The 57,671-nt window shown below is 34.0% G+C and carries 45 protein-coding genes and 2 pseudogenes (1 of these 47 running past the window's edge); 18 read left to right on the plus strand and 29 right to left on the minus strand.

Features of this window, described 5'->3' with window-relative positions:
- Window positions 1-235: 235 nt before the first annotated feature.
- The 6 genes and pseudogenes from dcm to porU all read right to left on the minus strand — a co-directional run bounded on the left by dcm (window position 236) and on the right by porU (window position 8,832).
- Window positions 236-1,272: pseudogene (gene dcm, locus IPN31_04610) on the minus strand (DNA (cytosine-5-)-methyltransferase).
- Window positions 1,272-2,451 (minus strand): annotated as a pseudogene (locus tag IPN31_04615) (DNA cytosine methyltransferase). The pseudogenes dcm and IPN31_04615 overlap by 1 nt, the downstream one beginning before the upstream one ends.
- 34 nt (window positions 2,452-2,485) lie before the next feature.
- Window positions 2,486-2,791 (minus strand): helix-turn-helix transcriptional regulator, encoded by a 306-nt coding sequence (locus IPN31_04620; protein ID MBK8681185.1) that lies wholly within the window; start codon window positions 2,789-2,791, stop codon window positions 2,486-2,488.
- A gap of 513 nt (window positions 2,792-3,304) precedes the next feature.
- A complete protein-coding gene (locus IPN31_04625) occupies window positions 3,305-3,625 on the minus strand; it encodes a helix-turn-helix transcriptional regulator (GenBank protein ID MBK8681186.1) in 321 nt (106 codons plus the stop codon).
- A gap of 96 nt (window positions 3,626-3,721) precedes the next feature.
- Entirely contained in the window at window positions 3,722-4,918 is a 1,197-nt protein-coding gene (gene porV / locus IPN31_04630; GenBank protein MBK8681187.1) for a type IX secretion system outer membrane channel protein PorV, read from the minus strand.
- A 38-nt stretch (window positions 4,919-4,956) separates the two neighbouring features.
- Window positions 4,957-8,832 carry a type IX secretion system sortase PorU gene (gene porU, locus IPN31_04635; protein ID MBK8681188.1) on the minus strand — a complete coding sequence of 1,292 codons (3,876 nt, stop codon included), beginning with the start codon at window positions 8,830-8,832 and terminating at the stop codon, window positions 4,957-4,959.
- Window positions 8,833-8,844: 12 nt separating this feature from the next.
- Between porU and IPN31_04640 the strand changes: the two genes are divergently transcribed.
- From IPN31_04640 to IPN31_04650, 3 genes are all read left to right on the plus strand, one after another.
- Window positions 8,845-9,930 carry a PorP/SprF family type IX secretion system membrane protein gene (locus tag IPN31_04640; GenBank protein MBK8681189.1) on the plus strand — a complete coding sequence of 362 codons (1,086 nt, stop codon included), beginning with the start codon at window positions 8,845-8,847 and terminating at the stop codon, window positions 9,928-9,930.
- A gap of 49 nt (window positions 9,931-9,979) precedes the next feature.
- On the plus strand, window positions 9,980-11,500 hold the full coding sequence (locus tag IPN31_04645; GenBank protein MBK8681190.1) for an SUMF1/EgtB/PvdO family nonheme iron enzyme: 1,521 nt from the start codon (window positions 9,980-9,982) through the stop codon (window positions 11,498-11,500).
- Between the two features lie 66 nt (window positions 11,501-11,566).
- Window positions 11,567-12,841: a UDP-N-acetylmuramoyl-tripeptide--D-alanyl-D-alanine ligase gene (locus IPN31_04650; protein ID MBK8681191.1), complete on the plus strand. Its 1,275-nt coding sequence runs from the start codon at window positions 11,567-11,569 to the stop codon at window positions 12,839-12,841.
- Between the two features lies 1 nt (window position 12,842).
- On the opposite strand, the gene IPN31_04655 is transcribed toward IPN31_04650, so the two are convergent.
- Entirely contained in the window at window positions 12,843-14,003 is a 1,161-nt protein-coding gene (locus tag IPN31_04655; GenBank protein MBK8681192.1) for a formimidoylglutamase, read from the minus strand.
- Between the two features lie 175 nt (window positions 14,004-14,178).
- Here IPN31_04655 and IPN31_04660 point away from each other — a divergent pair, with 175 nt between their 5' ends.
- Window positions 14,179-15,312: a mechanosensitive ion channel gene (locus IPN31_04660; protein ID MBK8681193.1), complete on the plus strand. Its 1,134-nt coding sequence runs from the start codon at window positions 14,179-14,181 to the stop codon at window positions 15,310-15,312.
- 132 nt (window positions 15,313-15,444) lie between these two features.
- Here IPN31_04660 and carB read toward each other — a convergent pair whose 3' ends face one another.
- Window positions 15,445-18,276, minus strand: coding sequence for a carbamoyl-phosphate synthase large subunit (gene carB / locus IPN31_04665; protein ID MBK8681194.1), 2,832 nt, complete (start codon window positions 18,274-18,276; stop codon window positions 15,445-15,447).
- A gap of 557 nt (window positions 18,277-18,833) precedes the next feature.
- Here carB and IPN31_04670 point away from each other — a divergent pair.
- Entirely contained in the window at window positions 18,834-20,096 is a 1,263-nt protein-coding gene (locus IPN31_04670; protein MBK8681195.1) for a PKD domain-containing protein, read from the plus strand.
- Between the two features lie 16 nt (window positions 20,097-20,112).
- Here IPN31_04670 and IPN31_04675 read toward each other — a convergent pair whose 3' ends face one another.
- The 7 genes from IPN31_04675 to IPN31_04705 all read right to left on the minus strand — a co-directional run bounded on the left by IPN31_04675 (window position 20,113) and on the right by IPN31_04705 (window position 24,896).
- Window positions 20,113-20,988: a methionyl-tRNA formyltransferase gene (locus IPN31_04675; protein ID MBK8681196.1), complete on the minus strand. Its 876-nt coding sequence runs from the start codon at window positions 20,986-20,988 to the stop codon at window positions 20,113-20,115.
- A gap of 121 nt (window positions 20,989-21,109) precedes the next feature.
- The gene (locus IPN31_04680) at window positions 21,110-21,886 is read right to left on the minus strand and encodes a class I SAM-dependent methyltransferase (protein ID MBK8681197.1); all 777 of its coding nucleotides are present in this window, start codon (window positions 21,884-21,886) and stop codon (window positions 21,110-21,112) included.
- A gap of 138 nt (window positions 21,887-22,024) precedes the next feature.
- Window positions 22,025-22,693, minus strand: coding sequence for a flavodoxin reductase (locus IPN31_04685; GenBank protein ID MBK8681198.1), 669 nt, complete (start codon window positions 22,691-22,693; stop codon window positions 22,025-22,027).
- Window positions 22,677-23,363: a GTP cyclohydrolase I FolE gene (folE, locus tag IPN31_04690; GenBank protein ID MBK8681199.1), complete on the minus strand. Its 687-nt coding sequence runs from the start codon at window positions 23,361-23,363 to the stop codon at window positions 22,677-22,679. Before folE ends, IPN31_04685 begins: the two co-directional genes overlap by 17 nt.
- Entirely contained in the window at window positions 23,353-24,000 is a 648-nt protein-coding gene (locus IPN31_04695; protein ID MBK8681200.1) for a sigma-70 family RNA polymerase sigma factor, read from the minus strand. Before IPN31_04695 ends, folE begins: the two co-directional genes overlap by 11 nt.
- A 393-nt stretch (window positions 24,001-24,393) precedes the next feature.
- Entirely contained in the window at window positions 24,394-24,696 is a 303-nt protein-coding gene (locus tag IPN31_04700; GenBank protein ID MBK8681201.1) for a YtxH domain-containing protein, read from the minus strand.
- Between the two features lie 44 nt (window positions 24,697-24,740).
- On the minus strand, window positions 24,741-24,896 hold the full coding sequence (locus IPN31_04705; protein ID MBK8681202.1) for a lmo0937 family membrane protein: 156 nt from the start codon (window positions 24,894-24,896) through the stop codon (window positions 24,741-24,743).
- Window positions 24,897-25,695: 799 nt separating this feature from the next.
- Here IPN31_04705 and IPN31_04710 point away from each other — a divergent pair.
- Both IPN31_04710 and IPN31_04715 read left to right on the plus strand, forming a co-directional pair.
- Window positions 25,696-27,291, plus strand: coding sequence for a VCBS repeat-containing protein (locus tag IPN31_04710; protein MBK8681203.1), 1,596 nt, complete (start codon window positions 25,696-25,698; stop codon window positions 27,289-27,291).
- A gap of 169 nt (window positions 27,292-27,460) precedes the next feature.
- Window positions 27,461-27,661 carry a hypothetical protein gene (locus IPN31_04715; protein MBK8681204.1) on the plus strand — a complete coding sequence of 67 codons (201 nt, stop codon included), beginning with the start codon at window positions 27,461-27,463 and terminating at the stop codon, window positions 27,659-27,661.
- Window positions 27,662-27,928: 267 nt separating this feature from the next.
- Here IPN31_04715 and IPN31_04720 read toward each other — a convergent pair whose 3' ends face one another.
- Complete coding sequence (locus tag IPN31_04720; GenBank protein ID MBK8681205.1) at window positions 27,929-28,342, minus strand: UvrB/UvrC motif-containing protein; 414 nt, start codon at window positions 28,340-28,342, stop codon at window positions 27,929-27,931.
- Between the two features lie 115 nt (window positions 28,343-28,457).
- On the opposite strand from IPN31_04720, the gene IPN31_04725 reads away from it, so the two are divergent.
- The 4 genes from IPN31_04725 to IPN31_04740 all read left to right on the plus strand — a co-directional run bounded on the left by IPN31_04725 (window position 28,458) and on the right by IPN31_04740 (window position 33,123).
- Complete coding sequence (locus tag IPN31_04725) at window positions 28,458-29,261, plus strand: alpha/beta hydrolase (GenBank protein ID MBK8681206.1); 804 nt, start codon at window positions 28,458-28,460, stop codon at window positions 29,259-29,261.
- A complete protein-coding gene (locus tag IPN31_04730) occupies window positions 29,258-30,412 on the plus strand; it encodes a glycosyltransferase (protein ID MBK8681207.1) in 1,155 nt (384 codons plus the stop codon). Before IPN31_04725 ends, IPN31_04730 begins: the two co-directional genes overlap by 4 nt.
- 144 nt (window positions 30,413-30,556) lie before the next feature.
- The gene (locus IPN31_04735) at window positions 30,557-31,828 is read left to right on the plus strand and encodes an ABC transporter permease (GenBank protein MBK8681208.1); all 1,272 of its coding nucleotides are present in this window, start codon (window positions 30,557-30,559) and stop codon (window positions 31,826-31,828) included.
- 44 nt (window positions 31,829-31,872) lie between these two features.
- Window positions 31,873-33,123 (plus strand): SpoIIE family protein phosphatase, encoded by a 1,251-nt coding sequence (locus IPN31_04740; GenBank protein MBK8681209.1) that lies wholly within the window; start codon window positions 31,873-31,875, stop codon window positions 33,121-33,123.
- 1 nt (window position 33,124) lies between these two features.
- Here IPN31_04740 and IPN31_04745 read toward each other — a convergent pair whose 3' ends face one another.
- The 3 genes from IPN31_04745 to IPN31_04755 are packed head-to-tail and all read right to left on the minus strand — an operon-like array spanning window position 33,125 to window position 36,957.
- Window positions 33,125-34,564, minus strand: a complete 1,440-nt coding sequence (locus tag IPN31_04745; protein MBK8681210.1) for an O-antigen ligase family protein — start codon at window positions 34,562-34,564, stop codon at window positions 33,125-33,127.
- On the minus strand, window positions 34,557-35,459 hold the full coding sequence (locus IPN31_04750) for a hypothetical protein (protein MBK8681211.1): 903 nt from the start codon (window positions 35,457-35,459) through the stop codon (window positions 34,557-34,559). The genes IPN31_04745 and IPN31_04750 overlap by 8 nt, the downstream gene beginning before the upstream one ends.
- A 49-nt stretch (window positions 35,460-35,508) precedes the next feature.
- Window positions 35,509-36,957 (minus strand): oligosaccharide flippase family protein, encoded by a 1,449-nt coding sequence (locus IPN31_04755; GenBank protein MBK8681212.1) that lies wholly within the window; start codon window positions 36,955-36,957, stop codon window positions 35,509-35,511.
- A gap of 148 nt (window positions 36,958-37,105) precedes the next feature.
- Here IPN31_04755 and IPN31_04760 point away from each other — a divergent pair, with 148 nt between their 5' ends.
- The 3 genes from IPN31_04760 to rlmD are packed head-to-tail and all read left to right on the plus strand — an operon-like array spanning window position 37,106 to window position 41,657.
- Window positions 37,106-38,257, plus strand: coding sequence for a glycosyltransferase family 4 protein (locus tag IPN31_04760; protein MBK8681213.1), 1,152 nt, complete (start codon window positions 37,106-37,108; stop codon window positions 38,255-38,257).
- Window positions 38,258-38,316: 59 nt separating this feature from the next.
- The gene (locus tag IPN31_04765) at window positions 38,317-40,200 is read left to right on the plus strand and encodes a T9SS type A sorting domain-containing protein (protein MBK8681214.1); all 1,884 of its coding nucleotides are present in this window, start codon (window positions 38,317-38,319) and stop codon (window positions 40,198-40,200) included.
- A 44-nt stretch (window positions 40,201-40,244) separates the two neighbouring features.
- Window positions 40,245-41,657, plus strand: coding sequence for a 23S rRNA (uracil(1939)-C(5))-methyltransferase RlmD (gene rlmD, locus IPN31_04770; GenBank protein ID MBK8681215.1), 1,413 nt, complete (start codon window positions 40,245-40,247; stop codon window positions 41,655-41,657).
- Here rlmD and IPN31_04775 read toward each other — a convergent pair.
- Together IPN31_04775 and IPN31_04780 are read right to left on the minus strand one after the other, a co-directional pair.
- The gene (locus IPN31_04775; protein ID MBK8681216.1) at window positions 41,654-43,879 is read right to left on the minus strand and encodes a patatin-like phospholipase family protein; all 2,226 of its coding nucleotides are present in this window, start codon (window positions 43,877-43,879) and stop codon (window positions 41,654-41,656) included. The two genes, rlmD and IPN31_04775, sit on opposite strands and share 4 nt — an antisense overlap.
- Window positions 43,880-43,967: 88 nt before the next feature.
- Complete coding sequence (locus IPN31_04780; GenBank protein MBK8681217.1) at window positions 43,968-44,288, minus strand: hypothetical protein; 321 nt, start codon at window positions 44,286-44,288, stop codon at window positions 43,968-43,970.
- A gap of 129 nt (window positions 44,289-44,417) precedes the next feature.
- Here IPN31_04780 and IPN31_04785 point away from each other — a divergent pair, with 129 nt between their 5' ends.
- Complete coding sequence (locus IPN31_04785) at window positions 44,418-44,894, plus strand: Lrp/AsnC ligand binding domain-containing protein (GenBank protein MBK8681218.1); 477 nt, start codon at window positions 44,418-44,420, stop codon at window positions 44,892-44,894.
- 2 nt (window positions 44,895-44,896) lie between these two features.
- On the opposite strand, the gene polA is transcribed toward IPN31_04785, so the two are convergent.
- From polA to IPN31_04800, 3 genes are all read right to left on the minus strand, one after another.
- Complete coding sequence (polA, locus tag IPN31_04790) at window positions 44,897-47,695, minus strand: DNA polymerase I (GenBank protein MBK8681219.1); 2,799 nt, start codon at window positions 47,693-47,695, stop codon at window positions 44,897-44,899.
- Window positions 47,696-47,899: 204 nt separating this feature from the next.
- Complete coding sequence (gene pyk / locus IPN31_04795; protein ID MBK8681220.1) at window positions 47,900-49,333, minus strand: pyruvate kinase; 1,434 nt, start codon at window positions 49,331-49,333, stop codon at window positions 47,900-47,902.
- Between the two features lies 1 nt (window position 49,334).
- Window positions 49,335-49,853: an IPExxxVDY family protein gene (locus IPN31_04800; protein ID MBK8681221.1), complete on the minus strand. Its 519-nt coding sequence runs from the start codon at window positions 49,851-49,853 to the stop codon at window positions 49,335-49,337.
- A 33-nt stretch (window positions 49,854-49,886) separates the two neighbouring features.
- Here IPN31_04800 and IPN31_04805 point away from each other — a divergent pair, with 33 nt between their 5' ends.
- Window positions 49,887-51,650 carry an ABC transporter ATP-binding protein gene (locus tag IPN31_04805; GenBank protein ID MBK8681222.1) on the plus strand — a complete coding sequence of 588 codons (1,764 nt, stop codon included), beginning with the start codon at window positions 49,887-49,889 and terminating at the stop codon, window positions 51,648-51,650.
- A gap of 60 nt (window positions 51,651-51,710) precedes the next feature.
- Here IPN31_04805 and IPN31_04810 read toward each other — a convergent pair whose 3' ends face one another.
- The 5 genes from IPN31_04810 to mutY all read right to left on the minus strand — a co-directional run bounded on the left by IPN31_04810 (window position 51,711) and on the right by mutY (window position 56,679).
- Window positions 51,711-51,980, minus strand: coding sequence for an HU family DNA-binding protein (locus tag IPN31_04810; GenBank protein ID MBK8681223.1), 270 nt, complete (start codon window positions 51,978-51,980; stop codon window positions 51,711-51,713).
- Window positions 51,981-52,250: 270 nt separating this feature from the next.
- A complete protein-coding gene (recG, locus tag IPN31_04815; GenBank protein ID MBK8681224.1) occupies window positions 52,251-54,356 on the minus strand; it encodes an ATP-dependent DNA helicase RecG in 2,106 nt (701 codons plus the stop codon).
- 131 nt (window positions 54,357-54,487) lie between these two features.
- Window positions 54,488-55,102, minus strand: a complete 615-nt coding sequence (locus IPN31_04820; GenBank protein MBK8681225.1) for a hypothetical protein — start codon at window positions 55,100-55,102, stop codon at window positions 54,488-54,490.
- Between the two features lie 50 nt (window positions 55,103-55,152).
- Window positions 55,153-55,584 (minus strand): single-stranded DNA-binding protein, encoded by a 432-nt coding sequence (locus IPN31_04825; GenBank protein MBK8681226.1) that lies wholly within the window; start codon window positions 55,582-55,584, stop codon window positions 55,153-55,155.
- A gap of 39 nt (window positions 55,585-55,623) precedes the next feature.
- Window positions 55,624-56,679 (minus strand): A/G-specific adenine glycosylase, encoded by a 1,056-nt coding sequence (gene mutY, locus IPN31_04830; protein MBK8681227.1) that lies wholly within the window; start codon window positions 56,677-56,679, stop codon window positions 55,624-55,626.
- Window positions 56,680-56,774: 95 nt separating this feature from the next.
- Here mutY and IPN31_04835 point away from each other — a divergent pair, with 95 nt between their 5' ends.
- Both IPN31_04835 and IPN31_04840 read left to right on the plus strand, forming a co-directional pair.
- Window positions 56,775-57,062, plus strand: a complete 288-nt coding sequence (locus tag IPN31_04835; protein MBK8681228.1) for an integration host factor subunit beta — start codon at window positions 56,775-56,777, stop codon at window positions 57,060-57,062.
- 8 nt (window positions 57,063-57,070) lie between these two features.
- Window positions 57,071-57,671: the 5' portion of a tetratricopeptide repeat protein gene (locus IPN31_04840; GenBank protein MBK8681229.1), read on the plus strand. The gene runs 197 nt beyond the window's last position; only the first 601 of its 798 coding nucleotides appear in the window; its start codon is at window positions 57,071-57,073; its stop codon lies beyond the right edge, outside the window.

Consider the following 57,671-nt stretch of genomic DNA (forward strand, 5'->3'; position numbering starts at 1 on the left):
GCGTCATTGAAGTTGCCAGTTTTTGCAATTTGAATTCTACACTCATCTTGGTTTCCTCTACCATCTCCTGATTCGTGAACATTTTTAATGAGTACATAAAATGTCTTTTTGTTTATTGAAAATCTATAAGGATTATTTCCATCAATAAAAACAACGTTGTCAGAATACAAACGTAAACTATCAATTAATAGATACTTGAGGTCTGAATGATTTAAGATTATTGTATTTCTTACACTCATAGTTTGAAGTATTGTTTTTTAATTTCTTTGGCAAATTGAAAAGCAAGTAATGGTGGTACTGCATTTCCTATTTGTCTCCATTGTTCTTTAAAGCTACCAATGAAAATATGTTTATCCTCAAAAGACTGAATTCTTTTAATTTCATTTATTCGTAAAAATCTATTTTTCCAATGAAACGGACCCATATTATTTGAATGACTTGCTTGTATTGTCCAAGAAGGTCTATCGGGTGAAAGTTTCAATAAAAAAGACCAATATCTTGAACGCCATACAAAAATTGGTTTTGGATGATTTCTTTCTTTTGTAAAATAAAGATAATTGTCTCCTGCTGGAATTTTCTTTAATATTTCCTTGTGTTTAGAACCTGCCTCCATTTTAGAATCTTCGGGCAAATCAAAATCTATGTCATTTAAAATGTCGCCGCAAGTAACCCACCTTTTTAATTTTGTTTCAGCATTTGGCTTTTCAGTATGGGTTTGCTTTGGAAAAGTAAAATCTGCCATACTTTTTTTGATGCCAATACAAATAAACCTTTGTCTTGTTTGTGCAACTCCAAAGTCTGCCGCATTAACAACGTTATGAAATATTTTATATCCAAGTCTTTCGCTTTCTGCTTCAACTAGTTCTAATGCAGTTTTATGAGGTTTGAATACAAAGCCGTGAACATTTTCAAAAAAGAAAAATTTGGGTTTTAAATCTTGAACTGCTCTAAAATAATTAGATACTGTCATAAAACCATCTTCGTCATTTATTCCTCTTTCTTTTCCTTTCTATAAAATCTTGATTTTGAAAATGGGGGACAAGGCGGACCTCCAACTAATCCATCAATTTCTTTGTGTGTTTTTTTGATTTTCTTAAAGTCTATATTTTCAATTGTATCACAAACTATTTCTGCGTTTGGGAAATTAGCTTTCAACGATTCACAAGGCTCTATCCCAAATATCACTTGCAAAAACAGTCTCAAAACCAGCTTTTCAAAACCAAAATCAATACCGCCAACTCCTGAAAAAATACTTACAATTTTGGGTTTCATTAAATATTAGAAATTAAGTGGTTTACCATTGCTTTACCAAGCAATGCTGGAACAGCATTGCCAATTTGTTTTTGTACTGAACGTCTAGTTCCTACAAAATGGTAATCCTCTGGGAATGTTTGAATGGCTGCACTTTCGGGAACTCTTAATCTTCTGTTGTTCCAATGAAAAGGACCAACCCAAGGACCAGGTTGGGCAGCAATTGTCCAAGATGGTTTGTTTGGATGAAGTTTTAAAAGGAAATTCCAAAATCTTTTGTTCGCCAAAAATTTGGGGTTTGGATGTCCGCTTCTTTCTGATAAGGCAAAATAATTTTGCCCTGGGGGAATTTGCTTTAATTCTTCATCGTAAGTTTTTCCCTGTTGTTAATTCTTCGGGTTCAAAATATTTATCATTGTCAAATTTTCCAATCCAGTCAATCACATTTTCATAAGGTAAAAGGTTACTGTTCATCCTTATTTCAATTTCTTCTCCGTGAGTTTTAATAGGATTGCCGATTATACTCTTTTTTGATGCAATAAAAAATACTCTTTTTCTTTTTTGGGGCACTCCAAAATCTTGAGCATTCGCTCTATAAACAATAAATTTATAACCTAATTTATCAATAGCTTCTGTCAAGTCTGAAACAGCATTCGCATTTTTTGGGTGCATCAAACTCTCTACATTTTCCAATAAAAAACCATCAGGTTTTAATTCTTCAACAATACGCAAGTATTGTCCAATCATATTTCGAGGGTCTTCGCTTCCAAGTCTATTTTTATGCGTAACCCAGTAACCTGCTTTAGAAAAGGGTTGACAAGGCGGACCGCCAACTAGAATAAGTTTTTCTGGTTTATTCTCTTTAATTATTTTGGTATAATCCGAAGCAGTCATTTCTTTTATGTCTCTGTGAAAATGTTTTGAATGAGAAAAATATTTATTTGCTTTCATCGTAGCAACACTATCTCTGTCAAAATCTAAACTTGAAATAACTTTAGAACCCGCCAATTGAGAACCAATGTCTAATCCACCAGCTCCAGAGAAAAATCCAATTGTTTGTATTTTGCTATCAATAATTGCATCAATGTTATCGTTTACGGTGTAGCTTTTTTGATTATACTTTATGCCAATAAATTCTTTCTTTTGATGAATGATAAAATCATCCTCAAAAAGTCTAATCTGCGGTTCTTCAACCAACATCAAAGATTCTTTTGGGAATTTATATTGTAACATATTAGTGCTTGTCGTTTTTAATTAAATATTTTACTTTCTGTTCTGCTAAATGAAAAACTTCTTCATCTACATTTTCTGCATAGACCTTGTTTGCAAATTTTTCACTCAACAATTCCGTTTTCATTTTTTCTAAATCGAGAGAAAATATTTTACAAAAAATTGGTAATTTCTTTTCGTCAAAACTTCTTTTGCCCGTCTCAATTTTACTAAGATTAGCAGAATCCATATCCAGCATTGCAGCAAGTTTTGTCAAAGTCCAATCTTTGTCCTTCCTTAACTGTCTTACTTGGTCTCCAAAATTTTCCATTTCTGATTTGATTTAAAAATCTTGTCAATTGATGACAAATATAAGTTCTAGTTTTTGTTTACTGCCAAATATTTGCGAATATTTTTAGCAATTTCTGTCTTATAGGTGGCGGGTGGGCTTTGGTGTTGAGTATTGTTATTCGCTGATGTATTTAGTTGAAGCCGATAAGAATTCCGTCCGCTCAGGTGGGTGGGCTGTGTGTTGGCACAAGGCAGGCTCTTTTGCAAGGTTGGCTTTTGTATGTCGGCTTTGTGTGCCTTGCAAATGTGCCTGACTTGGTGCGTTGGGTCGTGTCGGCAAAGTCTTGGATGTTCAATTGTTTGCAGGATGTTCAATAGGGTGACGTACAACTCCCAAATATACGAAACTCCCTATCTAGCAAATAAAAATTGAGCATTCTTGTAAAGTACTAATTATCAAAGGGATGAAAACAAAATTGTCAAGAATGCGAAGTTTCGTTTTTTTAGTATTTACTGTAATTTCATTTTTCGGATATACTAAATGCGAACCCCCTTACTCCAACCCTTCCATTTCATCTATTTTTTTATTTAATTCGAGTGCTTGCGCTTTACTCAGTTTCTGCAAACGCTCCCTTAGGTTTGGTACTGGACTGGTTCGCAGGTTTTGTAAGGGGTGGCTCATTTGCTCCTCCACCTTATTATCCGGAATCCATTGAATCAGATCGTTTGGGGTACAATGCAGTTTCAAACATATTTTCTCCACTACATCTAATGGTAGGCTGCGCACATTCTTTTTAAGCAACCGATGACTAATTGAAGGCGAAAGCCCTGCTTTTTTGCGCAGAAATGTATTGGGTTTTTCTATCCCCTTCATTATAAAAGCCTTAAAACAAAACAGGCATCCCGATTTGGAATGCCTGTTTTGTTTGTTGCCACATAGTTACCCGAAGGGAACGTTGTGGTAAAGTATTTATTCCGTAGGTGCTGCTGCCGGAGTTTTTAATGCGTTGAAATCAAATATTAAAGTAAATCGCAAGGTATTATCCAATGGATTTTGTCCTTGTGAGGATGGTACTAAGTAGGAGAAGTCAAGTCCAAATACATTATATCTTAATCCCAAACCAAGTGTAAAATACTGACGGCCACCTTTTGTCGGGTGCTCATAAAAATATCCTGCTCGCACTGAGAACAAATTGTTGTACCAATATTCAATACCTGTAGAAATCATTACCTCATGTAGCTCTTCTTTAAATCCACCGGGAGCATCGCTGAAAGAACTAAACATGCCGGAGATAGTGCTTTTCTGCTTGTAATCGTAAATGCCGTCATTGTCCGCATCTGTTGTGTCTGGTGTTGGCACTAATAATTTATTGAAGTCCAGAGTAATGCTCAACTGATTGTAATCGTCGAAATTAATTCCCCAAGTAGCTCCCAGCCCGAGGTTGGTAGGCATATAATCTTTTTCTACACTGCTGGTATATGTAAGTTTATTACCGATATTGGAAATGCTGAAACCGGTATTGAAATAAGAATCTTTTTTATTCACTTTAAAGTCAGTGGTATAGAACATGGATAAATCGGCAGCAATACCATTGGCAGCTTTTACAGGTACCCCATTTACAAACTGACCTGTTGCTAAATTGGAATACACATATTTTAAATCCAAACCAACACCAAGGCTTTCGGCCAACTTACGGGAATAAGCCACATCAAAAGCAAATTCATTTGGTCTGAAATCCTGAAGTATTTGTCCGTTCTGATCGGTAAAGGTGATATTCCCAAGAGAGAAATAGCGCAATCCGGCGGCCACCGTTTGCTGATCATCAATTTTAAAGAAACTGGAAACACTTGCCAGATAAATATCATTCACCAGATTACTCAGCCAGGGAGTATAAGACAGCGCCAAACCGGATTTATCTTCAATAAAAGAAAGCTTAGAGGCATTCCAGAAAATGGAATTGGCATCTGGAGTAATGGAAACACCGGCATCACCCATAGCCGCACTGCGCCCATCGGGAGTAATGCGTAAAAATGGAACTGCGGTGGTAACGGTGTTTAAATAATCTTCACCTGTTCCGGAAGTGGGGATGGTTATTTGCCCAAAGGCTGTATTGCCCATTATTGATACAAGGGCAACTAAAATTAAGGTTCTGTTTTTTTGAAACATTGGTATAAATTGGGTTGCAAATTTACAAATCATATTGTTTAACGAAGAATTACTAATTTTTGAAACTCAACAGCCTTGGCATTATCCGAAGCAGCTTTTACACTCAGCTTATAAACATAAACTCCACGACCAATAAGATCTCCGTAATTATCCAGACCATCCCAACCAATGCCATCCACACGGTAACTCTCAGTATTTACTTGCTGCAATATGGTTTTCACCAGCTTGCCGCTTACGGTAAATATTTCAACCTTTACATCCAGTATATCACCCGGCCTGTTGTGTTCAAACCAAAATTCAGTGTAGGTAGTAAACGGGTTGGGATAATTCAGCACATGATCCAGTGCCAGTTTAGCATTCTCGGCAACTACAAATTCCGTATAACCTTCGCCGGAATTATTATACACATCCCAGGCAGAAACTGTAATTGAATGTCGTCCGGCCTCTAATGCACGGAGGGGATAATTCACAACGCCCTCCTGATAACTATCCAATTCAGATTCATAATAATCGTTGAGAGAATACCCTTGCGTTTCATCGTTAAGCAAGGCAATGATGTCGTGACCAATACCATTTCCGGCGGTATTTATTCCGTTTTCGTCAATGAGCTTTATGTAAAGAACAGGGTTCTCGTCGGTTAATCCTCCAAAAACAAATTTTTCGTCGTTCATGTAAACGCTCACCTTAGGGCCTGTATTGTCTGTAGTAACAGAATCAGCCGTACCGCCAATAATTACATTTTGTTCGTAACCAGCAGCATCTTCAAAACCATTATCGGCATAATAACTCAGTTTACCATTGCCAAACAAATAGGAAATATCCTTTGGTACAATGAAGGTATATTCAAATGTACCATTCGTTACACTTGCCTTTCCTTTATAGATAGCATTTTTCTGAAGTGAAAAAGTATATAGACTGCTTTTGCCGGGGTCGTTTACAAGCGTGGTTACATTTAATGGTTTATCATACACCGTTGGATACACAATTCCATTGAAATCATTTAAAATTTCTCCCGCAGTATTTCTAACTTCTCCTTTAATAGTTACTTTTTCCAAAGCTTTTAATGTATCAGCCGCAACAATAATTGGAATATTATTTACTTCCGTAGTTACCACATTATACTTAGGATAATTTAAAGTAAGCGCCGGATCGCCCAGCAATAAAAACTTGCGATTATTAACTGCCTGTGAAGAAGTTCCTGACGAATTATTTTTACCTGCTACCAATGCATCACTTAACACAGGCATTACACCATCCACTTCTTCAAAAATGCTATAGAAAAAATTACTGGACAAAATATAATTTGCATTTGCATACACAATGCGTACAGTGGTAACTAACCCCACACCTCCACCTTGATTTTTTAATAAAATAATTTCACCTGCAGAGTTTTTTTCCGGATTATCAAATCTGGAAAACGAACAAGTTGCAGTAACGAAAAGTGGAAGCTTATCAATATTTGTCCAGCTATTAATATCATCCACACCCAACACTCTTTCTTGCGCCCAATTTTGCTCGTTGCCATGTCCGGTCCAGTTCATTATAAATGTTCCCTGAAAAATCTGATTATTTAAATCGCTGTTTGCCTCCGGATATCTTTGACCACCGGCACCGGGGATTTGTTTATATGCATCAAGATAAATTTTATTGATATTGTATAAAGGATGATTATCAGAAATCCAAATTGCAATATCATCTCCATCATCAATATGCGTATTGCCATCTTCATCATCTGCAACAAAGCATAATGTATTGCGCCAGTTGCCAAATGTATTCGGCGATTTGTAATTAATAATTTTAGAAACTACATCTTGGGCTTCAGAAACTGAATTCACAGGAAATCTGCCGATACCAATGTCTAATTTATTTATTTCAGAACTCATATCACCACCTTCATCTTCATCTAAAAATCCAACAAAATCATCTGTTGGGAAAGTATTAATCTGATTAATAGATTCATAACTTTCAAAAGTGGGAACACGATTGGTGTTTTCGGATTCGGATATTTTTATATTTTTATAATCATAAGAAGCATCACCACATAACAATAAATATCTCGGCAATAAAGAAGCATCACTTCCGGCACGATCATAAAACATGCGCATCATATTTCGAATTGCTGTTAAGTCGGGAGTACCTGATGAAAATTCATTATACACTTGACCAATAGTAACTACCAAAGTATCATATCCATTTTCATCATAATGGAAAGCAGCAAGTTCTCGTGCTTGATTAATATAATCCGGATAGGTTACGATTACATAGTCGGGTGCATTTGTGCTGTTATGAATATTTTGATTTGCAACCGTACCTGCAAATGTAATTTGAGAAGAAGGAAATGCATTGGATGTTTGCAATAAAGCAAATTTTTTCAATGTATCTGAAGGCAGAGTAAAATCAATTTTCCCATCAGTATATAAATATGCTTGTGATTTAATATTTAATGGATCGGTTACGTCCCACAATAAAAGATTATCGGGTGATGAAATAAGATATTGGGTGATGTTTCCTGCACCAATTACATCTCTGTCTTTAAATAATAATTGCGCACTATTATATTGCAGTGCACAACGCACTGTTGCTTCAATATAATCGACCCAGCCTTTGCTTCCACCCGGTCCTGAAAAAGTGATATTAAAACTTAATGAAGACGTTGAAGTAGGAATAAATGGGGTGTAAGTAGTATATGAATTTGCATAATTATTTTCTGTGCTTTCCGGTGTCAATGCAATAGAAACAGAATTGGAATATCCACTTCCATTAATTGAAAACGTAGAAGATCCGGCGCTGCTTTTTGCTGCAAAAAAATAACGGATATAAGCAGTTTCACTTGTTTTAATATTTGCAATTGTTGCAGAATATGTTTTTGCATTACTGAAATTATCAAGTGGTGTATCAAACCATTGACGACCGGAATTAATTAAGTTCACCACATCATTATCCCACACCTGATTATAATCATAAGAATTACTTGTTTGATTTGGAGCTGATGCAGAATTGGGCTGATTAGTTATTGTTTTAAAAGTGCCTCTATTGGTAGTAATAAAATAATAATTCAGATTTGAGTAAATATGTTTTGTGAATTTATATTCTCCGGTAGTTGAATTATAATTCCATTTATTTGGCGGCATACCATAAAATAAAATATAATCGCCATCATCAAAAGATCCATCATCCAAACCAAAACGATATAAAGCAAGCTCTGTAATATCATCATAATTATTCGTTGCATTTGCTTCGGGCAACATACCACCTGCCTGACCAAAAACTCCGAGTGTTGCAGTATTTAAAGTAGAGATATTAATACCAATTGATTCCAAAAATGCTTTATCAATTTTATAAACACCTTCATTGGCTATTCCAATTTTAAACCATGTGCCATCTCTTAAAAAAGAAGCATTGGAATATTCATGTTCCGCACCACCTTGTTCACGAGAAGTAGATGCCGTGTTTTTTACAACTACTCTCAATTTAAAGCTCACTAATTTTTCATATCCCCCATTGAAACCATTTTTCCGGATAGGAATAAAATAAATATCTAATGATGGATTCTTTTTAATTGTAGATATTGTGTATTGTGGAGTAATCTGAGCTTTAACCGGCAAATTCAATAATTGCCGGGATTGAGATAAAGGCGCATACACCGCATCAAAGATTTCAATTTCAACATCACCATAACTACTGATATTAAAATGCTCGGCAAATAATGGAAGAAAAACATCTCCTTCTGTTTCCATCACCGCACCTTTAAAAGACCACATTTCTTTATAGATCAATGGGTCATCTACATAAATCTTCTGTGGCACGTCATACCATTCTAATTGCCTTTCAATTGTAAATTGATTTTGCGCAAATACAGATAATGCGGTAAAACACGTTAAAATTGCAGTTTGAAAAATCCGGATAAACTTCATCTGATAAAAACTATGAATTGTGCTAAAGATAGAATTGTAAAAGCGTTTTCTAAACGAAGGCATGTAATTCATATTGCTTTTTTATATAACAAGGTTAGTGCAAGGTGGATTTACCTGTTCTTTTTTTACGCACTTATTACTATTCATGGAGTTAATGCTCAAGATCTGAGGTTCACTCAATATCATGCAAGCGATACTTATTTAAATCCGGCCTTTGCAGGAAGTGCCGGCGATCCGGGTATAACAATCAACTTCAGAGATCAGTGGCCGGATATGCCGCAAACCTATATTAGCTATAGAGTAGCACTGAGCCAGCCAATTAATGTTTTGAGCAGCGGCGTTGGTGTGTATGTAATTCAGGATAATCAGGGCAATGGCGTTTTGAAAAATTTTAGAATGGGCGGACAATACATGTATCAGCTCAGGTTTTCAAAAAAATTGGCAATGAACTTTGGTGTTGATGCCAGTTTGGTGCAAAGGCAATTATCGTGGAATGATCTTCAATTTTATGATCAAATCAATTTTCTCACGGGATTCAGCGATGCCTCAGGACTTCCCAATCCGACCAATGAACCAGTGCCGGCTTCATTAAACAAGAATTTTTTCGACATGGGTTTAGGTACAGCATTAGTTTCCACAAATTGGTATCTCGGCTTATCCGCAGCGCATATTTTGCAACCTAATTTGAGCTTCTATAATGATAGTGAAAGCAAATTACCTATGGCGGTGACAGGACAAGCAGGCGTAATCTTGTTTAATAAAAAAAGAGCAAACCCATTGTATGTCAATCCCTTAATGGTTATTACCAGTCAGGGCAGATCCAATCAATTACTTATAGGCAGCTATTTTAATAAAGGGGCTTTTTACCCCGGTATTTTCCTGAAACATAATTTTAATAGCTTCAGCGACGTTTGTTTCAATGTGGGTTTAAAGAAAGGATTACTTTCATTTGCTTATAGTTATGATTTGTCACTTGGATCACTTTCAGGGAACTCAGGAGGAAGCCATGAACTTTCTTTTATTGTGAACTGGAAAACACGTAGCACCAAGCAAAGCAATAAGAATCGTGATATTTTAAAGTGTCCCCGCTTTTTTTAATGTAATAATTAATTGATTAGATTTGCGTTTACTGCCAAAATATACCAGTATGAACAGAATCACTTATCCAGCTATTATTCTGCTATTAGCCGGGATTATTTTTTCTTCTTGCAATAAAAACCGTTCATCAGTTTCTAATTTCAAATATAACGACTCCAAATGGGGCGGATTTGAAGTAGCAAACTATGATGGTCAACCTACGGGACCAAATCTCGTGTTAGTGCAAGGTGGAACTTTCACAATGGGTACAACCGAACAGGATGTAACATTTGAATTCAATAATATCCCCCGTCGTGTCACTGTTTCTTCATTTTATATGGATGAAACAGAAATAGCAAATGTGCACTACAGAGAATATTTGTATTGGACAAAACGCACCTTCGGAATAGATTTTCCTGAGATTGTAAAAAATGCTCTTCCCGATACTTTGGTTTGGAGAGAAGAACTGGCATACAATGAACCGTATGTGGAATATTATTTCCGTTATCCTTCTTATGATTATTATCCAGTGGTTGGTATTTCCTGGTTGCAGGCAAATGATTTTGCAAGATGGAGAAGCGATAGAGTGAATGAAGGTATTTTGGCGGATCAAGGATTTATGGATGTAAACATAAATTCCTATAACGAAGACAACTTTACTACAGAATCTTATTATGCAGGTATTTATTCCACCGGAGTTCAAAAAGGCGTTAAGGATTATAGTCCTGAGGCTGGGGATTCTAAAATGGGTAGAACAATCCGCATGGAAGATGGAGTTTTATTACCGGATTATAGACTGCCAACAGAGGCAGAATGGGAATATGCTGCATTAGGTTTAATTGGAAATCAGGTGGTAGGCAATGAAATGGTAACTGACCGTAGATTATATCCTTGGGATGGAAACACCATGCGTGAACCATCTAACAAAGAACGTTGGTCACAAGGTAAAATGCTTGCTAACTATAAGCGTGGTCGTGGTGATTATGCGGGTCTTGCCGGTAAGCTCAATGACAATGCAGTAGTAACTGCTCCTATTTATACTTATGCTCCAAATGATTATGGTATTTATAATATGGCGGGTAACGTGAATGAGTGGGTGTATGATGTATATCGTCCGCTTACTTATTATGATATGGAAGATTTGAATCCTTTCCGTGGTAATGAATATGAAACTAAAGTATTGGATGAAGAAGGTAACATCGCTGAATTAGATAGTATGGGCCGTGTGCGTTATCGTCCTGTAAAAGATGAGGAAGTTGTGAATAGAAGAAATTATAAAAAAGGTGATGAAAGGAATTATGCAGATGGCGACTCAATGTCTTTGGCCTATTATGATTATGCAAAAACTACTTTGGTAAGTGATAAATCAAGAGTGTATAAAGGTGGTTCATGGGCTGATGAAGCGTTTTGGTTATCACCCGGATCTCGTCGTTATTTAGAAGAAAATCAGTCAACAGCAACTCTCGGTTTCCGATGTGCAATGATTCGATTAGGTGGCGATATTGATAACTATACTAAGGGTGGAAATAATTTTAAGTCCACCGAAAAACAGGCAAAAGTAAATGCCAAGAAAAGAAAAGCAACACAATAACAATTTAAGATAATTTAAACACAAAGCCTTGTACAGAAATGTAGAAGGCTTTTTTATTTTTATAGCATGACAAGTCGGGAGCAACTTTTTGCACTTTATAAAAAATCATCGGGTGTAGTTATTGATTCTAGAAAAGTGGAATTCAATTCCATCTTCTTTGCATTAAAAGGAGAGCATACAAATGGAAATGAATATGCAGTTTCAGCAATTAATAAAGGCGCATTATGTGTGGTTACAGATAATGCAGAATATGCAGTCAATGATTCTTATTTATTAGTGTCAAATGTATTAATTGCACTTCAGGATTTAGCTAGGGATTATAGAGATACGCTTTCAATTCCCGTAATTGGTCTTACTGGTTCCAATGGTAAAACAACCAGCAAAGAATTATTGCATGCAGTACTTTCTAAAAAATATAAATGCTTTGCTACTTATGGAAATCTGAATAATCATTTAGGTGTGCCCATCAGTATTTTATCAATACCGAAAGATGCAGAAATTGCAGTGATTGAAATGGGTGCAAATCATCAAAAAGAAATTGAATTTTTATGCACTATTGCAAAACCCACGCATGGATTAATAACCAATATTGGTAAAGCGCATCTCGAAGGATTTGGTGGAATTGAAGGTGTAAAAATAGGGAAGAGTGAATTGCATACTTATTTAAGAATGCATCAGGGAATAATTTTTATGAATAGCGTTAACACCATGTTATCAGATACAATTGCCGATTATCCCAATGTAATTTATTTTGGAAATAAACCGACTGATACTATCAAAGGAATAGAAATTAATGATAGTCCATTTGCAACAGTAATAATTGATGATATAAAAATTACTTCCCAATTAATTGGTGGATTTAATGCGCATAATATTTTAGCAGCAGTATGTATCGGAAAATATTTTAATGTGCATATTCAAGAGATAAAATCTGCTATTGAATCTTATCAACCAGATAACAACAGAAGCCAATGGAAACAATTGGGTACTAATTTTTTATATTTAGATGCGTACAATGCAAACCCATCAAGTATGCAATCTGCAATTTTGCATTTTTTAAAAATGCAGGTTCAACCCAAAATATTGATTATGGGTGATATGCTTGAGTTAGGAGAATACAGCGCTGAAGAACACAATCAGATTTTAGAATTGGCAATACAATCCGGTTTTCAAACAATAGTTGCAGTGGGTGCAGAATTTAAAAAAATAAAGAAAGAAGGTGTATTATATTTTGATAATGCAGATGTTGCTAAATCATGGTTTGAAAAGCAGAATTTTCAATCTACTTATTTTCTGATTAAAGGCTCAAGAGGTATTCGTCTAGAGAAAATAATTGCTTGATTTATTTCTGCAACTTGTGAAATACTTTCATCCATTTATCCGGCAAAGTATTTCCGGCAGCTTCCAAATAATCATCGTAGGAACAAGGCACTAACTGATGGCGTTCGAATTTTGAATCCACTTTAAAAGGTACTTCCATCCACCATCTTCCCGACTTATTACTTTTCCAAAAGGTAAGATCATAACTGTTGCCTTCCAGGTTTACAATATACCTTGTAAAATGTCTTTCATCCACAATCGGATAATCATGTTTACGATTGTAATATCCCTCTGTAAAATACCAAATCAATTGCGCTATTAATTGAGCTGTTAATTCATGATTATCAAACATCGGATTATATTCATACAAACCCAATGAAGAAACTTTATCACTCATACCGGCATATTTCATTAATTGACAAGCTTGCTCCGATGTAATTCCATTCGGACTTACCTGCGGATGACCCGGTGCATCTGCTCCTTTTATACTAGAAATATCAAAACTTATAAGATCTGCATCCCGCACTTCAGGTTCTGCAAATTGGAAATTTTCATTCAGCTTACCAAGTCTACAAACATCAAAAAATAATTCATCAATTGTTTCAAATAATTGTTGAGGAACATAATGTCCCTGACATGCAATACCTATATAATTAAATAAATATTTTGGCTCATAACTAATCACATCCATTAACCAGGATTGTGCAGGCACTGCATCATGTAGATCATGCATATCAATACGCTCATCTATCACAGCAAGATTTACCGCCTGGCCAAGAAATTCATATCCTTTATACTGACCAATGGTATTATCCTGACTTCCCCCAATGATGATTGGAATTATTCTTTGTGAAAGAAAAAATTCCATTGCGAATCGCAGGTTCTGATATGTTTCTTCCACAGTTTCTCCAATTATTAAATCGCCCGCATCCAGCAAACGATAATGTGATTCCGCAGTTAATACATATAAATGTTTTCTAATAATTTCAGCACCATTGGCACTACCAGAATTCATAAAACTTCCTCTACTTTCCTGAATAGAAAAAATTGCAATATCTGTTTCAGATGTATCAATTTCTTCACCTTGGTTTATTATAATTTTTTTACCTATTTGCGCCTGATGCAATTCATGTTCTTCAAAAAAACTTCCAAGTCTAACGGGTGTAAATAGCTTTTGAATCATAATGCTTAAAATTCCTATTTACTTCTCATTAATTATTTGCAAGCTTATCACATGATACTAATAGGTTGTCTTAATTAAAGGTCAACATAAAAGAATAATTTATCTCAGTAGTAATCTCAATGCCAGCAATTTTAAAATATTCCCAATATGTATTTTATAACTTTGTAATTATTCTATGCAAAATTTTTTAGACACTGTAATTTGGAATAATACTGTAGAGCAATACCTCTGGGTAATTGGTATATTATTATTCATTTCAATTTTCAATAAATATATTTCAAAGTTTATCAGCCGCTTACTGTTCAAAATAGTTCGGCGCACGCACTTTAAAGCACAAGGAGAGGATTTTTTAAGAAAGATTCTAAAACCAATACAATATATTATAGTAGTTCAGGCATTATTTATTGGATTAAGTACTTTAAATGAACCGGAATATTTTGATAACTCATTCTTAGGAACCACCTATAAACAATTCTTTTTTTCAATTTACCGCCTCTTTGCGATACTTACAATCACCTGGTTAATTTCAAGAGTAGGTGATTTTTTTACAGACATTTTAAAGCAAAAAGCTGCAACCACTGCAGACACCACCGATGATCAAATGGCTTCTTTTTTAAGAGATGTTTTTCACGTTGTTATATGGTCACTTGGCATTCTCACTATACTTGCAATTGTATTTAACATTAATGTAACATCACTTGTAGCCGGCGCTGGAATTGCGGGAATAGCAATTGCATTTGCGGCTCAGGAAACATTGCAAAATTTATTTGGAAGCATTGCTATTTTCACAGAAAAACCTTTTGTTGTTGGAGATTTTGTAGAGGTTGATGGTATGCAAGGAACCGTCGAAAAAGTGGGTTTCCGTAGTACTCGTGTTCGGACAATGGACAAAATATTTGTTACTGTACCCAATAAAAATATTGTCAATAATAAAATGAGTAATCTCGCTCTACGAGGTTCAAGAAGAATTCAAATTACAATTGGATTAACGCATAGCACTTCAAACAAAACAATTCATGAAATTATAAATGCATTGAGCCGGCATGCGGAATCTCATCCCAAAAGAAACGATAGATATATTGTTACGCTTTATAATTTTTCACCTTCTTCTTTAGATATTTGGTATGATATAATGCTTGATTTTGAGCTTTGGGAACCTCATATGCAAACTCGCAATGATTTAATGTTTGATATTCGTAAAATTGTAATTGACAATGGTGGCAGCTTTGCTTTCCCAACACAAACACTGCATCTATTAAATGACCATCCTGCTAAACAAGAAAATACAAATCAGGAAATTTCTTCATAATCCGTGTATTCCACTTTCTTCTTTGTTGCTTTTTTGTGCGCATCTGCTGAGCGATAACCAACTATAAGTGGCTGAATTATTATTCGCCAAAAAACCAGTAATAAGATAATCCAAGTTAAATCACTCATAGAATTAACGACTTAAATACATTGATTTTTCTTTATACAATTGTCGGAACAATGGATCTTGTAAATCATCAATAAATCGAATTGCTTCTCCGGTAGATTTCATTTCTGGTCCTAATTCTTTATTCACATTAGGGAATTTATCAAAGCTGAAAACCGGTTCTTTAATTGCATAACCCACAAGCTTTTTATCGAAAGTAAAATCCTTTATTTTATTAGCACCTATCATCACTTTCGTGGCAATGTTTAAATAAGGGATTTGATAAGCCTTTGCAATAAATGGTGTAGTTCGTGATGCTCTCGGATTTGCTTCTATCACATAGACTTTTTCATTCTTAATCGCAAACTGAATATTGATTAGGCCATGAATATTTAATGCAAGCGCAATACGTTTTGTAAATTCTTTCATTTGATCCAACACATTATCACTTAAATCAAATGGAGGCAACATTGCACTTGAATCTCCTGAGTGAATTCCCGCCGGTTCTATATGTTCCATTATACCCATAATATGTACATCTTTTCCATCGCATATTGCATCAATTTCTGCTTCTTCGGCACGATCAAGAAAATGATCAATCAAGATTTTATTGTCGGGAAAATGTTTTAAAATTCCCATCACACTCGACTCTAAATCTTCATCATTAATTACAATGCGCATGCGTTGTCCACCCAATACATAACTGGGACGCACCAACACCGGATAACCAATGCCATGTGCCACTTCCAATGCTTCTTCAGCACTTGTTGCACTGCCATATTCCGGATAAGGAATTCCCATATCCTTCAACATATCACTGAACCTTCCACGGTCTTCTGCAATATCCATGTTATCGAAACTGGTACCGATTATTTTTATGCCTTTGCGATGTAATTTCTCTGCAAGTTTTAATGCGGTTTGTCCGCCGAGTTGTACAATTACGCCTTCCGGTTTTTCAAATTCTACCAACTCCCAAAGATGCTCCCAAAACACAGGTTCAAAATATAATTTATCAGCTACATCAAAATCTGTTGACACAGTTTCGGGATTACAATTCACCATGATTGCCTCATAGCCACATTCTTTTATTGCAAGAATTCCGTGTACACAACAATAATCAAATTCAATTCCCTGTCCGATTCTATTTGGTCCGGAACCAAGCACTATAATTTTTTTCTTTGTGCTGCTCACACTTTCATTTTCCTGTTCAAAAGTGGAATAGTAATAAGGAGTGATTGCTTCAAATTCTGCTGCGCATGTATCTACTAATTTGTATGTGCGTTTTATTCCAATCTCTCTGCGATATTGATATACTTCTTCTTCGGTACAATTGCCGATAATATTTGCAATTTGTAAATCACTGTATCCATTTTGTTTTAATTCCAGCATAAAATCTTTTGGAATATTATGCAGTTGGTAGCGACGCAGTTCTTTTTCAAATTTTGTGAGATTTTGCATTTGCATCAGGAACCAACGATCTATTTTTGTTTGGTTATGAATTGTCTTTATCGGCACACCTAAATCAAATGCTTTTTTAATATTAAATATTCTATCCCAATGTGGTTTTCCTAAACTTTCAATTATTTCCTGTGATGATTTATAAAATCCTTTTTCACCGCTTAATCCAATTTTATTATTCTCTAAACTTTGACATGCTTTCTGTAATGCTTCATTAAAACTGCGACCAATTGCCATTACTTCACCTACACTTTTCATTTGTAAACCAAGTGTAGCATCTGCACCTTGAAATTTGTCGAAATTCCATCTCGGCATTTTTACAATTACATAATCTAATGCAGGTTCAAAAAATGCAGATGTAGTTTTTGTAATCTGATTTTTTAATTCATCCAATGTATATCCTATCGCAAGTTTTGCAGCAATTTTTGCAATCGGATATCCGGTTGCTTTTGACGCAAGTGCAGATGAACGACTTACTCGGGGATTAATTTCTATTGCAATTAATTTTTCTGTATAAGGATCTTGCGCAAATTGCACATTACATCCACCTGCAAAATTTCCCATTGCACGCATCATTGTAATTGCCTGATTGCGCATATCCTGATAACTGGTATCACTCAGCGTCATTGCCGGAGCAACCGTTATACTGTCGCCAGTATGCACTCCCATCGGATCTAGATTTTCTACCGTACAGATAATTACTACATTATCCTTCGCATCACGCAGTAATTCTAATTCATATTCTTTCCATCCCATCACCGCTTCTTCCACTAATACTTCATGCGTTGGTGATGCTGTCAAACCACGGTTTAAAGCAGCATCTAATTCTTCTTTTTTAAATACAATTCCACCACCAGTTCCACCCAATGTATACGATGGACGAATCACCAATGGAAATCCAATTTCTTGCGCAAATTCTTTTCCTTCTAAAAATGAATTCGCTATTCTTGATTTTGCAACAGCAATTCCCAGCTCAACCATTAATTGGCGAAACAACTCTCTATTTTCTGCTCTGTCAATTGCTTCTATATCCACTCCTATCAATCGCACATTATATTTTTTCCAGATTCCCATTTCATAAGCATCCTTACAAAGATTCAATGCTGTCTGTCCTCCCATAGTGGGAAGTACTGCATCTATTGGCGTTCCCGAAGCAATATTTTCCTGCAATATTTTTTCAAAACTCTCTACCTGCAATGGCCATAAATAAATATTATCTGCCGTTACCTTGTCGGTCATAATAGTAGCCGGATTGGAATTGATAAGCGAAACTGTAATTCCTTCTTCACGCAAACTTCGACTGGCCTGAGATCCGGAGTAATCAAATTCGCAAGCTTGACCAATAATAATTGGACCGGAGCCGATAATTAAAACATGTTTTATTGAATTGTCTTTAGGCATATTTTAGTATTGAGTGATGAGTAATCAGTGATGAGTGATGAATGGTGAGTGATGAGTGATCAGTGATGAATGATGAGTGATGAGTGATGAATAATGAATAACGAGAATTTATTAACCTGAAACTCGTAACTCGAAACTTATTTTTTCTGCTAACAGCTAACAGCCAACAACCAACAGCCAATTGCTTATTGGTAATTGCTAATCGCTTATTGCCCATTGCTAATAGCCAACAAAAAAAGTATTTGAAATAAAAAGAAACGGTGTGAAAAAGAAATTTCTGGTAAGTCGTTTTTAAGAATTGCATCCTAAAGCACAAAAATAAATAACCAGAACCACTTGACTAAACGATATGCAATAAGAGTTGCTGACATTATGTGGAAAGAACATAAATTCAAAATTTGAAAACCGATAATTTTATTTAAAATTACCTTCAACAAATGTCATTCAATCAACAGATGTTTTATATTAGATTTGAACGATTCCAAAATTTTATTAAAAACTTAGAACAGAAAAATCAAATTCAAAAACAGAGATTGATTTTGTAAAAAATTATAATAATGAGAAAGCAAATTATTTTTTTATGTATTGGATTGTTGTTAGCCGGCAGCGGTTTTTCACAAACAACAAAAAGCGTTTTGTTCCTTGGCAACAGTTATACTTCTGTAAATAATCTCCCTCAAATGGTTTCGAATGTTGCAACCTCTGCGGGTGATACTTTAATATATGACAGCAATTCACCCGGTGGTTTTACTTTTCAAGGTCATACCACAAATATTACTTCTCTCAATAAAATTATGGTAGGCGATTGGGATTTTGTGGTATTGCAGGAACAAAGTCAACTTCCCTCCTTTCCTATTGACCAGGTAGAATCTGAAGTATTTCCATATGCACACATGCTCGACAGTATTATTAATACTTATAATGCCTGTGGTGAAACTATGTTTTATATGACCTGGGGAAGAAAAAATGGCGATGCGGGTAATTGTCCTGTATGGCCGCCTGTGTGTACTTATGCAGGTATGGATAGTCTGTTGCATTTGCGTTATATGATGATGGCAGAAGATAATCATGCAGTCGTTTCACCGGTGGGTGCAGTATGGAATTATATCCGTGCAAATTTTCCGCTAATAGAATTGTATTCACCTGATGAAAGCCATCCTTCTGTTGCGGGTTCGTATGCTGCGGCTTGTTGTTTTTATACTTCCATATTCAGAAAAAATCCTGAATTGATTACTGATGATTATGGCTTATCTCCTGTTGATGCTGCTAATATTCGCTCTGCTGTAAAAACAATTGTATATGATGATTTTTTAGAATGGCATATCGGAGAATATGATCCCATTGCAGATTTTAGTTTTGATGTTTCTGAAGGCACCGAAGTTACATTTACTAACCTCTCTGCAAATGCAATAAATTATGAATGGAATTTTGGTGATGGAAACACTTCAACTGAAACAAATCCAATATATACTTATACAAGCAGTGGCACTTATACAATTACTTTAATTGCGAATTATTGCAGTTATTCTGATACTATGAATTTGCCCGTAACCATTGTTACAACAAGAATAGACTTGCACAACATTGATAATATCATTTCCATTTATCCTAATCCGGTTTCCGATCAATTAATTATGAATGTTACGGCGTTTGATAAAATTGCAATTATAAATTCAATTGGACAAAATTTTACCCCTAACTATTCTATTATTGGAGAAAACACAAATATTGATTTTTCAACTTTTGCGCCGGGAATTTATTTTCTTTCAATTACAATTGATGGAAAAATATTTACTCAAAAAATATTGAAACAAGAATAAAAAAGGACTTGATAAATTAATTTTTGACGTAGTTAGTTAGTCTTAATCTAAAAGATTTAAAAGGAAGTGCGTCTTCATGTGTCGTGTCATCTACCACTCGATTTAATTTAAGCAATCCGGAGCCGCAAACAATAACAGGATATTTATCTCTGGTAAAAATTACTTTTCCAATATCTCTGTTTTCAATTTGAACATCTGTTTCGATTGCAGCATCTAAGATTCTTATTTTTTGCAATCCATTTATATATGTCGCAGCACCTTTATATGGAGAAGATACTGCGTTGATAAAATTTAAAATATCGTTTGAATCATTTTTCCAATTAATTAAATAGTCGTCTTCGTCTCTCCATAAACTGTAACTCGCCAATGCTTCTTCTTGTGCTATTGAAGTTAGCGTTTTGCCTGATAAAAGTGTAATAAATATTTCCAATACAAGTGCAATATAATTTTCAATAACTAAATCAATGGCAGTGGAAATTTTTATCGGATAATTAATTGGAATTGATGATTGAGAAATGATATCGCCTGAATCATATTCTTTCGAAGCAAAAATTGCACTTACCCCAATTTCTTTTTCTTTATTAATCAGCATATTTACTAAAGATGCATGCCCTCTGTATTTAGGAAGTAAGGAATCATGCAATACAATAATTTTTAAAGAATTTTCATGGATTAACCAACGCCAGGAAATAGCGATACTGTAATCAGAATTAATTGTCGGCCTTTCATTTCTTTCAAAATACAGGATATTATTTTGCTTGCATATTGCGATAATTTCATTTGCAAAATTATAATCAATATTATTATCTCTTCCAACTATAACTGCTGAAATTGCTGATTGATAGTTGTTATTAATTAAGGCCTCCAATACTTTGAAACCTTTCTTAGACATTAAATAAAGTGTGATTTTCAAATGATGATATTTAGCAATTAGCCGAAATTTCGTTTTGTATAATTTTCAAAACTAAAAGTATGCAATTGCTTTTGCAATAGATAGTAAATAAAAACAACAACTATCTTTTCTCTGCAACTATACTTATTGCATTCAGATTATGTTGATACTTTCTAAATACTTTGCGCATTGCTAAAATCTTTTTTCTGGCCTTTGCATGCGTTAATATATTGAAGCCAATTTTCAAGGTTCTGAAAAATCCTTCGTCATCTATCATGCGTTTAATTTCCAAAAGAGACATGGCATTCGTTTCTGTATTAATTACCACAAAGCCCTCTTTCTCTAATAAATCAGACCATTCATGTAATGTAAGTGGCCGAGCATTTACTTTAATTACTTCCGATAATTCCCTTTGAATTTGTGCTTTTTCAGCTTCCGGAATATTGATAGGTTCTAAACCCAATTCATGAATTCCGTAAAGTCCTCCTTTTCTTAAAATCCGATAAGCTTCCTTAATTATTTCTGACTTTCTATGATCGGCTTGCATGGTAAGCATTGCTTCTCCATATACTTTATTACTCGAATTATCTTGCAAAGTAGATTCAGCAGCATTCCCAATAATTATTTTTTTCCCATTTCCATTTATCGTTTTGCGTAAAATACCTGCGGCCTCTTCATTTAATTCTATACCGGTATAAGTTTTAGGGTTGCTTTTTAAAGCAATGGATGCAGTGAAACCTAGCCCGGGTGCAAACTCAACGATATCATCTTCAGATGTGAACTTTAGATTTTCAATAAGTTTTGTAGTTAACTTTTTCCCTCCGGGGCGCAGCACTTTCTTACCCATTTTGGCTAAGATCCAATGCCCTTGTTCCATGTTCAATGTTGTATTTCCCATTATAATTTTGATATCCTTATTTAGAATAATTCAAAATTACAATATCTTGGGATATTCCGGATGCAAAGGTCTTTTATTAGAAATTCTTTTATAAATCTCTATAAATCCTTCCCTAATACAGAAAAAAAATTGGTTGAATTAAAATCCTTCTTTGATAATATTATCAGCCGCAACTCCTAAAGAAGTAAGCTGTTTTTCTATGGCGTCCATCATTGGGTCCGGCCCACACACATAATAATAATGCGTACTGTTATCCGAATATTTTTTAATCAGATCAGCAGTAATATATCCATGCTCATAATTATCCAAAGCTTCATCAGAAAGTATATTGATGAAATTTTTACCTAATAGCTTAGTGAATTTATCTTCAAGAATAATATCCGCTTTTGTTTTGTTTGCAAACAGCAGTTTATTATTGCCGATTTCATGCTTTCTTTCAAGCTCCTTAAAAATTGCAATGAAAGGTGTAACCCCTGCTCCGCCGGCAATAAAAATTCCATCCCCTTTATAGGAAATATCTCCAAACACATCATGAATTAATAATTCATCACCTGCTTTTAAGGAAAGTAATTGTTCGGTAACCCCATTATGCGACGGATATGTTTTAATAGTAAATTCAACATGTTCGTCTCCGGGTAGAGAAGTAAATGTAAAAGGTCTCATTTCTTTTTCCCAACCTGTTTTATTAATTGAAATATCCGCTGCTTGTCCGGGTGTAAATGATAATGTCGCAGGTTTTTCTAAAACTATATGAAGTACATCGTGTGTGATCTTTTCTTTTGATATTATTTTAACTACATGTGTCATTATGAAAATCCTTTTTTTTAAAAATGTTCGATAAAAATTCCTGCTTAATGGCTTGTGTTTCGAACTTACCGGAATAACAGGAAGTAATTGTTTTACTATTCGTGTCTTTAATACCTCTTGAAGCCACGCATAGATGATCTGCTTCAATAACAACTGCCACATCATTATGTTTCAACACCTCTTTTAATGCGTCAGAAATTTGTATAGTTAAACGTTCCTGCACTTGCGGACGCTTTGCAAAATAATGTACAATGCGATTTATTTTTGATAAGCCGATAATTTGTTTGCCGGGAATATATGCTACATGTACTTTTCCAATTATAGGTACAAAATGATGCTCGCAATTTGAATACAGTGTTATATCTTTTTCAATAAGCATTTCATGGTAATCATACTTATTTTCAAATAAACTTACTTTTGGTTTGTTGATAGGATTTAATCCACTGAACTGTTCTTTTACAAACATTTTTGCTACTCTTTTTGGGGTTCCACGAAGACTGTCGTCATGAAGATCTAACCCGAGTATATCCATAATTTTTGCAAAATGAAATTCTATCTTTTCAATTTTTTCTTCATCGCTCAACGCAAGTGAATTTGAAGGAATTGAGTGACTTAATATTTTGTTTACTTCTTTAATTACTGTTTTTTCCATGGTGATATCAGAGTTCATTTATTCTTTTCATAACATTTTCTACAATTGCATCGCAATAAATTAAGTTAAATTCAAATAACTCGGCAGTAGAATATGTTTTCTCAATTTCATTTCTCAGCATAGACTTCGATCTGCTAAGTCGGGTTTTTACATTGGCTTCAGTTATGTTCAGCAAGTTTGCAGTTTCTGCTACATTAAATCCGTTTATTTCTCTCAAAGAAAATACAACACGATAATCCAATGGAATTTCACTCAGTGCATCTTCGAGGATATGCCCTAATTCCCGATTTTGAATTACTTTTTCTGTATCATTATTTGAATTTGTAAACATTGGATTTGAGTTGATATTTAAATCTTGTGAAATTTCATTTTTAAAACTGGACTTCTCTTTTTTATGATAACAATTGTTGAGCATTATTCGAACAAGCCAGGTTTTAAAATCTGAGCGGCCTTCAAATTGTTTCAGGCTTTTATATGCATCCACAAAAGTTTCCTGCATTAAGTCTTGAGTGTCTTCGTGATTATAATTATACGACCTCCCTACTTTATATAAATAAGGATTAAATCGTCTTACAATTATTTCATAAAGTGATTTTTCCCCATTAATCACTCTTTCAACAATCTCTGTTTCTGTAAACTTTTCTGTTTGAGTCATCATTTAAGTAAAAATTTAAAGTCCTTATCCAATTAAATTCGCAATTCCTCCACATCCTCATCTCTTCACTTCGGTAATATTAACCCAACTTTTCAGACAATAATTTTTATTAAAAATTTTAAAAAGCATTATACCCTTAGTCGGTTATAACAACTCTTTGCCCTTCTATTCTTGGCAGTTAATATATGATTAGAGTAATTGGGATTTGGAATGGTTACAACTGAAAATATAAAGTAGAGCTTTTGCCGGGTTTATACTTAGAAAGATTTACACATTGAAGGGGAATTATCCTTTGAGTTTTGAAGAATCTTTGGTTGAATGAAATAAAAAAAGCCGCATTCAATTAATGAAATACGGCTCTTCTTTTCTGATAATAACTTGCTGAAACTATTCTTAGATATTTGTTTTCTGCTTAATTTCTCTTTCAGCTTGCTTTGCAGTACTGTCTGCATGTGAAAGTGTGTCTCTAACTGCACTTTCTGCATTGCTAAGTTTATCCATAGCCATATCTTTTAACTCCATGGCTTGTTTGCTTAAATCTTTTACTGTTTTTGTTGCGGTGTCTCTTGCCTCTTTAGCTCCTTCCACAATCTTAATTCGGGTTTCTTTACCTGCACTTGGTGCATAAAGAATTCCTAAAATGGCGCCTGTGGCTAATCCGGCCAAGAAGCCTAATACTGCTTTGTCTGATTTCATATATTTGTTTTTTTGTTTAAAAATGTACTTCATAAAATGTATTACTAAACTGGTCTTTTTCCTTGTATAACTCTCAAGATAATAGCAATTACAGCAATTACTAAAAGTATATGAATAATAGATCCAACGCTATAGGCAAAAAATCCAATTGCCCAAATAATAATAAGTATTACTGCGATAGTGTATAATAGGCCTCCCATAAAATAAGTTTTTAGTTTGTTAAAAAATAAGTTTGTTCGAAATATGAAACACAGAAGTGCAACAATTGTTCCGACCGGATTATTATTTTTTTAATGCTTAATATATTTTTTAGGAAGATTTAAGAATCAAATATTCCAAAGATATTTTTTAAAGTATAAGATCATTTCCCTAAAAAAATTAAGACTAATATTTTAAAGAGAATTTTGGATAGAATAGAATTATTTAAGCTGTAACCATTGATTTTATTGGTAATCCCGGCAATTAAAGCATGAATTTTAAAGTTGTCCTTTTATCCTTCTTTTCCGAATATTAACACTGATTTTAAATAAAAGATAATCACTATTTACAACTGCATGTATACCCCTAATTAATATCTTCTTATTAAAATTTTTAGGTGCTCGTATTGATTTTTATAGCTCAATATTTTGGGGAAAAATAGGTCATCCATGCCCTGCCTTTACACAAGAATTGATCAGGCTCTTCCTAAAATGAAATTTTATAATGTTGATTTATATTTGATAAAACACCGTGAGATTTAAACTGCACCTCTTAATGTTGTATTTATATAATAATCGAAATTTTTTCTAATTGAATTAATCCCTTTAATCATTTTCTGTAGTCTAAAAGCTTTGGATGTTAAAACGTAAATAATGTATCAATTCGATTCGAATAATAAGTAGCCTATTTTTCCAATTGCTTATTATATAATTTCAATTATTTGAAAACTATAAACTCTTCAAAGTCTTTGCTTTTATGAATATTATCTACTTTTAACGAACATAATTAATAATCACACAATTGAAAAAATGCTTACTGATATCTTACATAGTGATAAGTAATATCACTTTCGCTCAAACCCCAGAAATACTTTGGTCCTTTGATATGAATGATATGGCATTTGGGCAAGCTGCGGCTGCCGATGTTAATGGCAACGGATTTTTGGATGTATGTTTCAGCACTTATCGCAATGATGGGTTATTATACATGCTAGAAGGGGACGGCTCCATTATATGGACTTATGATATTGGCGGCTGCGGAGATGCTGCACCAGTTATTTATGATGTGGATATGGACGGTGATTTGGAAGTGATACTTGCAGGATCTTGCAATCCAACTACATTTTGTATTGATGCGGATAGTGGTTTTGTACAATGGCAAACTCCAATGCGTGGAAGCGATTCACCTCCTGTTATAGGAGACGTGGACAACGATGGTAAACCGGAAATTATTCACGGGCAATTTGGTGGTTATGTGTTGTGTCTGAATGGTGAAGATGGTTCGGTAGTTTGGGAATTAGAAGTAGATCCTGACTCATGGATACAAACAGAACCCGCTTTGTTGGATGCAAATGGCGATGGACAATTGGATTTTGTTATAGCTACATGGAGCTTTGGCGTTAACCATAAATTATTCTGCTATAATGGAAATGATGCATCCTTGATCTGGCAAAGTGATGCACCTGAAGATGTGATTTATCATGGTGTATCATTTGGCGATATGGATAATGATGGAATAGTTGAATTAGTAATTGGTGATTACGCAGGCATACTTCATTGTTTCAATGCAACAAATGGTGAACTCAACTGGGAATATCAATTTCCTTCTAACTCATATTATATAGGTGCGCCTACTTCTATGGCAGATTTAAATAATGATGGATTCTTGGAAGTAGTTTTTAATGATTGGTTTCAAATAGGTGCCGTTGATCATAATGGAGAATTATTATGGAGCTATAATATTCCTGATTATGGACAAGCATTTCGTGGAATTGCACTTGCAGATATAAATGGAGATGCTTATCCTGACCTTACATTTTGCTCAAGCGAAGGAAAAATAATTTCATTAAGAGGAGAGAATGGTGCTTTTATAAAAAACATAGATTTAAAAGCGGATTTTGGTGATGATGATTTTGAATTGGAGTTTGCACCACTGATTGCGGATTTTAATAACGATGGAATATTAGATGCATTTGTAGCCGGTGGTCATGCAGAATATCCGGATGTAGAAAATAATTTTGGTAGAGTATATATGGTTACTTGGGGAGAGGGAAATGGTCCGGAATGGAAAATGTTCCGTCGAGACTATCATCGCTCAGCATGTATTTGTAATGATAGTTTGTTGAATCCTCAAGAACCTGTGGCTATCCTAAATATTCGGCCAACAGATATGTATCAATTATATCCAAATCCTGCATATGATCAATTACATATTGAGATAAACGGTAATGTGCAAAAAACAATTATTTTGGTTGATGTTATGGGTAGAACAATCAAAACATATTCTATCTATGAAAATAATTTTGATTTAGATATCTCAATGTTGCCTGCAGGAATTTATTCTATTGAAATACTGCAAGGAAATGATTCAGCCACGCAATTATTTGTAAAAGAATAACACTGAATTTTTACTTAAATAACAACACTTTTATAAAAAGATAGCAAGATATATTTGCACTAATCTATAAATTACTTCACGGTTATAAAATAGATTTATATACGTGAAGTAATTTAAATGTAATTCCAACTAGATATAAAAGCAATTTCTTAATTTTAATTTTATAATTGTGCGCAATACAACAATGCTTAAAGCAGTTCTTCTTAAATATTCTATCACGATAGATATGGATGATGATGAAAAATTTACAATGCAACTAAAAGATAAGCAAAGCAATAAAGTGGAAGTAATTAAATCAAAAAATTATTCAGGACTTATTAGAAAAGCTTACAGTTATTTATTGCAGGATTTGAAGGGTAGTGAGTGGTGAGTAGTGAATAGTGAATAGTGAATAGTGAATAGTGAATAGTGAATAGTGAATAGTGAATAGTGAATAGTGAATAAAAAAAAATAAGCAATTGGCAAAATGCAATTATATATTATAAATGGTGAATGGTAAATGAAAAAAACAGTGAGAAGCAGTAAGAAATCAATGTCGATTTTCTTTCGCCAACAGCTAATAGCTAATGGCCAAAAGCCATTTAATTAGTGATGAGTTTTTTTCATTGTCAACTGTCAACTGTCAACTGTCAATTTATTAAATATGCGAAATCAAATCAGCGAGAATGGTATTTACCAGATTATCAATATCGGGAGTAAATTCAATAGTTTTAGAATCTAATTTAGAGAGATTAAAAGTGGAATGTACAGATGGTGAAGTATTTTTTAATTGCTGCTGAATCTGTAATTCTTCATCTCGAAATTTTGCTGCTTCTTCATAATTTTCCCCTTTCAATGCTTCATCTTTTTCACTTTGAATAAGTTCTAATTGCTTCGTCAATCTGTCTGCATCTGAGTTGTATAGGTTATTATTCCCATGTTTATTTTTTAGGATAAACCGATATCCTTCTCCTTTCACTTGTTTTATTCCATGTATAAATTGACGATATGCAAGTGGTGTTTGGAGATTAAAAAATGTGTGGTATAAATTATTCAGTTCCTCAATATTCATTGGAAAGGGGGTTTAAATTTCATTAAAAATAATTGATTTTATTTAAATTGAAATTACAGTATCACTCTATAAATTACATAATAAGCGAAGCGGTCAGCTAACTTAGCCCCCGGCAATGGAAACCAGCATTTTAAAATACAAGGACTCATACATTCATTACTCCACTTTTGGCAATGGTTCTGAGACACTATTAGCCTTTCATGGATTTGGCGAATCATCCAATAGTTTTCATTGTCTCAATGCTTCATTGGGTTTCAAGTTTACTGTTTACAGTTTTGATTTGCCCTATCATGGAGATACTATCTGGAATGAATCAAATCATTTTACCCACACAGATTTGGAATGTATCATTACAATGTTTACCTCTGAAAAATCTATACAACATTTTTCTGTACTTGGATTTAGTATGGGCGGAAAATTTGCGATGGCAGTTGCTTTTTATATGACGGAGCGTATTGTAAATTTATTCCTATTGGCAAGTGATGGAATTCGTACAAAAAAATTATACAACATAGCGGTTTATCCAAAATGGGGAAGGTATTTGTTTAAAACAACCATTAGCCGCCCCACATGGTTTTTTAACTTTATACATTTCTTAAATCGCAGAAAATTAATTTCCCCCTGGCTACATAAATTCACAATGAATCACATGGATACTGAACAGAAACGCAAAAGATTATTTGACTCCTGGATTTCTATGGTGGATTTTAAGGTGAATGTTATTGAATTAAAACAGAAACTAAATGATAATGCTGTGCATATATATTTATTTTTTGGTGAAAGGGATGAAGTGATTCCTGTTTCTGTGGGAGAATATTTTGCAAAAGGATTATTGAATTGCCGTTTGGTTATTTTACCACGTGGACATTATTTTATTGACGAATTATTGAATGCCGAAATAACAAAAGTGCTTGCATGAATGTATTGACAATTATCACTTTACTATTTACCGTTGCGTATGTAGCATTAATAAGTTATTACTACAGCGGGTGGCGACGACTTCGCTTGTTTGTACCTGTTCCCGGCAACTTGCAAACACTGGTTACGATTATTATTCCTGCACGCAATGAAGCACATAATATCAAAGGCCTTCTGGAAAGTATAGATGCACAGAATTTTAATAAGAAATTTTTAGACGTAATAGTTGTAGATGATTTTTCTACTGACAACACCGCTGCTATGGTGCGTAAAAGTGGATATAGTTATGTGCGATTAATTTCACTTGCCGATTATGTACCTGTTGATTTTCCTTTAAAAGCATATAAAAAGAAAGCGATTGAAGTGGCTATAGAAAATGCGAAAGGTGAATTAATGATTACAACAGATGCGGATTGCAGACCGGGAAGTAATTGGCTGTTTGCTACCGTATCCATGTATGAAAAATATAAACCGGTGATGATTGCCGGACCTGTGAATTTTTTTTACGACAGTTCTTTTCTCGGAAAATTTCAAACATTAGATTTTTTAAGTCTTGTTGGAATTGCAGGTGCTTCTATTCGCAATGGTTTTTATAATTTGTGTAACGGAGCGAATCTCGCATTTACAAAACAAGCTTTTAAAGCAGTGGATGGCTATAATGATATTGATTATATCCCTACCGGAGATGATATGATGTTGATGCATAAACTGGGGAAAAAATTTCCCGGTAAAATAATGTTTAATAAATGTGTGGAGGCAATTGTATATACGCATACTGAAAAAGATTTCAGCACTTTTTGGCGGCAGCGTGTTCGTTGGACATCCAAGTCAACACACTACGAAGACAAGCGCATTACATGGATTTTAATATTCGCTTATTTATTTAATGCATTGCTATTATTAAATCTCATCTTAGGATTGTTTCAACCACATTATCTGCGCTTGGCAATGGGTCAATTCCTGATGAAAATTTGTATAGATACGTTATTTACTTATTCGGTAACCAAATTTTTTAAACGTGAAAATTTTTTATGGCTAGTGCTTCCGATGCAGGTGGCTCATGTAATTTATATTTTATTTATTGGCCCTGCTGGTGCCGCCGGAAAATATTACTGGAAAGGAAGAGAAGTGCGCACTAACGCAAACAAGTAAATTGCTTTGAAATTAAATCTAAAAAAAATAGCGACTCTCCTTGCATGGGTTTTCGGAATTGTTGTTCTGCTAACTGTAATTATCTTTTTTAATACCTCAGAAAATAGTTTCTTCCAAATACTATTGAATGTATGTTATGGAGTAATGCGCATCCTATTGCTTATTGCTGCGGTTTGGTTTATTCTATATGTACCCTTTATTTTTCTTTTGCAATTTCTTTGGAAAAGAATTAAACAAAAAAAACGATTTGCAAATCCACAAACAGTTAAAGTAACAAGTCGTTTTATTGCAGATACGGGTGCTATGTTCGGTGCTGTAACATTATTTTATGCATTTGTAATTTTCATTTCAGCTCATCTCATTGCTCCTGATCCAACTCCAAATGCAGGATTTCAGATGAATGAAATTGCATTTAAATCACCGGGCTTTCATATCACTGTTTTAAAAGTCCCGTTAGAAATTCAACATAAAAAAACCAGTTTTTTTAAATGGCTAATCAGCGGAAAAGAATTATCCTACAGATTAATTCCTATTAAAAATTATTGGATGCAAAGTGATTCGCTCTTAGTGGAGAGATATCTCGGTGATGGAATTGCAGGAGATACATTGCATTTTCCGGTGCAACAGATTATTTCAGATTTTAATGCAAGCGACAAATTACATCAAATAGAAAAAAATGCAATCAGCAATAAATATTTTTTATTTGGAACAGATGATCTTGGTCGTGATTATTTCAGCAGAATGTTGTTAGGTGTCAGAGTTTCTCTTGCTGTAGGATGTATTGCAGTTTTCATTGCTTTATTAATTGGAATTCCCATTGGAGCAGCCGCAGGATTTTTTAAAAAAGAACTTCCTGAAATAAGTATTTTAAAAAGAAAATTTCTTTTTCCAGTAGATAATTTCCTCATGTGGACGATGAGCGTAATTTGGGCTATACCCGCACTATTACTAGTATTTCCAATTGTATTTGCATTCGGTCAACAGTTCTATACAATCTTTATTGCAGTGGGTTTAACGATGTGGGTGGACATAGCACGATTAGTACGAGGACAAGTAATGCAAGTACGTGAAATGGAATATATTACTGCAACAAAAAACTTTGGCTACAGTAATTTCAGAACAGTTTTCTTACATATTCTTCCCAATATAATCGGACCAGTAATCGTGATTACCGCAGCAAATTTTGCTTATGCAATTCTTACAGAAGCAGGATTAAGTTTTTTGGGTATTGGTGTACAACCTCCTGCACCAAGTTGGGGATTAATGATTTCAAAATATAAAGACAACTTAATTACGGATCCTTATCTCGCATTAATTCCCGGCACTGCTATAACCTTATTAGTGCTTGCGTTTTTTATGATTGGCAATGGATTGCGTGATGCCTTAGACATAAAGTCACAAGTAGGAAATACATAACTCAATTGTTAAAATAAATTATAACTTAGAGCTAACAGAAGCTTATGCCAATTGCAGGATTAAATGTTATGGATATGTTGCGCTATCAGTTGAAATTAAAACAACTGGAGATAGATGCATTGTTGGAAGTAACTACTGCAATTAATTTAAATGAACCTGCATCACGTCTTTTTGAATTATTCGATACACTGTTAAGTGAGCAGTTAGGTGTGGATCATTACTTGTTATTTTTTAATCAAAATACCTGGCAAGTGAAAGCAAGTCAGGGATATGATTTACATCATATTTTTATAAATGTAGAAAGAGATCTTCTGCACTTCAAACAGTTAGTAATCCTTTCTGATTTGGGAAATTCACGTCCAGATATATTAAAAGATTTCGATTTAATTATTCCTGTTTTTCATAAACAAAAACCTCTTGCTTTTCTTCTGATGAGTACACCGATGCTGAAAAGCTATGAACCATTAGAAGAAAAAATAAAATTAGTGCAAACTGTGGCTAACATTATTTCTGTTGCTATTGAAAATAAAAAATTATTTAAAAAAGAAAAAGAACAGGAAGCATTAAAGCGTGAATTGGAAGTTGCAGCACAAGTGCAAACTATGCTTATTCCGGATAAGTTGCCAAAGAATAATGAATTTGAAATGGCGGCAATTTATTTACCGCATATTAATGTGGGTGGCGATTATTATGATTTCATGGAATTAGGCAATGATGAATTTGCCTTTTGTATTGCAGATATTTCAGGTAAGGGAATTGCTGCTGCTTTATTAATGGCGAACTTTCAGGCGCAACTGCGTGAATTGGTAAAAACAAATCACACCAGCATTGATATTCTTATTCAGAAATTAAATGCCGGTGTATTATTGAGTACTCGTGGTGAAAAATTTATCACTATGTTTCTTGGTATTTATAACAGGAAGACACGCATCTTAAGATATGTAAATGCAGGACATAACCCGCCGGTACTTGTTACTAAAAACAACTCTCAATTATTGGAAACCGGATGCACGATTTTGGGTATGTTCGAAAATTTACCCAATATTCAATCTGGTGAAGTTAAAGTGGAGGATGACACTACAATACTATGCTATACCGACGGATTAACAGATCTTGTTAATGAGAATAATCAAGTATTTTCATTGAAAGGACTTACCGCATTTTTAAAACATGACTACAATCGTAGTGCAGAAAAAATCACGCATGAATTAATTGAAATTATCACCAATTACAAAGAAGCAAATGACTTGGTGGACGACATTACAATTCTTGCCGTAAAGATTTTTGGAAAATAGTTCAGCCGCTAACTTTTTCTTTTCTGCTATTAATTTCTATTGTAACCAATAAAGAAATTATCATAAAAAACATGGTACCTATTTTATCCGCTTCTATCAAATCACTTAATGAAATATTTACAAGAATAGTGATGAAACTTAATGTGAGTGTAAGCGCAAGTAATTTAGTTTCGCCGGTACATCTGAAATACAATCTTTGCCCTAGCATCAGCACACTTATTATCAGCACTAACCAAATCAATAAGCCCGGAAAACCTTGCTCGCAAGCCATAGTGAGATAGTAATTATGAATGGTAGATCTTTCCTCGTTACGGCTGATATAGGTCGTGAATTTATTTACTGCATGTTCTTTATAATTATAATAAAATTGCGAAGGACCAAACCCGGTGATGGGTTTTTCTTTAATCATATTTACACCTGCTACCCAGCGATAAATTCGCTCTGCACTCGAAACATCTTCTAAGGTAGCAGTAGATGCCATGTGTTCAGAAAAATCCTGATGATAAATTGTTTTTTTATAATCCGGTGCATATTTTAAATAGGTATTATTCTGCAACATATACACGGCAAAAACACTAACAGCAACCACTGCAAACGCAACCGCCCATCCCAGTATTCTCTTGCGAATAATTATAAAACCTGCTAACGCCGCAATTACTGATAGCCATGAAGAACGTGTATAAGCAAAATATATAGCAGCGATAAAAATTAACTTGGAAAGATTGAGCAACATTTTTTGCCAAGAATATTTTTTATACCAGGTAGAAGCTAAAAAAATAAGAGGTAACATCAGTGAAAGAAACACCGCATAATTAACATGATTTCTAAAAATCGGATACATCGTTTTATTTACTTCGCTAAATCGAAATTGATAATTGTAATGATTAATCAGCGTATTTATTACAACAATAAGAGTGGGAATAAACAATAGCCAAAATGCAATCTTAAAATCTTCTGCCTTTCGCATTACATGCGCTGCCACAAAATAAAAAGTGGTGATATACCATGTTTTTGCAAGTACATATTTAAAAGAAATGGCTATATCGGTAGAAAATAAAGTTGTTATGAGTATCCATGCAAAATGGATATAAATAATTACAGAAATCGGATGCCTGAAAAACTCTAAACGCAAATGTTCCTTTTGCAGAATAACATAAAATATAAATGTGAACATCAGTAAAATCTCCAGAGGCTCAGTCGGTATATCCGTACCTAAGCCACTATCAAATTGATATTCTAATGCTACCGGAGTGGAAAGCAACAATAAATAAAACACCGGACGATAATCAATCAGCAATTGATAAGCAAGCAGAAATGCAATTGGTGCAAGACAAATGAGTGGTTCATTTGCAATAATAGCAGCACCAATAGAAACCAAAAACAAACTGGCTCCAGCATACATCAGTTTTTTTTCATCTGCAAATTTTGCCAGTTCAGGCATCTGTTAGTCTGTGTTTTATTTTTCTGTAATTTTCTGTAATCACTGCAAGTAATAACATAAAAATAAATGCACCAACTGTGCAGGCAACTACAATTAGTGAGCGTACAGGTTTATCTTTTCTGATTGCAGGGTAAGCTTCTTCTGTAATATGTATTGTAGAAAATTTTGAGCTGGTAGATGTTACATACTGTTCCATTAATTTTCTGTTTTCTGCAAGATTTTTCATTGCCGCATCCACATTAAATTCCATCTGCTTCATTTTTTCCGTATTAGCTGAACTACTCAACATAATTTCCAGACTATCTGTAAGTTGATCTAAAGCATTTTGCTTATCACTTATTATATCCTTAAAAGTTTCGATTACAATAAATTTATCACGCAATAGCATATCCCGGTTATGATTATCTACGGTTAATGCAATATGATTAGCCATATCTGAAGCCAAATTCTTATCTGAATCCCATACTGTTATTTCAATGGCGCCGAATTCAGTTTCTACTGCTTTATAATTCTTTAAAAATTTCTTTTTGGTTTTGTATCTCGACATTGTATTTGTGGAATCATAACCATAATGTTCCATCAAATGATACTTATTAATAATGTAGTCAATAGTAGGTGTACCATTTGCAAGTGTAAGAATTCTATCAACATCACTGCTTCCGCCGAAGTAATCAATTTCAATTTCTCCTAATGAATTTGAATACAATACTTGCCTGTCTGTCATTACCGGATTTGCCGGATAAAAGTTAACACTTGACTTATAATAATTCGGCATAAAAAACCAGGAGAATGCAGCAGAACCTAATGCGGCAATAATAGTTGTGATAATGATTGGTCTTTTCCATTTCAGGGCAATCCTGATAAGCTCAATCAAATCGTTTCTTTGTTCGGGCATGATGTAAAAATTTGAGCTGTAAAAGTAGGAAATCCCACCGACAGGTTTTTTACTGTTTTATATTTCTAAAAGCAGGTAATAATTCTGAAGGGTTTAATATTTTTAATACAATTGCCAGAGGAAGACTACCTGCCATACTGATAAATAATTGATAAGGCCAATTCAGTGGTATGGAATAAATAAGAAAACAAAATCCGATATATAGAATAACAAAAAAAGCAGCACGCAACCAAAGTGCTATTCGCATTTTATATTGCATCACATAATAGGTTAGATAAATATGTGCCGCTGTTACAAACAATTGAGTAATTACCGTAGCAATAGCCGCACCGGCAGCAAAATATTTTGGTATAAGAAATAGGTTTAATACAACATTAATTATTACTCCACCAATTGCAATTAAATTTAATGTTCTGAGGCTGCCATTTGCCGTAAGTAACGTACCGAAAATGTAAACGATGCTGATATTTATAAAGCTCAACATCAACAGTCCAAAAATATTTCCATAGTCAGATGTTGCATTCACATAAAGTAAACTCATGATTTGTTGTCGGTAAAAAATAAATGCAACACCACTTCCCACAGAAAGAAAAAACATGAGTTTAAAATTTAATTCTGCAAAAGCTTGTGTGGGTTCTTGCTGATGAATCATGCGGGAAAACATTGGCAATAAAATAGTGGCGAACATTAATCCTAAAATACTGAGAGCATCTAATAAACGGAATGCAGATGCATACACTCCGGCTTCAAGTGCGCCATTCTCACCCAACATACGCTCTATCATAACACCATCAATACGATAATAAACCGTCATTAAAAAAGTAAGCATTGCAAAGGGTAAACTTCTGCGAATTATCTCTCTTAAAACTTCCGGTCTGAATTGGAATTGAATATGTTTTAAATGTGCCCACAACGCAATTAAACCCACAACACCTGCAATGATATATGCAATAATCTGTGCGCCTATAAAATTATTAATCGAAATTTTAAAAGGCAATACCGTTGTCCATAATATTAAAATGCAAATCAGGCTGCTGATAAGTTTATCCAAAACGGATAACACTGCATCGGTTCTGAAAAATTGCAGCGCAGAAATATTGGAGCGAATAAAAATATAGAAGGAAAGGAAAATCTGATTGATAATTAATAATCCCAGAATTTGTAATTGATGTGTATCGAAACGAATTCCAAAAGCAAACAAATAAACTACAATAGTATATAGAATACCAAAAAGCAATTTCGCAATAAGCGTAGTTGAAAAATATTGTTGCAATCGGGAAGGATCCTGTGCTATATGTCGGTTGTTATAATTGTTTATTCCAAAATCCAATATTACCTGAAACAAGAATGAGAAATTGAATAAAGAAAAGTAAAGTCCGTATTCCTCGGGACCAAGCGTATTTTGCACAGTGCGATCAATGCCAAGTATCCAAAATGGCTTAATGAGCAAGTTCACGAAAATCAGGAAACTTAAATTTGCAAGAAAACTTTTCTTCATTATTTTGACAGCGGACTAAAAATAAGTATAATTGCCTCAAAATACCTGTATATCGAAAACAACTCTACTCTAAACTTCAAGGTATAATAAAAATTTCTACACAGTATCGCATTTAAATTATTGAACTAACCACTGAAACAAAAAGCGTATGCGCATAGCTGTGAACACCCGTTTTCTGATTAAAAATAGATTGGAAGGTATTGGATGGTTTACTTATGAAACCATGAAACGATTAGTGCAACGACATCCGGAGCATGAGTTTGTTTTTTTATTCGACAGAGAATTTCCAGAAGAATTTATTTTCGCCGATAATGTAATTGGTGAAAAAGTATGGCCTCCTGCCCGGCATCCTTACTTGTGGCAATTCTGGTTTGATTATTCTATCCCAAGAATTTTAGAACGTTATAATCCCGATCTGTTTATTTCTACCGATGGATTTATGTCCACAAAAACGCATTTACCTACATTATTGGTTTTGCATGATTTGGGCTTTGAACATTATCCGGAACATACACCGCAAATTGTAAGCAGATATTATAGAAAATATACTCCGCTGTTTGCACATAAAGCAGATAAAATAATTACAGTATCCGATTTTTCAAAGCAAGATATTATAACACAATATAATATTGAGCCTTCAAAAATTGATGTGATTTTTAATGGCGCTAGTGATGCGTACAAACCTCTAAATGCTGAACAACAAATTGCAGTGCGACAAAAATATACTTCGGGCAAACCTTATTTTATTTATGTAGGCTCTGTACATCCACGAAAAAATGTGAAGAATTTATTGCTTGCTTATGATCAGTTTCAAGCTAAACATAACACAGATTACAAATTGGTAATTGCAGGGCGTATGGCATGGAAAACTGATGCAACAAAGGAAGCTTTTGAGAGCATGCACTGTAAACAAGATGTAATATTCACAGGGCATTTGCAATTGCCGGAACTTGCCGAATTAATGGGGGGCGCAGAAGCATTAATTTATCCATCCTTATTTGAAGGATTTGGAATTCCGGTGTTGGAAGCACGCTATTGTAATGTGCCGGTTATAAGTAGTAATCGCTCCAGTTTACCCGAAGTGGCGGGAGAAAATGCATTGTATTTTAATCCGGAAAATATTGGAGAAATGGTGGCCGCTATAGAAAAGTTTTATACAAACAATTTGCACTATAAAAAACTTGCAACAACAGGAATTGACATCAGAAATACGTTTAGCTGGGATGCATCTGTAACTCGCATGGAACATACAATTGCGGAAATGGATAAGCGATTTAAGCCCAGTATTGTATTGCAATAATGAATTTGTATTCATGTGGATTTTTTAAAGACGTAAATTTGTAATCTCAATATTTACGTATGCGAAAAATTATTTTATCAATTCTTACACTTTGTTTTTTCTACCCTGCATTTGCACAAAAAACTACTTTTAATAAATCAGATATATTTTCTATTCCAAAAGCAGGTGTTTCTGATCCTTCTAAATTTCAACCGGATTTTTTTACAACCATGTATTCTTTGGAAATGCCTGCGCCTGGATCAGGTTCGTATAGAAGTTTCTTAATTGCTCTGAAAGAAACATTATATGCAAATAAAATTTTTCCGGGGAAATCAAATTTTCGAAGTAGTGCATTTGTACCGATTCCGGATACGCTTACAAGTTTTGAAGGAAACACAATGGGCAGTAGTGTTCCCAATGATAATGATATTGCCATTTCCAATGGTGGAATGATAGTTTCTGTAATTAATACTTCCATTTATATTTTCGATCAATCCGGAAGTACACTTGCCAGTTTTTCATTAGAAACATTTTCTGATACATTAGAAATTACAGGAGATAAATTCGATCCAAAAGTGATGTATGATCCCGTACATGATCGCTTTATAATTGTATTTCTAAATCTTGTATTCGGAGATGAAGCAAACAATACCGACATCATTGTTGCATTTTCACAAACAAATAATCCATTAGATAACTGGAATTTATATTCACTGCCCGGCAATCCAAAAGACAATGATACATGGACGGATTTTCCGATGCTGGCTATAACACAACACGAATTATTTATTACCGGTAATTCAATAATTCCGGGTGAACCTTGGCAGACAGGTTTTAGCGAAACACTGATTTGGCAAATGAATTTAGATAGTGGTTATTCAGGAGCCGATTTAAGTGCAGTGTTCTGGGATGATATTTTATTTGAAGGAAATCCAATTAGAAATTTATGTCCTGTAAAAGGTGGCAGTACTATTTATGGACCTAACATGTATTTATTAAGTAATAGAAATTTTGCAGAAACCAACGATACAATTTTTATTGTGGAGATAACAGGTACATTAGATGCTGTAGAAACTATTGCAGAAATTAATTTTTCTCTTAGCGATGTAAACTATGCTGTTCCGCCACAGGCACGCCAATATAATTCGCACACGTTTGATACGAATGATGGTAGAATATTAGGTGCTGTTATGGAAAATGGTTGGATTCAATTTGTTGCAAATACTTTAGATCCGGCAACAGGATTTTCAGGAATTTATCATGGAATGATAACTGATCTGGATGGTGATAATAATATTACCGGACATATTATCGGTGATGATTCACTTGATTTTGGCTATCCAAATATTAGTTATAGCGGACGTTTTGAAAATGATGATCAATGTATAATTGTAATGAATCATTCTTCACCTGAAGTGTATGCAGGCATGAGTGCATTTTTTTATAATCAAGGAGAATATTCTGAACGACTACATTTAAAATCCGGTGAAACTTATGTAAATGTAATTAGCGGATATTATGAGCGTTGGGGTGATTATACAGGTTCACAAAGAAAATATAATGCGCCGGGCAATGTGTGGGTTTCAGGAACATATGGAAAATTAAAAGATCTTGGTCCGTTCACTAACAGAAATAATGCAACATGGATTTCTAATTTGCGCACCAACGATTCTCTTCCTCCTGTTTCATTAAATGCAATAGAAATTTTAAGGGATGTAAACGTATTTCCAAATCCTGCAGATACATATTTTGAAACAACATTTTATCTTTCTCAATCAGGGAAAGTAGAATGTAGTATTTATGATATGCAAGGTAAATTGATGAAAACATTAATTACCAGGAATGCACCTGCGGGCGAAACAAGATTGACCTTCTCCACCGAGCCTCTGCAAAGTGGTACCTATATTTTAAAAATCACTTTGAATGATGTGCCTCTTGTTTCCAAACAATTCGTGCGATTGTGATTTAACAATGAAAAAAAATTATTAAAAAATCTATTGTAGGAAGTATGAAAAAGCGGCGTAGGAATATTGTATTTGCACAGTTAGAAATAACTAGCGTTGCCGACAAAGGTTACGGTATGGCAAGGCACGAAGGGAAAGTGGTGTTTGTAGAAAAAACAATTCCGGGTGATATTGTAGATGCACAAATTCAAAAAAATAAAAGTGATTATGCAATGGGATATCCTATTGTATTTCATAAAAAATCATCATTGCGTGTGGATGCATTTTGCGAACACTTCGGAACATGTGGTGGTTGTACCTGGCAAAATATTGATTATAAAACACAATTGCTTTTTAAAAAACAATTGGTTGAGGATGCATTCCGCCGTATTGGAAAAGTAATGGATATTTCAATTATACCTGATGTGCTTGCATCACCTTATGAAAAATATTATCGCAATAAATTAGAGTTTACTTTTTCTGACAGCAGATGGCTTATGCCAGAGGAAATGGATATTGCTGTGGAAGGTAAAAATAGAAATGCACTTGGTTTTCATATCCCGAAAAAATTTGATAAAATTTTAGATATAAAACATTGTTATCTGCAACCTGCGTTGTCAAATGAAATTCGCCTGGCATTAAAAAGTTATGGTTTAATTCATGAATTAGAATTTTATAATCTGCGTACACACGAAGGATTTTTGCGCAATGTAATTATCCGCAATACTGCCGATAATCAGATTATGGTAATTGTGATTGTTGCTAAAAATGAAATGGAACTAATCCAAAAATTGATGAAGCATTTGCAATTTACTTTTCCTGAAATTACCTCCTTGTATTATGTGGTAAACTCAAAAGTGAATGATACCATTTATGATCAGGAGATGCATCATTTTTCAGGCGAAGAATTTATTATTGAGCAAATAGAAAATATTAAATACAGACTTGGGCCAAAATCTTTTTTTCAAACAAATACTGAGCAAGCAAAAAATCTGTATAGCATTGCAATTACAATGGCAGATTTAAAAAAGGAAGATTTAGTGTATGATCTCTATACCGGTTTGGGAAGTATTGCATTATTAATGGCAGATAAATGTAAGCAAGTGGTAGGTGTAGAAACAGTACCGACTGCAGTGGAAGATGCTATTGAAAATGCAAAATTAAACGGCATTGAAAATTGTACATTTATTTGTGGCAATATGGATAAAATGTTTGATGCAGCATTTGTTGAAACACATGGTAAACCGGATGTGATAATTACAGATCCACCCCGTGCCGGAATGCATAAAGATGTGGTGAATCAAATTTTGCAAATGGAACCACGCCGGATTGTGTATGTAAGTTGTAATCCTGCAACACAAGCAAGAGATATACAATTATTATCAGAAAAATATAGAGTTTCAAAACTGCAACCGATAGATATGTTTCCACATACTTTTCATATTGAAAATATCGCTTTGCTGGAAAAAATTATTTAATAAGTCAACATTGTTTTTAACTTGTTATATGCTGCATGATTTTTTTCGCTGTTTGCAGATTCCACGATATCTTTTTTCTCACGAGCTGTTAAATGCAAACTCAATGAAGCACGTTGTCTGTTAGCAGGTGGCTGATAATCTATTGTAATCACTTCCATTTTTCCTTTCAGCATTGTATTTAAATATTCCATTGAAAAATCATTTTGATAATCCTGAATTTCCACCCAATTCATATATAAGCTTCCAACAGGATTAAATAATTTTTCATAAATACCCTGACTCACTTTTTCCTGAATTGGTTTTTCCTGTTCTATACCACGAATATTCAGCATGATTACACCACTGGTATTTTTTAAAATCCAATCCTGAAAAGTGGCTGCATATCGAACAGAAGTTTCTATTCCATAATTATCTCGAATGCCGGCATCCATCACTTCAATAGAAGGATTGGTGGGCAAATGCACTTTCGGTAAAATATATGGAAAAGTGCAGTTCATTCGAATAGCGGTTGAGAGCAAAAGATTATCACCATTTTCTTTGCCGAGTAAATCATGAATATCAATACCATCCACTTCCGGCAATGAGAAATGTTGCATGCGATTATAAGGCACACACATAAAAGAAAATCTTTGAGCGCCAATAAATAATTGTCGCTCATCATTTATTATTGTTGGATAAAATAATAACATCGGAATTTGCATTGCATATTCTGCATCTGCATATGCACTCATAGGTTTGAATAATATGGAATCCGTATTCTCGTGCAATACCTTTTCGAAAATATATCCCCTGTCTTTTCGAAAAGTTTGATTGTTGTATTTAAGTTTATCTAAGGGATAAAAAAAATCATTTATCACTAAAGTAAAAGAAACTGCATTTAATAAATCCGATGAAATATTATTCAGATATTTTTCAGAAGCAAGATTTATAAAATCACCTTGTAATTTGCGATAATATAATTCACGGTAATAAGAAGCGGCAATCATTCCTCCGGAAGCGCCGGTAATTAAAACAGTATGATTCATTAATCCGCCATTAGTAATGCTATCCATCATTTGCAATACCCGCATAGTAAACATAGTGGATCGTAAGCCGCCGCCACTCACATTTAATAACACAAGTTTCGGTTTATCGGGAGCGCTGTCAAATTTATGTTTCCAATTATTTAATATTTCCAAACCCACCGTTTTATCGGCATCCATATTTTCAATTGAGTTAGCACTTTTTAATGTTGCAATAGAATATTCAACCGAAGTATTTTTATAATCAATTCCCATTGCACGATTTTTATATTGCAAAAAATTCGAGCTGATAATAAGATCAACTACAATAAGAAATAATACTGCTGCAAACACTTTCCATTGCCCAAGCCAATAGGTAAATGCACCGGTAATTACAATACCTATATTAATAATAAGCAGAATACTGCTGGCGGCAGGAATACGAAAAAAAGGATAGTCAACTAAATGACCGAGCAGAATAATTATTACTAATGCAGACAATTGAATGATAAGTGCATTTGCATGATGTTGTCTGTAAACAGAACGAATCACATCATACGGATAATGATAAACCGGTCTTGCTATTTTAATTTTAAAATCATGATTAAAATAATTTGAAAGGCGCAGTTCATCTTTAAATTTATGGCGGCCATCTACAAATGAATTTGGCGTTACCAAACCGGTTCCCATTTTTTTATTGCTGATGCCAATTATTTGTAAAATACTTTTATTGGTAGTGGAAAAATAAAGCATAGTTAACGTGATAAACACAAACATGCCGGTGAACAAACCACCTATTTGTGTTAACGCCTCATTCATACTTACCAATCCTTCTGATGATTGAAACTGAATAAGTTTATAGAGATATAGAATAAAAAAAAATGAAGGCAACACAGCATTATTTAATGAATACACGCCAAACGGACGACGCAGTGTCGCAAGAAATGGAAAATGATTTGCATTGAAAATATAACTTATCAAATTCCATGAAATGAATGTGCCACCAAAAGCAAATCCCATGATGGTGAAGCTTATAAAATCTACATGACCTAAATATTCAGGATCCAGAAATAGCAATGAGATTCCATATCTGCTGCCTAATACATTCGTAAATAATAAACTAATAAGAATCAGGAAGAATAAAAGAAAATGATTTTTTTTCAGATGCAATAACAGCAACTGAATTGGAAAAGAATAATACACCTGTGCCCAATATCTCAAATCTCTTTTTTTTACTGTAACGAAAATATCAAATAGTTAGGTTGCAGTGCTGTATCTGAAATATGGATAATTACAAAACACCGAAAATTTAAACGGATACAATTCTGACTTCATCCAAACGATGCTTGCCATTTTTTGCAAGAACGATGTATTCAATTTTATTTTCTGTTACCATATCAACTACCAGATCAGTAACCACATTTTCACCTTCTGATGTTTGGATATTTAAAGTGATTGGTTTTTTTAAAACTGCGGCATCTGTAAAAATATCATAGAGATTGCAGTCAATGGGTGTATATCTTTTTTCCTTCATATAATCCTGTAAATGATATTTTGAATAAATAAGTGCAAAAAAAAATGCTGCCCGCTCCTCATCAGGCAGCATCACTATAGGGGGAGATAATTTCAATAGATGCTTGACACAAAGATAATTTTCTTTACTTTTTTTGCAAATAAATTATTCAAATTCAGAAAAGTTTTTCATTTTCGCAATATTATTTAAAATTGTTTAATAACCTAATAATTAAAACCCACCACAGTGAGCGAAAATTTACAACTTGACAAACTAGATGTGAAGATATTGGATATCTTGATGCACAATGCCACCATTCCTTACACAGAAATCGCAAAAATGTTGAATGTTTCCAGCGGAACTATCCATGTGCGCATGAAGAAATTAGAGAACATGGAGATTATCCGTTCTTCAAATCTTCAAATTAATCCAACAAAAGTAGGATATGATGTTACTGCATTTCTTGGGGTATATCTGGAAAAAAGTTCTATGTACGATGATGTGGTAAAAGAACTTCAGACTATATCTGAAGTAACTGAATGTTATTACCTGACTGGTGACTACAATATGTTTGTAAAACTATTGTGCAGAGATACCAATCATTTAAAAGATGTGTTGCATGATAAGATTCAAAAAATAAATGGAATTGATCGCACAGAAACTTTTATAGCATTGGAACAAACATTTATCCGCCCAATGAAAATTGTTTTAAATCATAAATAAAGTCAATGTGCTTCTAACCAATTAATTCCTGTTCCTACTTCTACTTCTATAGGTACATTTAGAGTTAAAGCATTCACCATTTTTTCCTGCACAAGTTGCTTCATTTGTTCCAGTTCAGGTTTAAAAACATCAAACACTAATTCATCATGCACTTGTAAAGTCATTTTTGATTTTAATTTTTCTTTTTTCAATGCTTCATGAATATTAATCATCGCAATCTTAATCATATCGGCAGCGGAACCTTGTATGGGAGAATTAATTGCAATGCGTTCTGCCTGACTGCGCACAGTATTATTTGCTGAATTAATATCACGCAAATATCTTTTTCTACCTAAAATAGTTTCAACATAACCATGTTTGCGGGCAAATTCAATATTGCTTTCCATCAACTGCTGCACACCCGGAAATTGTGCGGTATAATTATCAATAATTTCTTTTGCTTCTGTTCTTGAAATTTTTAGATTTTGTGAAAGTCCAAATGCAGTTTGTCCATAAGCAATTCCAAAATTTACTGCCTTTGCTTTACTGCGCATTTCACGAGTTACTGTATTTGCATCTACACCAAAAACTCTGGCAGCAGTTGCGGAGTGAATATCCATACCTTGTTTAAATGCCTCTATCATTCCGGTATCATTACTTAATGCTGCGATGATACGCAATTCAATTTGCGAATAATCCGCACTCAATAAAATATGATTTTCATCTCTTGCAATAAATGCTTTGCGCACCTGCTGACCTCGTTCTGTTCGTATAGGAATATTTTGCAGATTCGGATTATTACTGCTCAACCTTCCTGACGATGCAACTGCCTGACTGAAGTTAGTATGTATCCTATTTGTTTTCGGATTTATTAGTTGAGGTAAACTATCCACATAAGTAGATTTTAATTTACCTAATTCACGATAGTTTAATAATAAAGATGCGATAGGATAATCATTTTCCAAACGACTTAATATATCTTCTCCGGTACTGAGTTGGCCGGTTTTTGTTTTCTTGCCTTCATAAGGAATTTTCAACTTTACAAACAACACATCACTTAATTGTTTTGGCGAATCAATATTAAATCTTACACCTGCAAGTTCGAATATTTCTTTACCGGTTGATTCCACTTCTATCTCTAATTCTTTAGAGAAATCATTTAAAAAATCAACATCTAAATTCACTCCTTCATATTCCATGTCTGCCAAAACTTGTATCAATGGAATTTCAACTTCCTTGTATAATTTTTCTAATTTTTCTGTTTTCAATAAAGGTTGAAATTGCTGATGCAGTTGCAAAGTAATATCCGCATCTTCCACAGCATATTCAGTAACTTTTTCAATTGGAACATCCCGCATACTCAATTGATTTTTTCCTTTTTTTCCAATAAGTGTAGTTATAGATACGGGAGAATAACCGAGATAATTTTCAGCAAGAAAATCCATATTATGCCGCAGTTCCGGTTCTAATAAATAATGCGCCAACATACTGTCCTGCAATTTTCCTTTTAATTCAATTCCATACCATTTCATCATCAGGTAATCGTATTTAATATTCTGACCAATTAATGTGATTGCATTATTTTCAAGCACAGGTTTAAATAAATCAACTAAAGCCTTTGCTTTGGATTGATCTGTTGGAACAGGAACATAATAACCTTCCCCAATTTTCCAGGAAAAAGATAAGCCTACAAGCTCTGCATCATTTGCATCAATGCCGGTGGTTTCTGTATCAAATGAAAATTCTTTTTGTTGTAATAAATCTGCAATCAGTTTTTTTATTTCATCTTCAGTTTCACACAACTGATAATGATGTGGTGTGTTAGTTATATTCTTGCCAGCTTCAATCTTTTCACTTTGTGATTGAATTGCATTTACCGCTGAGGATTCCGTATTGCCGAATAAATCAAATTGCGCACCATTGCGTTCTGCATTTACTTCATAGCTTTCTCCCAGAATATCTTTTGCTAATTTTCTGAATTCTAATTCTCTGAAAATTTCAGAAAGCTTTTCTCTATCGGGTTCATCAATAATTAATTTCTCTTCATCAAATTCTACAGGAACATCTAAAATTATTGTTGCAAGAAATTTACTCATGATAGCTTGTTCTTTAAAATTGATAAAGTTCTCCTGCATTTTCCCTTTCATTTTATCAATATTTTCCAGCACACCTTCCACACTTCCATATTGCTGAATTAATTTTTTTGCAGTCTTCTCTCCTACACCGGGCACACCCGGAATATTGTCAACACTATCACCCATTAATCCTAAAATATCTATTACTTGTAATGGGTTTTCAATCTCCCATTTCTTTAATATATCATCCACGCTTAAAGTGTCAAATCCGGTTCCTAAAAAACTGGGACGATACATATATATACCTTCTTCCACCAGTTGCCCATAATCTTTATCCATCGTAACCATATACACATCATAACCTGCTTTTTTCGCTTTTTTAGCAAGTGTTCCAATTATATCATCTGCTTCATAACCACCTTTTTCAATTATAGGAATATTAAATGCTTTTACTATTTCTTTGATGTAAGGAATGGAGAATTTTATATCCTCCGGAGCTTCATCTCGGTTTGCTTTATATTCAGGATACGCAACTTCCCTTGTTGTTATTTCAAAAGAATCAAAACAAACTGCGATATGTGTTGAGTTAGTTTTTTTTAATAATAAATTTAATGTATTTACAAAGCCGCTGATAGCAGAAACATTCTGTCCTTTAGAATTAATAAGTGGATTTTTTGCAAATGCAAAATATGCACGAAAGATTAATGCAAATGCATCTATGAGATAAAGTTTTTTTTCGCTTTCCATTTGGTTGTCTTTGTTAGAAGTGTATTATAATGTGTGTGATTTAAAATCACGATTTATATTTTTATATATTCAAACTTGTCAATAGCCAATAATTGAGTAATGAGTTTTTTTGTCAATGTTTTAAGTCAATAGTCTAAGTTTTTACGCCAACAGCCGATCGCCAACAGCTAAAAGCCAACAGCCAATAGCCAATAGCCAATTTCATCATTTAATCACACTAATCTTCAACACATTTGTTCTAGCAAATTCTTTCACAGGCATAGTCCCAAGATTCAAAACGACATCTCCGGTTTTCAATCGTTTATTATGTTTCAATAATTTCTGTACTTCTTCAAATGTTTCATTTGTTGAATTCAGTTTTGCATAATAAAATGCTTTTACTCCCCACAGCAGATTTAATGTATTTACAATATGCTTGTTATTAGTAAAAATAAAAATATGTGCTTTTGGACGGCAACTGGAAACCATAAATGCAGTATATCCGGTTTTCGTCATCCCCATAATTGCATGTGCATTTACTTCATCGGCAATTCTGCATGAATTAAAACACATCGCATCCGATAAAAATGTTCGGGAATTTTTATCAGGAGCATGTTGTCTGTTATAAACACACTCTTCTTTTTCCGCTTCTTCAATTATGTTTGCCATTGTAGTTACCACTAAATCGGGATGCAAACCGGTAGCAGTTTCAGCACTCAACATCACTGCATCTGCGCCATCTAAAACGGCATTTGCCACATCCGTAGCTTCTGCTCTTGTTGGACGAGCATCAGTAATCATACTTTCCATCATCTGTGTTGCAATAATTACCGGTTTTGCTTTTTTAATACATCTGCGAGTAATATCTTTTTGAATAAAGGGTACATTCTCAACAGGCACTTCTACACCTAAATCTCCACGAGCTACCATAATCGCATCCGTCGCATCAATAATTGCATCAATATTTTTTAGTGCTTCCGGTTTTTCAATTTTTGCAATTACTTTAGTTAGCTTTTTTCTATCCTGAATAATTTTTTTCAAGCCAATAATATCCTCCGCTTTTCTAACAAAAGATAACGCAATCCAATGCACATTTTGATCGAGCGCAAAAATTAAATCGTCGTAATCTTTTGGTGTAAGCGATGGAATAGACACTTTGGTATCGGGGAGATTTACTCCTTTTTTTGAAGATAGTTTATTGCCGTAAATTACTTTTGTTTTTACTGCATCTTTACGATTTGTGCTCATCACTTTTAATTCGATGCGTCCGTCATCTACCAATATAATATCACCTGCCACCACATCTTTTGGAAATTGCGGATAAGTGATATATACTTTTTTATTATTGCCAATCATTTCTTTGGTAGTGAATTCCAAAATATCTCCTGTTTGCAGTGGTGGTAAATTTTCTTCAACCATTCCTAACCGGATCTTTGGCCCTTGTAAATCTGCGATTATTGCGATGTAAGCACCATACTCCTTATTGATTTTATGAATCAACTTAATAGTTTGCTTATGCTGCATCTGAGTGCCATGCGAAAAATTAATTCTGAATATGCGCACACCGGCTTTTATTAACTGCAATATCATTTCATAATTTGCAGAAGCAGGCCCGAGTGTCGCCACTATTTTTGTTTTGTTTTTATATACGATTGCCATATTATTCAAATAAAAGTCTGTCCTTGTTTTTTAAATTATTTGTGTCCACTGCAATAATTGTTTGTATTTCCTGAATTGCATGCATTTTATTTTCAATTGCCTTAAATTTAGTTTTATAATAATTGCCTCTTATCAATAAGATAAAATCCACCTGTTTAAGTTCAGGTAATAAAAATTCACCTCCTGCTTTATTTTGCAAAACCCAAAATGTGGACTTCGTAATTTCTTCTTCGAAAAAAAATCTTGTAAAGCTCTGCTGAATATGCAATTCCGGAATGGTGATAGTAATATCTTCTGCTTTTGAAAAATCAAGCATCAATGCATGATTCAGATACCAGCATAAACGATAATCCGGCAAACCACAGATTAATCCTGCAAGTACAAAATCATATTCCGTACTAATTTTTAAAACACTCTTTTTTGCCATCACTTTGTTGGTTGCAAATGTACTAAGGTTCACTTGAGATGTTTCAGAAATACTCCATGCCGATATATGTAAATTTGCATTTTCCCAGAACATTCGTTTAAATAAATTCAATAATTGTCAAAAAGAATTAAAACAAAAAAACCACTGCTAAGTCAAAATGATTTTACATTATTAAATCGTCTATTGAGTTATGCAGGTGCTTATCGCAGGCAGTTTATTATTTCTGCATTGCTTGCGGTTTTGTTAGCAATTCTTGGCCCGCTGCGTCCTTATCTTGTTGAGCTTACCGTTGACAAATATATTTTACATAAAGATTTCCGTGGCTTAGTTATATTATCACTCATTTCATTATTGGTATTGGTAACAGAATCTTTTATTCGTTATTCATTTCTATTTATAACCAACTGGTTGGGACAAAGTGTTGTGAAAAATTTACGTCTCCAGGTGTTTAAACATATACTCGGTTTAAGATTAACCTACTTTGATAAAACTGCCGTAGGCACTTCCACCACCCGAACAATTAATGATCTTGAAACTATAAATAGCGTATTCACCGAAGGTATTATTCAAATAATTGCTGACTTGCTCACTATCATTTTTGTAATGGCTTTTATGTTTTACAGCAATTGGCAATTGACATTAGTAAGTCTAATAAGTTTTCCGCTTATCATTTATGCTACCTATATATTTAAGGAAGGAATAAAATCCACTTTTCAAAGTGTGCGCACACAAGTGGCGGCATTGAATGCATTTCTGCAAGAACATATTACGGGAATGAAAGTAGTGCAAATTTTTAATGCTGAAAATCAGGAATACAAAAAATTTAAAGCGATCAACAATAAACATCGCAATGCAAATATCCGGTCTGTTTGGTATTATTCTATTTTTTTTCCTGTAGTAGAAATTATTACTGCACTTGCTATGGCATTGATGGTATGGTATGGTGCACACAATGTAATTAAAGGCACAGCAAGTGTGGGAGAAATAACTGCATTCATTTTATATCTGAATATGTTATTCCGCCCATTGCGTATGCTTGCAGATAAATTCAATACACTGCAAATGGGTGTGGTTGCCAGTGATCGTGTTTTTAAAATTTTAGACAATACAAACCGCATCGAAAATAATGGAGATATACATGCAGAAAATATAAAAGGTAAAATAATATTTAAAGATGTTTGGTTTGCATATAACAATGATGAGTATGTACTAAAAAATATAAATCTGGAAATTCAACCCGGTGAAACAGTTGCGGTTGTGGGCGCTACAGGTGCCGGTAAATCTTCAATCATCAATATATTAAATCGTTTTTATCCCATTCAAAAAGGAGAAATAACTATTGATGATATACCGATTGAAAATTATGAATTGGGATCGCTGCGCAAACAAATTGGAATGGTGCAACAGGATGTATTTTTATTTTCAGGATCTATATTTGAAAATATAACACTGCACAATCATCACATTACCAAACAACAAGTAATTGATGCAGCAAAGATGTTGGGTGCGCATTCTTTTATAATGAAAATGCCGGGTAATTATGATTATAATGTAATGGAACGTGGTGCTACTTTATCCTTAGGTCAACGGCAATTAATTTCTTTTATACGTGCCTTGGTTTTTAATCCGCATATTTTAATTTTAGATGAAGCCACTTCTTCTGTAGATATTGAAACTGAACAACTCATTCAATATGCTGTAGAAAATCTGATTGCACAACGCACTTCAATTATTATTGCACACCGACTTTCTACAATACAAAATGCGGATAAAATAATTGTGTTGGATCATGGCGAAATAAAAGAAAGCGGGACACATGAATCACTACTTGCATTAAATGGCTATTATCGCCATCTCTATGATATGCAATTTAAAAAAGAAGCAGTTTGATTTTTTTTAATAAAAAAAGCGGGATAATTATCCCGCTTTGTTAAACCTGTTTTGATTGAATTAAACAGCAGCAGAAAGTTCCTTACCTGCTTTGAAACGTACTACGTTTTTAGCGGCAATCTTGATAGCTTTTCCTGTTTGAGGATTACGACCTGTACGTGCAGCACGTTTAGAAACTGAAAAAGTTCCGAAACCTACTAAGGTAACTTTATCACCTTTTTTTAATGTTTTACGGATGTTTGTCATGTAGCTATCCAATGCGGCAGCTGCTTGTGTTTTTGTGATCTCGGCATCAGATGCCATAGCATCAATTAAATCTCCTTTGTTCATTTTGTTGTTATTTTTTTTAGTTAGAAATAAGCTTTAACACGTCAAATATATCCTGTTTATAAGGATTTTAAAACATTAAATCGCCTGAAACCCTTTGGTATCAACACTTTATACACATTAGAGTTTTTTATATTTTCTAAATCATTGAAAACCTGTACTTTACAAATAGTCATTAATGCAATTTTTGAAAAATGTATTTTTTAAAACACACGGCCGGCAAGGGTTTCAACAGATTGATTTTACAAAACACTTGATTTTGCAAGCTTTCTTTCAGGAGACCTTACCCCAGAATTTTGCCTTTCGAAATTCCTTATTCATGTAATCTTTAAGTGCTGAATGTTCAGGCGCCTGCAAAAATGGATCTGCATTTAATAATTCTTCTGCACTTGCTCTTGCTTCTTGCAATACATTTTCATCTTTAAAAATATTTGCAAGTTTATAATTAGAAATTCCACTTTGTTTCGTTCCATCAATTTCACCATGACCACGCAGATGCATATCAACTTCAGAAATTTTAAATCCATCATTTGTTTCAAGCATTGTTTTAATGCGCAATCTTGCTTCATTACTTAATTTATTTCCTGTCATTAAAATACAATATGATTGATTGCTACCACGACCAACTCTGCCACGCAACTGATGTAATTGCGCTAAACCAAATCGCTCGGAATTTTCAATAATCATAACAGTAGCGTTCGGCACATCCACACCCACTTCTATAACAGTAGTTGCCACCATTATCTGCGTTTCTTTTTTTAGAAAGCGCTGCATTTCAAAATCTTTATCTTCTTGTTTCATCCTGCCATGCACAATACTAATTTGATATTGCGGACGTGGAAATGCTTTTTCAATTGCCTGCACTCCTTGCATTAAATTATTTAAATCTAATTTTTCAGATTCTTCAATTAATGGATATACAATATATACTTGTCGGCCTTCTGTAATTTGTTCTTTCATAAAACCAAACACAGACAATCGTTTGCTTTCATTGCGGTGCACTGTTTTTATTTCCTTTCTGCCCGGAGGTAATTCATCAATAATACTAACATCCAAGTCTCCGTATACTGTCATAGCAAGTGTACGTGGAATTGGTGTTGCAGTCATCACTAATATATGTGGTGGCGTTTCATTTTTAATCCACATCTTCCCACGTTGTTCCACTCCAAAACGATGTTGTTCATCTATAACAACTATTCCCAATTGCGCAAATTGCACTTTATCTTCAATAAGGGCATGAGTACCGATTATTATTTTTAATTCGCCGGATAATAAATCTTTAAAAATTCTTTTTCTTTCGGCAGATTTTGTATTGCCGGTTAATAAAGCAATTGGAATTCCCAATTGATTACAAAATTTTTGAAGTCCTTTAAAATGTTGTTGCGCAAGAATTTCGGTAGGCGCCATAAATGCTGTTTGATAATTATTATCTATCGCCATTAATAAAGTGATAAACGCAACCATAGTTTTTCCAGAACCCACATCCCCTTGCAACAGGCGGTTCATTTGATGTCCGCTCAATACATCTTTACGAATTTCTTTAATAACTTTCTTTTGTGCATTGGTAAGTTCAAAGGGTAGAATAGTTGCATAAAATGTTTTGAAATAATTTTCAATATTGTCAAATACAAATCCTTTTCCTTTTAATTGCCGTGTTGTTTTAGTTTTTAGAATTCTCATTTGGTCAATAAATAATTCTTCAAACTTAATACGGCGTGTAGCCTGATCAGCTTGATTAAAATTTTCAGGATGATGAATCCATTTACACGATTGATAGCGGGAAATAAGTCTGTATTTCTGTAATAAATGTGTGGGAATATTTTCCGGTAAATCCGCAGGCACAATTGCATCTGTTAAGTGCTTTGTGATTTTAGCAAATACTTTACTGGTAATATTTTTTGTTTTCAGTTTATCAGGAATGCTGTACACCGGTTCTAACTTTCCGGATAACGCATCTTCTTCCGCAGATACAATATCTATATCAGGATGTGTGATATTGAATTTACTATTAAATAAAACCGGTTTGCCATACACCAAATACTCTTGATTTTCAATTAATGTTTTTTGCAACCAACTAATAGCACGAAACCAAATTAATTCAATGCTTCCAGTGCCATCATCTAATCTTGCAGATAATCTCTGCGCACTTTTACTACCTATTAATTGAATGCTATTTAATTTGCCTTTTAATTGAACTGAAGAATTTTTTAATGGAATATCTTTTATAAAAGTGAATTCTGTTTTATCAATATATCTAAATGGATAATAGGAGAGTAAATCGTTATAACTGTAAAGCTCTAACTCTTTAGCGAGCAATGCAGCACGGGTTTGCCCAACGCCTTTCAGATACACTAATGATGTTTGTAATGTATTACTCATTGCTTTACAATCAAAAATAGGAAATCAGTATAATTTAAATGCAGCAGTTGGAAAGGATTATTAAACAAGGAGAGATAACCTCAACATAAATCATGATAAAATAGATGCCGAAAAATAAATTTCACTCGTATTTAATTCAATGTATTATTTGTTTTCCATCTCCACGATTGCAAAATACCTTCTATATCGTTAACCAAAAAATCAACCACAGGTTTTAATGAATCCGCATTCGGTCTTGAATAAATATATAAAGCACCACGCACAAAATTGCTTACAGTATCTGTTATAAAAAACTGAATATTACTTGCTGCTTCTCCACCAACATAATAAATTAAACCCACTACCCCATTTCCATTATCCACTTCACGAGGTTGAATATAATCTGCTTTATTAGTGTGTTTGTATGTAAGGTTATATGCTTCTTCCACTAAGCGCATTAATGTTTGCCCCGGCGACAAAGTTTTATAACTTAAATAAATAGTGGCATTTAAATCCGAACATTCAATATTCAACCAACAATTACTTGAGATATCTTCTTCAAAAAATTGTGTTTTGCGCTGGGTGATATAATAATCTGGCAACACAAATGTATAAGGACAACCTGCATAATCGTAAGTGTATTCAGATGTTTTTTCTGGAAAAACAATTCTTGGATACGCAGTGGGTTTTGGTGTTACCGCAGTGTGGCAGGATACAAACGCACTGAGAATTAATAAGGAGAAAAATGTAAATGATATACGATACATAAAAAAATAAGCCGGCTTGTCGCCGGCTGTAATTAGTTAATTAATATTTATTAAAAAGGTAAATCATCATCCGGTGCAGGGTTAGAAGATTCGTTAGAGTTACTATGTGAATCCGTTGAATTTACATCACCGTCAGAACCACCACTTGTTGGTTTCTTATCTAACATGGTAAAGGTATCAACAACCACTTCGGTAATATATTTTTTATTTCCATCCTTATCATCATAGCTACGATTACGTATTTTCCCCTCAATATACACCTGACTCCCTTTGTGTAAATATTTGCTGGCTACTTCGGCAAGCTTACTCCACAAAACGATGTTGTGCCATTCCGTGCTTTCCACACGATTACCTGTTTTGTCCCGATACGATTCGGTGGTTGCTAATGAAAATTTTGCAGTCATATTGCCGCCTTCAAAATTGCGCACCTCAGGATCTTTTCCCAAATGCCCGATTAAAATTACTTTGTTTACTCCGCTCATAATTATAGGTTTTTCATTGTGATAGTATAAAGACTAAAGTTAAGTAAGTTGATTAAAAAAATCTCGAATTATACCCGGAAATGTATATTTTTTTATTCCCGTAAGGGTAACCGCTTTATCTTCCGGCAGTTTTAATCCATTAAAATCATCTACTTCTATAATGTAAAAAGTGGCATGTATGAGTTGATGTGTTAATTGCTGAGGTTTTGCTTTTATAATCAGTGGCTTTGGTGATAGTTTTCTCGATCCATACATTTGAACTATGGTTTTTTGAAGCGACTTCCAATTTGACACTTTAATCGTTTCTAATAACGGGAATTGAAATAAATTTTTCCAAATATCATTCTCTAATCTTTGAGTAATAATTGTTTTATTTCCCGAACGGAAGACCAAATAATTAAAATATCTATTGCGACGACTTTTTTTTATTGGTTTAATAGGTAATACATCTTGTAAATTATTTTGATAGGCATAACAGTTTTTGGACATGGGACAATTCATACAATCTGGCAATTTTGCTTTACACACCAAACTTCCAAAATCCATCATTGCCTGATTAAATTTTGCAGCTTGCTTTTTATCAAAACATTTTTGCAGGTGTACTTGAACTTCATTATTAAATTCAATAGAATTAATTTCTGATTGAAGGCCGTAGAACCTTGCAATAATTCTGTTCACATTTGCATCGGCAACACAATATGGTTTATTCCAGGCAAAAGAAAGTATTGCACCCGCCATATATGATCCAATACCTTTTAATTCAATAAGCTCTTTATAACTATCTGGAAATACACCATTGTAAATCTTTACAATTATTTGTGCAGTTGCATGCAAATTTCTGGCTCGTGAATAATAACCCAAACCTTCCCACATTTTCAAAATAGTGTGTTCGTCTACTTTTGCTAAATCAAATATTGTTGGAAACGCATTTATAAATTTATAGTAATACGATAATCCCTGAGCAACTTGAGTCTGCTGCATTATAACTTCACATAACCAAATTTTATATGGATCAGATTCATTTACCCACGGCAAATCCCGACCATGTATATCATACCATTGTAATAACTTGTTACGAAATCTATTGTAAAACATTCTTATTATTCTTAACCGTTCAATTTCAAATATTTGGCGAACTTTACACTTAGTTAGTTGTTCGCAACATTACAAAACTAAAATTCCGAAAATAGATGAGAAAGGCAGATCTTGTGAATAGAATTTCAGAAAAAACCGGTATTCCGAAGGTTGATGTACTTGTAAGTATTGAAGCTTTCTGTAAGGAAATAAAAGAAGCGCTTGCTTCTGGTGAAAATGTGTATATACGTGGCTTCGGTAGTTTTACTGTTAAAACTCGTAAGGCCAAAATTGGTCGGAACATCAAAAAAAATATTGCTATTGAGATTCCTGAGCAAAAAATTCCGGCTTTTAAACCTGCCAAAATTTTTATGAACAGGGTTAAGCTGGGCACCAAAAAATAATTCTGACGGTGAAATGGAATAAACAATTTTCTACAGTATTAGTGGGATTAATTTTGGTTGCAGTACTTTACTTTGGTCTTTCTAATAAACCTCCAAAAAAAACAGCTTTTGACACATTACGTGAGAGCTTAATAGATACTTTAGCCCTTCCGAATTTGGAAAAGATAATTGCGCTGGAAGCTGAATTGCAAAAAGCAAAAGGTCCGGAAAAAGAATCAAAGTATGAAGCACTTTCACATCAATGGGAACATGCTGGTTATCTCACAATTGCCGGTGATTATCTCCGTCAAAAAGCAAATGCGTTTCCCACTTATGAAAATTATATGGAAGCCGGACAGATTTTATTTAATGCATTAAGCACCGACACCACCGAAAACATGCAGGTAAATTTGGTGTATAGTTCTCGTTATTGTTATGAAAAAGCAATTGAATTAAAACCGGGTGATGCAGATGCGCAAATTGGGCTGGCAACTGTTTTGGTTCAAGGCACTAACGAACCTATGAAAGGAATTGTAATGCTGAGGGAAGTGGTAGCTAAAGATCCATTAAACATAAATGCAAATATTGAACTCGGTCGTTTTTCTATGATGAGCGGACAATATGATAAAG

The organism is Bacteroidota bacterium (assembly GCA_016715425.1).
GTDB lineage: Bacteria > Bacteroidota > Bacteroidia > Chitinophagales > BACL12 > JADKAC01.

Bases quoted from the DNA above. Each gene is read 5' to 3' on its own strand.
- IPN31_04620 (MBK8681185.1), bottom strand. From the start codon at position 2,791: ATGGAAAATTTTGGAGACCAAGTAAGACAGTTAAGGAAGGACAAAGAT.
- IPN31_04625 (MBK8681186.1), bottom strand. From the start codon at position 3,625: ATGAAGGGGATAGAAAAACCCAATACATTTCTGCGCAAAAAAGCAGGG.
- porV (MBK8681187.1), bottom strand. From the start codon at position 4,918: ATGTTTCAAAAAAACAGAACCTTAATTTTAGTTGCCCTTGTATCAATA.
- porU (MBK8681188.1), bottom strand. From the start codon at position 8,832: ATGAAGTTTATCCGGATTTTTCAAACTGCAATTTTAACGTGTTTTACC.
- IPN31_04640 (MBK8681189.1), top strand. From the start codon at position 8,845: ATGAATTGTGCTAAAGATAGAATTGTAAAAGCGTTTTCTAAACGAAGG.
- IPN31_04645 (MBK8681190.1), top strand. From the start codon at position 9,980: ATGAACAGAATCACTTATCCAGCTATTATTCTGCTATTAGCCGGGATT.
- IPN31_04650 (MBK8681191.1), top strand. From the start codon at position 11,567: ATGACAAGTCGGGAGCAACTTTTTGCACTTTATAAAAAATCATCGGGT.
- IPN31_04655 (MBK8681192.1), bottom strand. From the start codon at position 14,003: ATGATTCAAAAGCTATTTACACCCGTTAGACTTGGAAGTTTTTTTGAA.
- IPN31_04660 (MBK8681193.1), top strand. From the start codon at position 14,179: ATGCAAAATTTTTTAGACACTGTAATTTGGAATAATACTGTAGAGCAA.
- carB (MBK8681194.1), bottom strand. From the start codon at position 18,276: ATGCCTAAAGACAATTCAATAAAACATGTTTTAATTATCGGCTCCGGT.
- IPN31_04670 (MBK8681195.1), top strand. From the start codon at position 18,834: ATGAGAAAGCAAATTATTTTTTTATGTATTGGATTGTTGTTAGCCGGC.
- IPN31_04675 (MBK8681196.1), bottom strand. From the start codon at position 20,988: ATGTCTAAGAAAGGTTTCAAAGTATTGGAGGCCTTAATTAATAACAAC.
- IPN31_04680 (MBK8681197.1), bottom strand. From the start codon at position 21,886: ATGGGAAATACAACATTGAACATGGAACAAGGGCATTGGATCTTAGCC.
- IPN31_04685 (MBK8681198.1), bottom strand. From the start codon at position 22,693: ATGACACATGTAGTTAAAATAATATCAAAAGAAAAGATCACACACGAT.
- folE (MBK8681199.1), bottom strand. From the start codon at position 23,363: ATGAACTCTGATATCACCATGGAAAAAACAGTAATTAAAGAAGTAAAC.
- IPN31_04695 (MBK8681200.1), bottom strand. From the start codon at position 24,000: ATGACTCAAACAGAAAAGTTTACAGAAACAGAGATTGTTGAAAGAGTG.
- IPN31_04700 (MBK8681201.1), bottom strand. From the start codon at position 24,696: ATGAAATCAGACAAAGCAGTATTAGGCTTCTTGGCCGGATTAGCCACA.
- IPN31_04705 (MBK8681202.1), bottom strand. From the start codon at position 24,896: ATGGGAGGCCTATTATACACTATCGCAGTAATACTTATTATTATTTGG.
- IPN31_04720 (MBK8681205.1), bottom strand. From the start codon at position 28,342: ATGAATATTGAGGAACTGAATAATTTATACCACACATTTTTTAATCTC.
- IPN31_04725 (MBK8681206.1), top strand. From the start codon at position 28,458: ATGGAAACCAGCATTTTAAAATACAAGGACTCATACATTCATTACTCC.
- IPN31_04730 (MBK8681207.1), top strand. From the start codon at position 29,258: ATGAATGTATTGACAATTATCACTTTACTATTTACCGTTGCGTATGTA.
- IPN31_04735 (MBK8681208.1), top strand. From the start codon at position 30,557: ATGCGCATCCTATTGCTTATTGCTGCGGTTTGGTTTATTCTATATGTA.
- IPN31_04740 (MBK8681209.1), top strand. From the start codon at position 31,873: ATGCCAATTGCAGGATTAAATGTTATGGATATGTTGCGCTATCAGTTG.
- IPN31_04745 (MBK8681210.1), bottom strand. From the start codon at position 34,564: ATGCCTGAACTGGCAAAATTTGCAGATGAAAAAAAACTGATGTATGCT.
- IPN31_04750 (MBK8681211.1), bottom strand. From the start codon at position 35,459: ATGCCCGAACAAAGAAACGATTTGATTGAGCTTATCAGGATTGCCCTG.
- IPN31_04755 (MBK8681212.1), bottom strand. From the start codon at position 36,957: ATGAAGAAAAGTTTTCTTGCAAATTTAAGTTTCCTGATTTTCGTGAAC.
- IPN31_04760 (MBK8681213.1), top strand. From the start codon at position 37,106: ATGCGCATAGCTGTGAACACCCGTTTTCTGATTAAAAATAGATTGGAA.
- IPN31_04765 (MBK8681214.1), top strand. From the start codon at position 38,317: ATGCGAAAAATTATTTTATCAATTCTTACACTTTGTTTTTTCTACCCT.
- rlmD (MBK8681215.1), top strand. From the start codon at position 40,245: ATGAAAAAGCGGCGTAGGAATATTGTATTTGCACAGTTAGAAATAACT.
- polA (MBK8681219.1), bottom strand. From the start codon at position 47,695: ATGGAAAGCGAAAAAAAACTTTATCTCATAGATGCATTTGCATTAATC.
- pyk (MBK8681220.1), bottom strand. From the start codon at position 49,333: ATGGCAATCGTATATAAAAACAAAACAAAAATAGTGGCGACACTCGGG.
- IPN31_04800 (MBK8681221.1), bottom strand. From the start codon at position 49,853: ATGTTCTGGGAAAATGCAAATTTACATATATCGGCATGGAGTATTTCT.
- IPN31_04810 (MBK8681223.1), bottom strand. From the start codon at position 51,980: ATGAACAAAGGAGATTTAATTGATGCTATGGCATCTGATGCCGAGATC.
- recG (MBK8681224.1), bottom strand. From the start codon at position 54,356: ATGAGTAATACATTACAAACATCATTAGTGTATCTGAAAGGCGTTGGG.
- IPN31_04820 (MBK8681225.1), bottom strand. From the start codon at position 55,102: ATGTATCGTATATCATTTACATTTTTCTCCTTATTAATTCTCAGTGCG.
- IPN31_04825 (MBK8681226.1), bottom strand. From the start codon at position 55,584: ATGAGCGGAGTAAACAAAGTAATTTTAATCGGGCATTTGGGAAAAGAT.
- mutY (MBK8681227.1), bottom strand. From the start codon at position 56,679: ATGTTTTACAATAGATTTCGTAACAAGTTATTACAATGGTATGATATA.
- IPN31_04835 (MBK8681228.1), top strand. From the start codon at position 56,775: ATGAGAAAGGCAGATCTTGTGAATAGAATTTCAGAAAAAACCGGTATT.